At 63.6% G+C, this 56,618-nt stretch carries 55 protein-coding genes and 1 tRNA gene (2 of these 56 cut by a window edge); 16 read left to right on the top strand and 40 right to left on the bottom strand.

Annotated elements, in window-relative coordinates; all coding sequences use genetic code 11:
* The 5 genes from EB815_RS19090 to EB815_RS19070 all read right to left on the bottom strand — a co-directional run.
* On the bottom strand, window positions 1-346 hold the 5' portion of the coding sequence (locus EB815_RS19090) for a hypothetical protein (protein WP_056572945.1). It extends 323 nt beyond the left edge of the window; the window shows 346 of its 669 coding nt (coding positions 1-346); it begins with the start codon at window positions 344-346; the stop codon falls past the left edge of the window.
* 88 nt (window positions 347-434) lie between these two features.
* Entirely contained in the window at window positions 435-785 is a 351-nt protein-coding gene (locus tag EB815_RS19085) for a DUF5615 family PIN-like protein (protein WP_155772526.1), read from the bottom strand.
* A 32-nt stretch (window positions 786-817) separates the two neighbouring features.
* Complete coding sequence (locus EB815_RS19080) at window positions 818-1,462, bottom strand: DUF433 domain-containing protein (protein WP_056572950.1); 645 nt, start codon at window positions 1,460-1,462, stop codon at window positions 818-820.
* 207 nt (window positions 1,463-1,669) lie between these two features.
* Window positions 1,670-1,745: transfer RNA gene (locus tag EB815_RS19075), tRNA-Lys, on the bottom strand.
* A 106-nt stretch (window positions 1,746-1,851) separates the two neighbouring features.
* Window positions 1,852-2,760 carry a PhzF family phenazine biosynthesis protein gene (locus EB815_RS19070; RefSeq protein ID WP_056572953.1) on the bottom strand — a complete coding sequence of 303 codons (909 nt, stop codon included), beginning with the start codon at window positions 2,758-2,760 and terminating at the stop codon, window positions 1,852-1,854.
* Between the two features lie 100 nt (window positions 2,761-2,860).
* Here EB815_RS19070 and EB815_RS19065 point away from each other — a divergent pair, with 100 nt between their 5' ends.
* From EB815_RS19065 to EB815_RS19055, 3 genes are read left to right on the top strand one after another with little or no spacing between them, the layout of a single operon-like run.
* On the top strand, window positions 2,861-4,150 hold the full coding sequence (locus EB815_RS19065; RefSeq protein ID WP_056572956.1) for an efflux RND transporter periplasmic adaptor subunit: 1,290 nt from the start codon (window positions 2,861-2,863) through the stop codon (window positions 4,148-4,150).
* A gap of 5 nt (window positions 4,151-4,155) precedes the next feature.
* Window positions 4,156-4,863 carry an ABC transporter ATP-binding protein gene (locus tag EB815_RS19060; RefSeq protein WP_056572959.1) on the top strand — a complete coding sequence of 236 codons (708 nt, stop codon included), beginning with the start codon at window positions 4,156-4,158 and terminating at the stop codon, window positions 4,861-4,863.
* A gap of 2 nt (window positions 4,864-4,865) precedes the next feature.
* A complete protein-coding gene (locus EB815_RS19055) occupies window positions 4,866-6,083 on the top strand; it encodes an ABC transporter permease (RefSeq protein WP_056572962.1) in 1,218 nt (405 codons plus the stop codon).
* A gap of 168 nt (window positions 6,084-6,251) precedes the next feature.
* Here EB815_RS19055 and EB815_RS34140 read toward each other — a convergent pair whose 3' ends face one another.
* Genes EB815_RS34140 through EB815_RS19040 form a run of 3 tightly spaced genes read right to left on the bottom strand, consistent with a single transcriptional unit; the run spans window position 6,252 to window position 8,280 of the window.
* Window positions 6,252-6,416, bottom strand: coding sequence for a hypothetical protein (locus EB815_RS34140; RefSeq protein WP_155772525.1), 165 nt, complete (start codon window positions 6,414-6,416; stop codon window positions 6,252-6,254).
* A 13-nt stretch (window positions 6,417-6,429) separates the two neighbouring features.
* Window positions 6,430-7,143, bottom strand: a complete 714-nt coding sequence (locus tag EB815_RS19045; protein WP_056572965.1) for a hypothetical protein — start codon at window positions 7,141-7,143, stop codon at window positions 6,430-6,432.
* Between the two features lie 24 nt (window positions 7,144-7,167).
* On the bottom strand, window positions 7,168-8,280 hold the full coding sequence (locus EB815_RS19040; RefSeq protein ID WP_056572968.1) for an endonuclease/exonuclease/phosphatase family protein: 1,113 nt from the start codon (window positions 8,278-8,280) through the stop codon (window positions 7,168-7,170).
* 188 nt (window positions 8,281-8,468) lie between these two features.
* Here EB815_RS19040 and EB815_RS19035 point away from each other — a divergent pair, with 188 nt between their 5' ends.
* Window positions 8,469-9,032 carry a BA14K family protein gene (locus EB815_RS19035; protein WP_056572971.1) on the top strand — a complete coding sequence of 188 codons (564 nt, stop codon included), beginning with the start codon at window positions 8,469-8,471 and terminating at the stop codon, window positions 9,030-9,032.
* A gap of 164 nt (window positions 9,033-9,196) precedes the next feature.
* Here the strand turns inward: EB815_RS19035 and ilvC are convergent, their stop codons facing one another.
* The 3 genes from ilvC to EB815_RS19020 form a co-directional block, all read right to left on the bottom strand.
* Window positions 9,197-10,216 carry a ketol-acid reductoisomerase gene (gene ilvC, locus EB815_RS19030; RefSeq protein WP_010910140.1) on the bottom strand — a complete coding sequence of 340 codons (1,020 nt, stop codon included), beginning with the start codon at window positions 10,214-10,216 and terminating at the stop codon, window positions 9,197-9,199.
* 18 nt (window positions 10,217-10,234) lie between these two features.
* Complete coding sequence (locus EB815_RS19025) at window positions 10,235-10,894, bottom strand: TetR/AcrR family transcriptional regulator (RefSeq protein ID WP_056572974.1); 660 nt, start codon at window positions 10,892-10,894, stop codon at window positions 10,235-10,237.
* 152 nt (window positions 10,895-11,046) lie between these two features.
* Window positions 11,047-11,505: a MarR family winged helix-turn-helix transcriptional regulator gene (locus EB815_RS19020; protein ID WP_056572978.1), complete on the bottom strand. Its 459-nt coding sequence runs from the start codon at window positions 11,503-11,505 to the stop codon at window positions 11,047-11,049.
* Window positions 11,506-11,604: 99 nt separating this feature from the next.
* Here EB815_RS19020 and EB815_RS19015 point away from each other — a divergent pair, with 99 nt between their 5' ends.
* Window positions 11,605-12,336 carry a glutathione S-transferase family protein gene (locus tag EB815_RS19015; RefSeq protein WP_056572981.1) on the top strand — a complete coding sequence of 244 codons (732 nt, stop codon included), beginning with the start codon at window positions 11,605-11,607 and terminating at the stop codon, window positions 12,334-12,336.
* Between the two features lie 33 nt (window positions 12,337-12,369).
* Here EB815_RS19015 and EB815_RS19010 read toward each other — a convergent pair whose 3' ends face one another.
* From EB815_RS19010 to EB815_RS19000, 3 genes are all read right to left on the bottom strand, one after another.
* A complete protein-coding gene (locus EB815_RS19010; RefSeq protein ID WP_065005574.1) occupies window positions 12,370-15,150 on the bottom strand; it encodes a CHAT domain-containing protein in 2,781 nt (926 codons plus the stop codon).
* Between the two features lie 64 nt (window positions 15,151-15,214).
* Window positions 15,215-16,501, bottom strand: coding sequence for an FAD-dependent oxidoreductase (locus EB815_RS19005; RefSeq protein ID WP_056572987.1), 1,287 nt, complete (start codon window positions 16,499-16,501; stop codon window positions 15,215-15,217).
* Window positions 16,502-16,553: 52 nt separating this feature from the next.
* Entirely contained in the window at window positions 16,554-16,964 is a 411-nt protein-coding gene (locus EB815_RS19000; RefSeq protein ID WP_056572991.1) for a winged helix-turn-helix transcriptional regulator, read from the bottom strand.
* 134 nt (window positions 16,965-17,098) lie between these two features.
* Between EB815_RS19000 and EB815_RS18995 the strand changes: the two genes are divergently transcribed.
* A complete protein-coding gene (locus EB815_RS18995; protein WP_056572994.1) occupies window positions 17,099-17,989 on the top strand; it encodes an SDR family oxidoreductase in 891 nt (296 codons plus the stop codon).
* Window positions 17,990-18,023: 34 nt separating this feature from the next.
* On the opposite strand, the gene EB815_RS18990 is transcribed toward EB815_RS18995, so the two are convergent.
* The 3 genes from EB815_RS18990 to EB815_RS18980 all read right to left on the bottom strand — a co-directional run bounded on the left by EB815_RS18990 (window position 18,024) and on the right by EB815_RS18980 (window position 21,862).
* Window positions 18,024-19,058 carry an SDR family oxidoreductase gene (locus tag EB815_RS18990; protein WP_065005573.1) on the bottom strand — a complete coding sequence of 345 codons (1,035 nt, stop codon included), beginning with the start codon at window positions 19,056-19,058 and terminating at the stop codon, window positions 18,024-18,026.
* A gap of 40 nt (window positions 19,059-19,098) precedes the next feature.
* Window positions 19,099-21,018, bottom strand: coding sequence for a potassium transporter Kup (locus EB815_RS18985; RefSeq protein ID WP_056573000.1), 1,920 nt, complete (start codon window positions 21,016-21,018; stop codon window positions 19,099-19,101).
* Window positions 21,019-21,121: 103 nt separating this feature from the next.
* The gene (locus tag EB815_RS18980; RefSeq protein WP_056573004.1) at window positions 21,122-21,862 is read right to left on the bottom strand and encodes a pyridoxine 5'-phosphate synthase; all 741 of its coding nucleotides are present in this window, start codon (window positions 21,860-21,862) and stop codon (window positions 21,122-21,124) included.
* Window positions 21,863-22,020: 158 nt separating this feature from the next.
* On the opposite strand from EB815_RS18980, the gene EB815_RS18975 reads away from it, so the two are divergent.
* Window positions 22,021-22,440, top strand: coding sequence for an STAS/SEC14 domain-containing protein (locus EB815_RS18975; protein WP_056573008.1), 420 nt, complete (start codon window positions 22,021-22,023; stop codon window positions 22,438-22,440).
* Here EB815_RS18975 and EB815_RS18970 read toward each other — a convergent pair whose 3' ends face one another.
* The 8 genes from EB815_RS18970 to EB815_RS18935 form a co-directional block, all read right to left on the bottom strand.
* Window positions 22,441-23,568: an ATP-dependent DNA helicase gene (locus EB815_RS18970; protein WP_056573011.1), complete on the bottom strand. Its 1,128-nt coding sequence runs from the start codon at window positions 23,566-23,568 to the stop codon at window positions 22,441-22,443.
* Between the two features lie 240 nt (window positions 23,569-23,808).
* Entirely contained in the window at window positions 23,809-24,174 is a 366-nt protein-coding gene (locus EB815_RS18965) for a nitrile hydratase accessory protein (RefSeq protein WP_056573015.1), read from the bottom strand.
* Complete coding sequence (gene nthB, locus EB815_RS18960) at window positions 24,161-24,820, bottom strand: nitrile hydratase subunit beta (protein WP_056573018.1); 660 nt, start codon at window positions 24,818-24,820, stop codon at window positions 24,161-24,163. The genes EB815_RS18965 and nthB overlap by 14 nt, the downstream gene beginning before the upstream one ends.
* Window positions 24,817-25,422 carry a nitrile hydratase subunit alpha gene (gene nthA, locus EB815_RS18955; RefSeq protein WP_056573021.1) on the bottom strand — a complete coding sequence of 202 codons (606 nt, stop codon included), beginning with the start codon at window positions 25,420-25,422 and terminating at the stop codon, window positions 24,817-24,819. The genes nthB and nthA overlap by 4 nt, the downstream gene beginning before the upstream one ends.
* Window positions 25,423-25,499: 77 nt before the next feature.
* A complete protein-coding gene (locus EB815_RS18950) occupies window positions 25,500-28,661 on the bottom strand; it encodes an efflux RND transporter permease subunit (RefSeq protein WP_056573023.1) in 3,162 nt (1,053 codons plus the stop codon).
* Window positions 28,658-29,923, bottom strand: a complete 1,266-nt coding sequence (locus EB815_RS18945) for an efflux RND transporter periplasmic adaptor subunit (protein ID WP_056573506.1) — start codon at window positions 29,921-29,923, stop codon at window positions 28,658-28,660. Before EB815_RS18945 ends, EB815_RS18950 begins: the two co-directional genes overlap by 4 nt.
* Window positions 29,924-30,139: 216 nt before the next feature.
* The gene (locus tag EB815_RS18940) at window positions 30,140-30,736 is read right to left on the bottom strand and encodes a LysE family translocator (RefSeq protein WP_056573508.1); all 597 of its coding nucleotides are present in this window, start codon (window positions 30,734-30,736) and stop codon (window positions 30,140-30,142) included.
* 123 nt (window positions 30,737-30,859) lie between these two features.
* Window positions 30,860-31,819, bottom strand: coding sequence for an acyl-CoA desaturase (locus EB815_RS18935; RefSeq protein ID WP_065005572.1), 960 nt, complete (start codon window positions 31,817-31,819; stop codon window positions 30,860-30,862).
* 186 nt (window positions 31,820-32,005) lie between these two features.
* On the opposite strand from EB815_RS18935, the gene EB815_RS18930 reads away from it, so the two are divergent.
* Window positions 32,006-32,401, top strand: coding sequence for a metalloregulator ArsR/SmtB family transcription factor (locus EB815_RS18930; protein ID WP_056573030.1), 396 nt, complete (start codon window positions 32,006-32,008; stop codon window positions 32,399-32,401).
* Window positions 32,402-32,423: 22 nt separating this feature from the next.
* On the opposite strand, the gene ilvN is transcribed toward EB815_RS18930, so the two are convergent.
* Both ilvN and EB815_RS18920 read right to left on the bottom strand, forming a co-directional pair.
* The gene (ilvN, locus tag EB815_RS18925) at window positions 32,424-32,999 is read right to left on the bottom strand and encodes an acetolactate synthase small subunit (protein WP_010910160.1); all 576 of its coding nucleotides are present in this window, start codon (window positions 32,997-32,999) and stop codon (window positions 32,424-32,426) included.
* A 77-nt stretch (window positions 33,000-33,076) separates the two neighbouring features.
* A complete protein-coding gene (locus EB815_RS18920) occupies window positions 33,077-34,828 on the bottom strand; it encodes an acetolactate synthase 3 large subunit (protein WP_056573035.1) in 1,752 nt (583 codons plus the stop codon).
* A gap of 384 nt (window positions 34,829-35,212) precedes the next feature.
* Here EB815_RS18920 and EB815_RS18915 point away from each other — a divergent pair, with 384 nt between their 5' ends.
* From EB815_RS18915 to EB815_RS18905, 3 genes are all read left to right on the top strand, one after another.
* Window positions 35,213-37,135, top strand: coding sequence for a sigma-54-dependent Fis family transcriptional regulator (locus EB815_RS18915; protein ID WP_056573038.1), 1,923 nt, complete (start codon window positions 35,213-35,215; stop codon window positions 37,133-37,135).
* A gap of 213 nt (window positions 37,136-37,348) precedes the next feature.
* Window positions 37,349-38,419: a 2,3-butanediol dehydrogenase gene (locus tag EB815_RS18910; protein ID WP_056573510.1), complete on the top strand. Its 1,071-nt coding sequence runs from the start codon at window positions 37,349-37,351 to the stop codon at window positions 38,417-38,419.
* 26 nt (window positions 38,420-38,445) lie between these two features.
* Entirely contained in the window at window positions 38,446-40,254 is a 1,809-nt protein-coding gene (locus tag EB815_RS18905; protein ID WP_056573042.1) for an NAD(P)/FAD-dependent oxidoreductase, read from the top strand.
* A gap of 227 nt (window positions 40,255-40,481) precedes the next feature.
* Here EB815_RS18905 and tmpB read toward each other — a convergent pair whose 3' ends face one another.
* Both tmpB and tmpA read right to left on the bottom strand, forming a co-directional pair.
* Window positions 40,482-41,066 (bottom strand): (R)-1-hydroxy-2-trimethylaminoethylphosphonate oxygenase, encoded by a 585-nt coding sequence (gene tmpB / locus EB815_RS18900; protein WP_056573046.1) that lies wholly within the window; start codon window positions 41,064-41,066, stop codon window positions 40,482-40,484.
* The gene (gene tmpA, locus EB815_RS18895) at window positions 41,063-42,214 is read right to left on the bottom strand and encodes a 2-trimethylaminoethylphosphonate dioxygenase (protein WP_056573513.1); all 1,152 of its coding nucleotides are present in this window, start codon (window positions 42,212-42,214) and stop codon (window positions 41,063-41,065) included. The genes tmpB and tmpA overlap by 4 nt, the downstream gene beginning before the upstream one ends.
* A 122-nt stretch (window positions 42,215-42,336) precedes the next feature.
* Between tmpA and EB815_RS18890 the strand changes: the two genes are divergently transcribed.
* A complete protein-coding gene (locus EB815_RS18890; protein ID WP_056573048.1) occupies window positions 42,337-43,224 on the top strand; it encodes a LysR family transcriptional regulator in 888 nt (295 codons plus the stop codon).
* A 12-nt stretch (window positions 43,225-43,236) separates the two neighbouring features.
* On the opposite strand, the gene EB815_RS18885 is transcribed toward EB815_RS18890, so the two are convergent.
* Genes EB815_RS18885 through EB815_RS18875 form a run of 3 tightly spaced genes read right to left on the bottom strand, consistent with a single transcriptional unit; the run spans window position 43,237 to window position 44,686 of the window.
* On the bottom strand, window positions 43,237-43,764 hold the full coding sequence (locus EB815_RS18885) for a GNAT family N-acetyltransferase (RefSeq protein ID WP_056573051.1): 528 nt from the start codon (window positions 43,762-43,764) through the stop codon (window positions 43,237-43,239).
* A 45-nt stretch (window positions 43,765-43,809) separates the two neighbouring features.
* Window positions 43,810-44,118, bottom strand: a complete 309-nt coding sequence (locus tag EB815_RS18880; protein WP_056573054.1) for a hypothetical protein — start codon at window positions 44,116-44,118, stop codon at window positions 43,810-43,812.
* A gap of 4 nt (window positions 44,119-44,122) precedes the next feature.
* Complete coding sequence (locus EB815_RS18875; RefSeq protein WP_056573056.1) at window positions 44,123-44,686, bottom strand: XRE family transcriptional regulator; 564 nt, start codon at window positions 44,684-44,686, stop codon at window positions 44,123-44,125.
* A 154-nt stretch (window positions 44,687-44,840) separates the two neighbouring features.
* Here EB815_RS18875 and EB815_RS18870 point away from each other — a divergent pair, with 154 nt between their 5' ends.
* Window positions 44,841-46,673: an ATP-binding protein gene (locus EB815_RS18870; RefSeq protein WP_056573058.1), complete on the top strand. Its 1,833-nt coding sequence runs from the start codon at window positions 44,841-44,843 to the stop codon at window positions 46,671-46,673.
* Between the two features lie 226 nt (window positions 46,674-46,899).
* Here the strand turns inward: EB815_RS18870 and EB815_RS18865 are convergent, their stop codons facing one another.
* Both EB815_RS18865 and miaA read right to left on the bottom strand, forming a co-directional pair.
* Window positions 46,900-47,691: a GGDEF domain-containing protein gene (locus tag EB815_RS18865; protein ID WP_056573060.1), complete on the bottom strand. Its 792-nt coding sequence runs from the start codon at window positions 47,689-47,691 to the stop codon at window positions 46,900-46,902.
* Window positions 47,692-47,796: 105 nt separating this feature from the next.
* On the bottom strand, window positions 47,797-48,762 hold the full coding sequence (gene miaA / locus EB815_RS18860) for a tRNA (adenosine(37)-N6)-dimethylallyltransferase MiaA (protein WP_056573064.1): 966 nt from the start codon (window positions 48,760-48,762) through the stop codon (window positions 47,797-47,799).
* On the opposite strand from miaA, the gene serB reads away from it, so the two are divergent.
* Window positions 48,752-49,639, top strand: coding sequence for a phosphoserine phosphatase SerB (gene serB / locus EB815_RS18855; protein ID WP_081295090.1), 888 nt, complete (start codon window positions 48,752-48,754; stop codon window positions 49,637-49,639). The two genes, miaA and serB, sit on opposite strands and share 11 nt — an antisense overlap.
* Window positions 49,636-50,208: a GNAT family N-acetyltransferase gene (locus EB815_RS18850; RefSeq protein ID WP_056573069.1), complete on the top strand. Its 573-nt coding sequence runs from the start codon at window positions 49,636-49,638 to the stop codon at window positions 50,206-50,208. The genes serB and EB815_RS18850 overlap by 4 nt, the downstream gene beginning before the upstream one ends.
* Window positions 50,209-50,240: 32 nt before the next feature.
* On the opposite strand, the gene EB815_RS18845 is transcribed toward EB815_RS18850, so the two are convergent.
* From EB815_RS18845 to EB815_RS18820, 6 genes are all read right to left on the bottom strand, one after another.
* Complete coding sequence (locus EB815_RS18845; protein WP_056573072.1) at window positions 50,241-51,755, bottom strand: DegQ family serine endoprotease; 1,515 nt, start codon at window positions 51,753-51,755, stop codon at window positions 50,241-50,243.
* 150 nt (window positions 51,756-51,905) lie between these two features.
* The gene (locus EB815_RS18840) at window positions 51,906-52,094 is read right to left on the bottom strand and encodes a DUF2065 domain-containing protein (RefSeq protein ID WP_056573074.1); all 189 of its coding nucleotides are present in this window, start codon (window positions 52,092-52,094) and stop codon (window positions 51,906-51,908) included.
* 3 nt (window positions 52,095-52,097) lie between these two features.
* Window positions 52,098-53,069: a protease modulator HflC gene (hflC, locus tag EB815_RS18835; RefSeq protein ID WP_056573077.1), complete on the bottom strand. Its 972-nt coding sequence runs from the start codon at window positions 53,067-53,069 to the stop codon at window positions 52,098-52,100.
* Window positions 53,069-54,184, bottom strand: coding sequence for an FtsH protease activity modulator HflK (gene hflK / locus EB815_RS18830; RefSeq protein ID WP_056573080.1), 1,116 nt, complete (start codon window positions 54,182-54,184; stop codon window positions 53,069-53,071). The genes hflC and hflK overlap by 1 nt, the downstream gene beginning before the upstream one ends.
* A 168-nt stretch (window positions 54,185-54,352) precedes the next feature.
* Window positions 54,353-54,871: a dihydrofolate reductase gene (locus tag EB815_RS18825; protein ID WP_056573083.1), complete on the bottom strand. Its 519-nt coding sequence runs from the start codon at window positions 54,869-54,871 to the stop codon at window positions 54,353-54,355.
* Window positions 54,871-55,890 (bottom strand): DUF4424 domain-containing protein, encoded by a 1,020-nt coding sequence (locus EB815_RS18820; protein WP_056573087.1) that lies wholly within the window; start codon window positions 55,888-55,890, stop codon window positions 54,871-54,873. Before EB815_RS18820 ends, EB815_RS18825 begins: the two co-directional genes overlap by 1 nt.
* A gap of 129 nt (window positions 55,891-56,019) precedes the next feature.
* Between EB815_RS18820 and cobF the strand changes: the two genes are divergently transcribed.
* Window positions 56,020-56,618, top strand: the 5' portion of a protein-coding gene (gene cobF / locus EB815_RS18815) for a precorrin-6A synthase (deacetylating) (protein WP_056573090.1). The gene runs 163 nt beyond the window's last position; only the first 599 of its 762 coding nucleotides appear in the window; it begins with the start codon at window positions 56,020-56,022; its stop codon lies off the right edge, out of view.

Genomic DNA, 56,618 nt, shown 5'->3' with positions numbered 1-56,618 from the left:
CGCTTTTCATATAATCGTCCAGCCAATCGGTGTTGGAGCTGTAAGCCTTCTTCCTGGCCGCAAGTGAGTTTTTGTCGAAGTATCTCAAATCTGATCTGAGTTCTTCCTGTAGCCGCTGCACGCTATGTGCCTGCTTTTGGACATCGAATATGCGGCCTAAGCTGATTATGATAGTAGTGAGCGCTAGTTGCTCATAATCAGTCCAGAACAGACCGTTTTTCTGGAGCTTTTCCAACGTCGCTGCATCGCCGTTTGCGCGCTCTCGAATGGCAAGCGTGTAGCCTAACGTGCGGCAAACCAAGTCTGTATCACGATCAAACGCCCGAAGACTTTCCTCGACAGACATCTTTTGACCCCTCCAAACAGACCAAGGGCAATTAGCAAGCAAGGTTCGCCCCCTGCGACTGCTGCTTCAGGCCATCCCTCGCGCGTCGTCAGCATTTCACCTGCAATTTGTCACGCCCAATCCGAATGGCGACAGGTTTGCCCTTGGCCCGCTTGATCGCGAATTCGAACAGATCGAGCACCTGCTTTAAGCGTGCCGCGCCTTCCGGTTCCGGGCATGAAAACCCGACGCGACTGAGGCGATCGAAACGTGGCGTCAAAAACCGCTGTTGGTTGAAGTCCCGATCCCAACTAATGAGGATTCGGTTGGCCTCCATAGCGGCTTGAGCAACCACAGGATCCGGAGAATTGCTGGCCATAAAATCACGGACCCGAGCCACGTCGTGCCCTTGGCTAGATAGAAAATCCCCTACTGAGTCCGGCACATTCACATCGGTCATAAATGCGAATACCGGCCGCTTTGCCATATGGGCTAGGCCGCGCTAGCGGGGATAGTGAACGTCTTCGCTGCATTGACGTCCTCAACCGTCAGCAGCGGAAATTCCCTTATTATGGCGTCACTAGAATAGCCCGCGGCTAAATATCTCTGCACGGCAGCCACTGGAATTCGGGTTCTTTCAAATACCGGCTCGTTCTGCATGACGAACTTCGCCTGGACGATATTTCCCGTCTCAGTGGCGCTGCGGACATTGAGATTCTGAATCGCCTTCCGGGTGTCGGAGATTGCGACTTTCAAGGGGATATCGAAAACACGTTGACCGCTGACCACTTCCTTGCGCTCGTTTGTACGCGGATCGGTGAAGACAACTCGTTTTCCCAGCACGTAGAGGGTAGTGGCAGTCCACTTGGCGTCGCCCAGATGCGCCAACGTATGAGACACCTTGCGCAAATGCTGCATGGGGACCTTGTACACATTGCGCAGTTGTCCCAGGACGCGCAGGGACACGATGTCCCGGAACGAAAAGACCCGGCTGTAAGGTAGATGCCTGTTCTCGGGAGCATAGCTGGGTTTTAGGAAACCCGAGCGGTCCCATAGTTGGAGTTGGCCGATTGACAGCCCGGTAAGCCGAGCGGCGTCTTCCTCGCTGAACGCGCCGATTACGTTACTGTCGTCCATTGTCCGACTCCCGATCGATGTGATTCTCGTCCAACTTTCCAAAAACGCAAGAAGTCCATTTTACGGGGGCAGTTCTTGACGAATTTGGCAGGGACGGTCGTCTAATATACGGCGCCGATTTTGGCGGGCACTGGACGGACACGAAACGAGGGGCAATTCCATCGTTTCGCCGGGTCCCACCTGAATCTCTATTTTATTTGAGATATTTGGTGGGTGCGCACAGGATTGAACTGTGGACCCGCTGATTAAGAGTCAGCTGCTCTACCAACTGAGCTACGCACCCACTCGGCCGGCAAAAACCGGCGTTGGCGGGCATATAGCCGCCACCATCGGCCATGTCTAGCCCTGCCGGAATCATTTCCCGACAAATCGACCAACCCTTGATGCGATCAGACGAAAAGCTTGCCCTCCGCCACCTTCACCGCGTTGCCGCCAATGCGCGCCGAGGCCAGTTTTCCACCTTGCACGGTCAGTTCCAGGCGGATGCGCGATGGCCGGCCCATCTCCAGCCCCTGCTCGATCCACAACTGTGAAATGCCGTCCGTCGGGCCGTCGAAATGCATGATGGCGCCGGCGAAGGCGGCCGCTGCAGAACCGGTCGCCGGATCCTCATAGGACGGCGTGCCGGGCACGATCATGCGGACATGAAAGGCGCTTTCGTGGTTCACCGTCTCGCGGCAATAGACATAGGGGCTGGCGAAGGCCCATTCGCTCTTGCGCGGCGCCAGCTCCGACCAGGCCTGGTTGTCCAGCCGGATGCGGCCCGCCGCCTCGAGATTGGCGACCGGAATGGTCACATAGGGCACGCCGGCCGACCAGAACGAGACGCGGTGATTCTCGAAGCCGATCTCGTGCGGCGCCAGGCCAAGGGCTGCCCCGATCGCTTCCGGATCGGCCTCGAGCTTCAGCGGTTCCGGCAGTTTCGCCAGATCGAACTCGGCGAAGGTGTTGCCATCGTGCGTGCTGACGGCGCAGCGCACCGGGCCGATGTTCTCTTCCAGCACGAAGATGCCGGCACCGCCTTCGCCGACCAGTTCGGCAAGCGCGATTGCCGATCCAACCGTCGGATGGCCGGCGAACGGCATTTCGTAGTCGGGCGTGAAGATGCGGATGCGGTTCTTGTGCTTGGGGTTGTCCGGCGGCAGCACAAAGACCGATTCGGACAGGTTGAATTCGCGCGCGATGGCCTGCATCGCCGCCGTGTTCAGACCTTTGCAATCCAACACCACGGCCAGCGGGTTTCCGGCCAGTCGCTCGGTCGTAAACACATCGTAAAGCAAGTAACTCCGGGTTTGCATTCCTGCCTCAATCCCAACATGGGCGAAATTTAATTTGATATTTGAACCGGTAAGCCTGATCTGTGCACAGATAGGGACATACGCATCATAGGGGTCCGACGTGGACCAGATTGTCAATCTGCCAAAGACGGAATCGGATTCCGCCATCGAGACGGCGCTTGGGCTCGACCGACAGGGTCTGCGCAAGACGCGCCGGCGTGGTTGGCTCTATGCGCTACTGACCCTGATCGTGCTTGCCGCCGGTCTTGGCCTCTATCAATGGTATGCGGCCACGCCCGCCAGGATCGATTACACCACCGTGCCGGCCGCCAAGGCCGATCTGACCGTCCAGGTTTCGGCGACGGGCACGCTGCAGCCGCTCACCCAGGTCGATATTTCCAGCCAGCTTTCCGGCATCATACGCTCGGTCTCGGTCAACGAGAACCAGCAGGTGAAGAAGGGCGACGTGCTGGCGGCCCTCGACACCGCCAAGCTGCAGGTCCAGATCGAACGGGCCGAGGCTTCCGCGAAAGTGGCGGCCGCCAATGTCGAGGACGCCACGGTGACGCTGGCCGAAAACGAAAGCGCGCTGGTGCGCGCGGCCGCCTTGACCAAGCGTGGCATGGCGACCGACCAGTCGCTCGAGGCGGCAACCGCGACGCGCGACCGCTCCAAGGCGGCGCTTGACAGCGCCCAGGCCAATCTCGCCATCGCCAATGCCGATCTCAAATCGCAGCAGACCGACCTTGCCAACAGCACCATCTATGCCCCGATCGACGGCATCGTGCTGACGCGCTCGGTCGACCCCGGCCAGACGGTCGCCTCCTCGCTGCAGGCGCCGGTGCTGTTCGTCATCGCCGCCGATTTGCGTAACATGGAACTGGTGGCGGCGGTCGACGAGGCCGACATCGGCGCCGTCAAGACAGGCCAGCATGCCCGTTTCACCGTCGATGCCTTCCCCGACCGGCCGTTCGATGCCGAGATCCGCGACATCTCCTATGCCTCGGTCACGACAGACGGCGTCGTCACCTACAATGCGCGGCTCGAGGTCAACAACAACGAGCTGCTGCTGCGGCCCGGCATGACCGCCACCGTTTCCGTCGTCACAAGGGAGGCCAAGGGCGTGCTTACCGTGCCCTCCTCCGCCTTCCGCTACCGCCCGGCGCAGCAGGCCGCGCGTGGCTGGAGCCTCAGCGACCTGTTCACCGGCCGCATGGGTCGTCCGGGCGGCAACCGCCAGCGCCAGGCGACGACCCCGACCGATGGCTCGCGCACGCTGTATGTGCTGGAGAACGGCCGGCCGCATCCGGTCAACGTCAAGATCGGCTCGACCGATGGCGAACTGACCGAGATCACCTCCGGCCTGGACGAAGGCGCGCAGGTCATCACCGCCTCGCAGCCGCGGAGCTGACGGCCGTGGCCGCTAGCGCGACGCTCATCACCTTCGACAAGGTCTGGAAGAGCTATGGCCAGGGCGAAGCCAAGGTCCATGCGCTGGCCGGAGTCGACCTTGCCATCAGGCGCGGCGAATTCGTCGCCATCATGGGGCCGTCCGGCTCCGGCAAATCGACGGCGATGAACATCATCGGCTGCCTCGACACGCCGACGGCCGGAACCTACTCCTTCATGGGCGTCGACGCCGGCCGGCTCGACCGCAACCGCCGCGCCATGCTGCGCAACCTCTATGTCGGCTTCGTCTTCCAGGGCTACAATCTGCTGGCGCGCACCACGGCCGCCGAAAACGTCGAACTGCCGCTGATCTATCGCGGCGTCGCCGCCCGCGAGCGGCGCGACCTTGCCATGCAAGCACTCGCCCAGGTCGGCCTGGTCGGTCGCGAGCATCATACGCCGGCGGAACTTTCCGGCGGCCAGCAGCAGCGCGTGGCGATCGCGCGTGCCATCGTCACCCGCCCGACGCTGCTCGTCGCCGACGAACCGACCGGCAACCTCGATACCGCCCGCACGCATGAGATCATGGAACTGCTGACGAAGCTCAACAAGGAGCTCGGCCTGACCGTCACCATGGTCACGCATGAGGCCGACGTCGCCGAATATGCCGAGCGCACCATCCGCTTCCTCGACGGCCACGTCGCCTCGGACACCATGAATGTCGAGGTGGCCTGATCATGATCTGGGAAACCGTCCGCCTCTCGCTGCGCTCGATCCGCCGCAACGTACTGCGCTCGTTCCTGACGTTGCTCGGCATCGTCATCGGTGTCGCCGCCGTCATTGCGATGCTGACCATCGGCTCCGGCACCACGCAGAAGGTCAAGGCCGACATCTCCAAGCTCGGCAGCAACCTGCTGGTCGTCCGTGCCGGTCGCCCGGCCGGTCCCGGCGGCCCGGGCGGGCTCGACCAGGTGGTGCGGCCACTGGCGGAGAAGGACCTTGCCGCACTGGTCGCGCATCTGACCGGCGCGCGCGCCATCTCGCCGGCCTCGCAGAAGCAGGTCCGCGTCATCTTCGGCACCGAAAGCCTGACCTCCGGTGTCACCGGCACCGACAGCGCCTATCTCGACGCACGCGACTGGAAGCTGGTGTCCGGCCGCCCGTTCAGCGATTCCGAAACCCGCTCGGGCACCGGCGTCTGCCTGATCGGCGAGACGGTGCGCCAGCAGTTCTTTGGCGCCGGCGACCCGGAGGGCGAGATCATCCGCGTCAACCGCACCTCCTGCAAGATCATCGGCCTGCTCGAGCCCAAGGGCTATACGGGCTTCGGACAGGATCAGGACAATGTGGTGCTGATGCCGCTGCACGCCTATCAGCGCCGCATCGCCGGCAACCGCGACATCGACAACATCTACATCGCCGCCGACGACCGCACGCCGACCAGCGAATTGCAGCCGCGTGTCGAGGACATCTTGCGCGACGCGCGCCGGATCACGCCCGACCGCGAGAGCGATTTCGCGATCCGCGACATGACGCAGATCGCCGACGCCATGGCCAGCGCCACCACCACGATGACCGGCATGCTCGGCGCCGTCGCCGGCGTCAGCCTGCTGGTCGGCGGCATCGGCATCATGAACATCATGCTGGTCTCGGTCACGGAACGCACCCGCGAGATCGGCATCAGGCTCGCCATCGGCGCGCACGAGAAACATATCCTCATCCAGTTCCTGGTCGAGGCGACGGTGCTGTCGCTGCTCGGCGGCATCATCGGCATCCTGATCGGCCTGGCACTGGCCGGCCTCGCCTCGCTGACGCTGACGATACCCTTTGCGCCGAGCCCGGCCGTCATTCTGCTCGCCGTCGGCTTTTCGGCGCTGATCGGCATGGTGTTCGGCTTCTTCCCGGCAATGCGCGGCGCCAGGCTCGATCCGATCGACGCGCTACGGCACGAATAGGCAGCAGCTTCAACGGCTATCCCCAACCCTGGGGCGCTTGCCTGCGCGGCCGGGCACACGCCGCGCCGACAAGGCCTGTGAAAAACCGGGCAAGCTACACGTTGGCCGGGTCCGTCGTCCTGCCGATCACCCATTTCATCGTCAGTCCCTGCACGATGATCGAGAAGGTCACCACCGCGTAGGTCGCGGCAGCAGCACGGGTTTGGCCGCGCTGTCCGGCAAGGACAGCGCCAGCGCCACCGAAACGCCGCCGCGCAGGCCACCCCAGGTCAACACGGGAACATATCCCGACGAGAAGGTCTGGCGTATCGCCAGCAGCGAGATCGGAATCAAGACGGAGACAAATCTAGCTGTTGGCGAAATGCCACTCGATCAGCGGCTTCATGTGCGGCGACAGCCCCTCCGGCAGGTCGGCGGCGTGGCGGATGATCACCGGTCCTTCGATCTCCGGATCGGTTTCGGCGGCAACGAAGGCCGAGATCCGGCGCGCGACCTCATCGGCCGGGTCATCGACATGATAGCGGCGGAAGATCACCGTGCCGCTTGCTGTCGACAGGGCGTGCCAGCGCACGCCGCGTCTGGCATCCGTCAGGTCGATACCGGTCTCTTCGCGCACCTCGCGGATCATGTTGAAATCGACATCGACCATCCCGTCGTGGAAATCGACAGGCTCGAACGAGCCGGCGGCGAAATAGACACGGCCGGCATTGACCGTCCGCGGCCCCATGCGGATCGCCACCAGCGCATTGTCGCCCGCCACCAGCACGGCATGGGCATAGGCGTGCTCGGCGCCGGAATTCTCCGGCCGCTTCCGCCAGAGCATGAAGGTGGAGTAGTTGACCGCATGGCAGCGGCCGACGAGGCGGTTGTCGCGCCAGGCAAGTTGCGACAGCAGCACCACCGTGCCGTCGAACAGCGCGGGATTGGCTGCCATCTCGCGCTGCCAGTTCTCGGCGATCGCCGCCGCATTATCCTTGGCGAAAGGATGCGGGCCGGGGTCGAGCCGGACGTCGACGGCATCGACCGCCAGGATGACATTGCGCGGCAGGTCGAAACTCATGCCAATCAAGCCCCAGTCCCTTTATCAAGCCATGTCCAGCGTGATCGCCACCGGGCAATGGTCGGACGCTTTCGGCCGGTCCCAGCCGGCACGCGGGAAGCGCTCGACCTCCTGGCCCGCCGGAAAGATCGTGCGCCAGGGCTGGCCGTTGCGGATGATGTCGGGAACGGCGGTGGCATTCTTCGCCGCCAGTCCCCTGGAGAGCAGGATGTAGTCGAGCTGGCAAAGATGCCGCTCTTCAGGCCCGCGTGTGTGATAGAAGGTCCAGCGGTTCATTTCCGGCCGCCGCTCGACGACATTTTCGCAGAAGCCGCCAGCCGTCAGCACGTCGATGCAGGACTGGTTCTCGTCAACCACCTCGAAACGGTAGCCGTCGACATCGTCGCCGGCGATCTTCACGCGCTGCCGGTAATCGTTCATGTCGCCGCAGATCGCCCAGCGCTTGTCGGCGGCATGGTCGCCACCGAAGCGCTCCTCGATGATCCGGCGCACGGCCAGCGCCTCGGCCATGCGCACCGGCATCGTCGCCTCGCGTCCGTCAAGCCCGTTGCGCGCCGGACCCATCGACTTGAAATGCACGAGATAAAGCGTCAGCGGCAGGCCGCCCACGGTGATGTCGACTTCCAGGCAGTCGCGCCGGAAAATGCGTTCATTGGCCTGGCTGCCGAGGGCCGCCAGTTCCGGCGTATGCAGCCCGAACTGCTCGTAGGTGACATAGGCATGGCTGGTCATGCGCACGAATTCGATCGGCTGTCCCTGCGCGGTCTCGTTGCGCATCATCACGGCGACGTCGATGCCGCGCGAATCATTGCCTGATGTGGTGTATTTCTGCCGGTAGCCCTGCCCCACCATCTTGAACAGGTAGCCATATTCGAAGGCCTTCAGCGCCTCGATATTGTCGACCTCCTGCATGCAGATGATGTCGGCCCGGGTGGCGGCGATCGCCAACGCCGAGAGCTGGCGCGTGTCGTCGGACTGCGCGATGGCGCGGGCCTGTTCCAGCATCTTGTACTCGGCCTCGCTCTGGATATCGAACAGCGCCAGCGTCCGATCCTCGTTGAGCTGGTTGCGGTAGCCGGAAAAATCGAACCTGTTCATCAGGTTCTCGACATTGAAGGTGGCAAGGCGCAGCGACATGCCCTGACCTTTGCCTGCAAGAGCGCCAGAAAACAAGATCGCAGGACCACAAGCAGGGATCGGTTGGTCCTGACGGCATTCGCGCCATGGTTGACGGAACCTTTCCGTTCATCCGCCGTTCAGACGCTAACATCCACATTGGGCCCATTCCCAGGGTAGGCGTGGGGCTGTATCTCTTGGAGAGTGCAATGAACTCGCTCTTTTCTTCCACCATCAAGTCCGGGCTGATAGCCCTTGGCATCGTCTCCGGCATCACGGCGCCGTCCGCCGCCGGACCGATCCTGCAGCCGGACCTGTCGCTTCCCACGAGCACCGCGGCGCCGACGGTCACGCCGGTTCGCGACAGCTGGGCCGGCGGCAACAACAATAACCGTGGCTTCAACGATGACTGGCGCTGGCGCCGGTCGGGCCATTGGAACGGAAACCGGCACTGGAATGGTGGCGGCAACTGGAACGGCGGCGACAACTGGCGCTGGCGCCATGGCCGCCGCCACTACCACGGCGGCTACTATGATGACGGCGCCGCCGCGGTCCTTGGCCTGGGCCTGGGGCTCGGCCTTGGCAGCATGTACAACAACTACAACAACTACGATTACTATGCGCCGCCGCCGCGCCGCTATTATCGCGCCGGACGGCTTTCCAACGCCCATGTGCAATGGTGCTACAACCGCTACCGGTCGTATCGCGCCTGGGACAACACGTTCCAGCCCTATAACGGTCCCCGCCAGCAGTGCTGGTCGCCCTATAGGTAAGTTGGCTGGACGATCCGGAAATGAAAAACGGCGCCTCACGGCGCCGTTTTTATTGTCGAGCGTGGATTTCGCTCAGGTCTTGGCCTTGTCGACGTTCTTCGAGATCCCCGCGCGCCCGCAGGGCGAAGCCCGAGGACGCGCAAAGGCAAGAAACGTGGATCGGCTCAGTTCTTGGCCTTGTCGACCAGCTTGTTCTTGGAAATCCACGGCATCATCGCGCGCAGCTTGGCGCCGACTTCCTCGATCTGGTGGCTGTCATTCATGCGGCGGATACCCTTGAAGCGCGACAGGCCGGCACGGTATTCCTGCATCCATTCCGACGTGAACTTGCCGGTCTGGATGTCCTTCAGCACGCGCTTCATCTCGGCCTTGGTCTCGGCGGTGATGATGCGCGGGCCCGAGACATACTCGCCCCATTCGGCGGTGTTCGAGATCGAATAGTTCATGTTGGCGATGCCGCCTTCATAGATCAGGTCGACGATCAGCTTCACTTCGTGCAGGCACTCGAAATAAGCCATTTCAGGCGCGTAGCCGGCTTCCACCAGCGTCTCGAAGCCGGCGCGGATCAATTCGACCAGGCCGCCGCAGAGCACGACCTGCTCGCCGAACAGGTCGGTCTCGCATTCCTCGCGGAAATTGGTCTCGATGATGCCCGAACGGCCGCCACCGACGCCGCAGGCGTAGGAGAGCGCCAGGTCGAGCGCATTGCCCGAAGCGTCCTGGTTGACGGCGACCAGGCACGGCACGCCGCCGCCCTTCTGGTATTCGCCGCGCACCGTGTGGCCCGGGCCCTTCGGCGCGATCATGACGACGTCGACGGTCGACTTCGGCTCGATCAGGCCGAAATGCACGTTGAGGCCGTGCGCGAAGGCGATCGCCGCACCGTCGCGGATGTTCGGCGCGATCTCGTTCTTGTAGATGTCGGCCTGCAGCTCGTCGGGCGTCGCCATCATCATCAGGTCGGCCCATTTGGCGGCGTCCGCGACGCTCATCACCTTGAGCCCGTCGGCCTCCACCTTCTTGGCGGTCGCCGAACCGGCCTTGAGGCCGATGGCGATTTCCTTGGCGCCGGAATCCTTGAGGTTGAGCGCATGCGCCCGGCCCTGGCTGCCATAGCCGATGATGGCGACCTTCTTGCCCTTGATCAGGTTGAGATCGGCATCACGATCGTAATAAACACGCATTTTGTCTTCCTTCCCGTTTTATAAATCAGAGGCCTTGCGGCCGGTTTTTGCTCCATGAAGAGCGAGAAACTGCTGCGTCGCCCGCGCGGCATCGCCGCCGATCGCCGCCTCAGTCAATTCCAGCCGGTCGCCTAGCAGCAGACGGATCTGCACGTCGCGGGCGACCAGCCCGAAAAAGGTACGGAACGCCGTCTCGGCATCCGTGAATTCCAAAAGCCCGGCCTGACGCCCCGCCTCGAGCACCGGCTTCAGCCGCTTCGCCAGCGCGAAACGGCCGTTTTCCAGCACAACAGCGCCGAGATTGTCCTTGCCCGACCCGGCATGACCGACCGCCACCCGGTTGAGCGCGATCGAGGTGTCGCTGGAGATCACCTTGAGCCAGTCGGAGGCGAAGCGCTCGAGGCTTGCCGTCAGCGAGGCAAGGTCGAGCCCCTTGCGGTCGACGGAAGCCACGCGCACCTTGGAGGCCTGCCACTGCACGGTCGCCGTCAGCAGCCCGTCACGGTCGCCAAACCACTTGTACAGCGTTTCCTTGGAGCAACTGGCCCGCCGCGCCACGGCGGTCATGGTCAGATGATCGCCCTCCTCGACCAGCAGCCGCAACGCCGCATCCAGAACGGCCTTCTGCCGCTCCGTCAGCGCCTGGCTGTTGTCGATGTCGGCGTTTGCCAGCAACACGCTTTGTTCCTGTTCACAGGTAGAGGCCTTGGGGTCACCCGGAAGCCGTACCGTACGTTACGGTTCGGCATATTGCGCAATCCGATACTCGGCGCAAGGGGATATGACGAAAATATCCGCTAGTATCCGCGAAACGCGCGCAGCGCCCATGCTCAATCGCCGGCAGGCGGATGACGCAGCCGGCCAAGCAGGGCCGACACCGTTTTCAGCTCGTCCGGTGAAAGCCTGGCGCCAACCAGTTCGGCGATCGACCGCCCGTAAACGGCCCACATCCGGCGGCGCGTCTCGCGCCCCTTGGCTGTGATGCGGATGGTCTGGCCGCGGCCATCGTCCGCCACCGGCAGCTTCTCGACCTGGCCGTCGGCCTCAAGCCGCGCCAGTAGCCGCGAAATGTTGTACTGCGCAAACAGGGTGCGCTCGATCAATTGAAATGGCCTCAACCCGCCCTCGCCCGCCTCGGCCAGCTCATGCAGCACATCGTACCAGGCAAGCGGCGGCAGGCCGCCCTCTTTCAGGGCGTCTTCGGCACGCTCCACCAATTGGCGCGAAACACGCATCAGGCGAGCCCAGGCCTTGATGGCCTCCGGCGAAGGCGTGGCTTTCTCGGTCATGGCCTACCTTTAGGCGATAGATGCAAATGCATCAAGCTTGACGATCAATGCATATGCATCTACATAGATGCAATTGCATTGACTATCGAAAGGCAAATCATGTCCGACAAACTCGTTCTCGTCAGCCATCCTCTGTGCCCCTATGTCCAACGCGCCGCGATCTCGCTGGCCGAGAAAGGCGTGCCGTTCGAACGCGTCGACATCGACCTCGCCGACAAGCCTGTGTGGTTCAAGGCGATCTCGCCGCTCGGCAAGGTGCCGCTGCTGCGCGTTCAGCAAGATGGCAAGGAGACTATGGTCTTCGAATCCGCGGTCATCCTCGAATTCCTGGAGGAAACGCAGGCCGGCGCTCTCCACCCGGCCGATCCCTACGCCCGTGCCCGGCACCGTGCCTGGATCGAATACGGCTCGGCCATCCTCAACGCCATCGGTCGCTTCTATTCAGCCCCGGCCGAAGCCGGCTTCCTTGCCGAATCCGGTGCGCTATCCGCCATGTTTGAGCGCCTCGAAGCCGAACTCGCTGACAACGCCGACCGGAGCGGCCCATGGTTCGCCGGCAACCGGTTCTCGCTCGTCGATGCGGTGTACGGGCCGATTTTCAGATACCTAGACGCTTTCGACCGGATCGGCGATTTCGGCATCCTGGACGGCAAGCCGCGCGTCCAGGCCTGGCGGAAAGCCTTGAATGATCGACCGTCGATCAGGAACGCCGTGGCGCCGGACTATCCGCAACGCCTGCATGCCTTCCTGCAAGCGAAGGGATCTTTCCTGTCGAGCCTCATCCGCCGAAGCGATGCAGCCGGATCATTTGCGTTGGCGCGATCCGCGTGAGCGCCCGCGAGCAATCACTCGCCTTGAGCGGCCTCAGTTCTCGAACATGACAAAGGCGGCCCAGACCCTCGGATCCTGGGCGCCCGGTATCTTGCCTGCGCGGGCATCGCGGCGGGTCTGGCGAAGTGCTTCCGGATAGGTCTGTCCGTCGGCAAGATAACGGTAGAACCCGACCATGAAGGCGGCGGTACCGGCGTCGTCCACCGGCCACAGCGTCAGCAACGAGCGCTTGGCGCCGGCGATGTTGATTGCCGTCGGCAGGCCACGCAAGCCACCGACGAATGTCTCCTGGCCTCGCGCCGTCTCACAAGCGGACAGGACAAGCAGGTCGAGCCCCGACAGATCCCAGCTCATCAGCTCCATGCCATAGAGCCGGCCGTCATCATCGTCACGTTTCATCGACTGCCGGTCTCCGGCTTGCGACAGCACGACCTGGCTCTGCCAAAGGGCGTTCACGCCGCCCACCCCGCCCTCTTTCTCGTCACGATAAGCGCCGTGGGTGGCCAGATGCGCGACCGTCGCCTGCTCCATAGCCTCGCGCAGCGTCCGCTCCCTGGCCGCCGTTCCGGTCAGCATATGGACCGAATAGTCATCGGCGCGCAGGATCGAGGCGATCGCATCCACCTCCTTGCGGGTGCCCGGCAACGGCTCCGCCCCCTTTTCGGGACCTCGCGCATAGTCCAACCCGCCGGCCAGCAGGGCTCTGCCGGTCCTGGGAAGACTCTGGCCGACGCCGGCGTTCAGCAGCGATTCCGGCCGCGTCAGCATGCGCACGGCGAAGCGGTCATCAAGCGTCGCGCCCTTGCCGTCCTGCAGCAGGGGGAACGGCACCGAAAACAGTTTGCCGTCCGGCACCACGAAGAGCGTGTCGGCGCCACCGAGCGACGGCTCCAGCGGTCCGATCAGACCGGCATAAAGCCCGGTGAATGTGGCGTTCAGGTCGACCAACGTCACGGCACCGCGCTCCTGCGCGGAACGCGTCGACCTCAGGTTTGCCATGCGTGTTTCGCGAGCGGCCGGGATGAGCCTGCGCGGATCGCCGAGATCGTAGAGGCGCGGCTGCTGGTCCTTGCGCGTGACGATCGCATAGAGGCGCTCGTCTTCCAGCGGTTCGGCGCTCTCCCGATCCGCCCGCCACTTGCGGGTGATGAAGTAATCGATCAGCGCCTGGTTTGGCTTCAGCAGGGTGCCGGCAGAAGGTAGCGGCTTGTCCACCAGGCCCTGGCTGAAACTGTACTTGGCCATGGCTTTGGCGATGGCCTTCTGGTACGCCGCCTCAACCTGGTCGGGCTGCACCGCACCCGGATCATCGGAACTGTCACCACTGGAAGCCGCCTCCTGATAGGCCAGGGACAGCCGGATCCCGGCCTCGATCAAGTGCCGTGTCTCCAGATCGTTCGGATCGATCAGGCGGTATAGCCTGCGCAACAGGTCGCGTTTTTTATTTTCAAGCGTCGGCCAGCGGCGCACGGCTTCGGCAAACGCCGGCACCACCGACGCATTGTCCTTTGCGAGGCGCGCATAGTCGTAGAGCATGTCGTCGGCCAGGGCGCGGCTCGCCTCGGCAACGACGGGATTGCCTGATGTGCTCACCTGGAACCAATTCCAACGCAGCATGTCATCGTCGAGAGCAGCGAAATCGGCGGCCGCGGCGGCAGGATTCCTCCTTGCCTTGAGATTGGCCATCGCCTGGCGCGCGGCAAATGTCAGCGGATGCACCACCCCGTAAGTCGATCCGGCGACGCTATAGGCCCGTTCGAGTTGGGCCATGCTGCTTTCGGTGTCGCCCACGGCAGTGAAATGCGCGGCCAGCAGGTTGGCGATCTTGATTGCCAGTATCTCGGGATAGTTCGGGTCGGTGGTCAGTTGCCGCAACTGTGCCAGCGTTGGCTGATCGAGCGGCTGCACACCAGAGAGCACCCTGGTATAGAGCACCCAAGCATCGGCCTGTTCGACCAGATTGCCTTCCTGCTTGAGAACGACGGCAATGTCCCGGTTCTGCTGGAAGTGGCGCAAGGCCTCGTCGTATTTGCCAAGGTCCAGATAGTCCTGCGCGGTGTTGTTGGCGCTGACCAGAACGTTGAAGTGGTCCGGGCCGTAGTAGCCGATCCGCTTCTCCAGAACGGCCAGATCATAGTGCAAGGCGCGTGTCGGAGCTCCCATCTGGCGCAGCATGTCGGCCAGATTGTTCTGCAGTTTCCAGATGAAACGATCATCGGTACCGGTTACCTGCTCGGCCAACTTCAGATTGCGCTGCTCGATGTTGATGGCTGAAGCGATCTGACCGAACGCCGCGACCCCGGTCGCCAACACGTCGTTGGCATACAGGAGTTCCTGCGACTCCTTGCCGTGATAGTGGGCGTACAAGTTGGTGGCTGTCGCGCACATTGACACGAAGCCCTGATAATCCTTCTCCGCCTGCTTCAGCATTGCGTAGTTGAGATAAAAGTCGGCGCGCTTGGCGACATCCTGCCGCATGGCCCTTGTCTTCAGCCCCTCGGCAAAAATCTCCTCGGCTTCGTCGAGGATCTGGTTGTTGAGGAAAGTCGCGCCCGCGTTCGAGTAACTCTCCACGGTGAATTCGTAGAGGTCGCTTCTGGCGGTGGCGAGCAGCGCTGCCCGCAATTGCGCATAGCCTTCGTCGAAGCGTCCCGCGTCCATCATCAGTCTGTAGGCAGCGTCGATGCGGGCGGCCAGCGCGGCCTGGCCGTCCGATGGGTGCTGTTGGCCCGGCTGGCTTGTCGTCTGGGCGTATGCCTTCGGCATAGACAGCGCGACGATCAACATCGCCAGCATCGAAGCCGCAACGCGCATCAGGCCTCTCGGACCTCGGGCTATGGACATCACTGTGTTCACGCGGATCGGCTTGGCGAAAACTCTATGATGCAGTCGTACCATGACCTGGATTTTGTCCGAAATCCCATCGCGCTTCCCTCAGCCCTGCCCGCCTGAACGGATCGATCACCGTGCCGGCGACCATCGAAGCCAGAAGCCGCGGCGCCGGCGGGATCTTTGCGATGGTCGCCACCAGCCTGTCGCGGATGAAGGGCAGCGCCACGGAATCCGATTGGTAGAACGGCGTGAACGCCAGCGACAGCGCCTGGAACACACGCACGTGCCAGCGCCGCGCCTTGGCATAGGCCTCAAGTGCTGCCTCGACGCTCCGCGTGCGTGCCAGCGCATGGCTGAGCGCCGCCGCGTCGAGCAGCGCCATGTTGGCTCCTTGCCCAAGCTGCGGGCTGGTCGAATGCGCGGCATCGCCGATGACGGCCAATCTTCGGCCGACCGGAAGCTTCATCGTGTGGTGGCCGTAGCGGGCCAGCGACAATTGGTCGAAACTGTCGATCTGGCGGGTGAACGCCTCGCTTTGCGGCCACAGCCGCACCACCCTCTCCTTCCAGGCGTCGAGGCCGGCAGCGCGCACCGCGTCGGCATCATCAGGCTTCAGGCTCCAGAAGAAGGCCGCCATTTTTTCGGCGCCGGGCTCCGGCCGGCCGATCGGCAGCACGCCGATCATCACGCTGGCCTTGTCGTAGCGCTGCAAGAGCGCGTGCTCGTCAAACCCTTCGCCGCGCCAGCCGAGCGATGCCCAGAACGCGCCATAGCTGAGCGGCCGTGGCGCACCTGCATTGGCCACGCTCTGCCGCAGTTTCGAGCGTGAGCCGCTGGCGTCGACGATTAGATCGAACGGCCCTGCCCGTCGTCCATTGCCACAGATCAGCGTCGCCCGTTCGCCGGCCTCCATGGTCTCGATCTCGACGCTGGTCTCGATGACGATCGCCTCGCGCCGGGCGGCGCGAAAAAGCGTACCGAACAGGGCCGCCCGGTGCACCGCCAGCCCAAAACGGCGGCCGCGGTGGGCATCATAGCGAACGTCGAGCACGGTGCGGCCGGTCCAGGCATCGGCGCCATGCAGCCGGTCGATCCGAGCGCCAAGCGCCATGATATCGTCGAGCAGGCCGAGATCGGCCAGAACCGTCAAGCCGGTCGGCTGCAGGATCAGCCCGGAGCCGACCGGCTTCGGCTTCTCGAAGCGCTCGAAGATGGTGACCCTGTGCCCTGCCCGCTTGAGATAAAGCGCCATGGCCAGCCCCGCCGGGCCGGCGCCTGCAATTGCGATGTCGTAGGAAATGCTGATGCCCCCAAGCCGAACTGGCCGGGACAATCCTTCAGCCGCTGTGCGAAATCAAGTCGCGGCGCCGGCCCTGTCCGGCTGTTCAAGCCTGTGTTGCGTCGAAGCCGGCCCGTGCCGCGCGCACCGCATCATGGTTGAATTCGGCCCACTGCAACAAATGCTGCAATGCATCGAACATCGAGCGCCCGAGATCGGTGAGGCTATATTCGACGCTCGGCGGCTTGGTCGGGAACACTTCGCGATGCACATAGCCGTCGCGCTGCAGATCGTAGAGCGTCTGGGTCAGCATGCGCTGCGAGATGTCGGGAACCAGCCGCCGCAACTCGCCGAAGCGATAAGGCTGCTCGGCCAGCGCCGCCATCAACAGCGAACTCCACTTGCCGTTAAGCCCCTGGATGACGTCTCGGACCGGGCAATCGGCGAGATTGCCGCCGCCGGTCATGGCTTTGTAGATGTCGAGTTTGGATTTCAGATTGATGATCTTGCTGTCCACGGCTGGTTCCCTGCCTGTGCCTACCTCCCCAAAAACTGCCTTCTTTACGGCACCGGGTCAATTCCTATTTTAGTGCTGGTCTCTTTTTGAGACCAGCAACCGAACCGCCTTTCGGCGCAATGTCAGGATCCTCCATGACCGCAACCCTTCTCGTCACCGGCGCTTCCGGCCAGCTCGGCCGCAGCGTCATCAACCACCTGCTGGACACATTCAAGGTACCGGCGGCCCGGATCATCGCCACCACGCGCACGCCCGCCAACCTTGCGGATCTTGCAGCGCGCGGGGTCACCGTCCGCCAGGCGGACTTCGATGACACGGCATCGCTGCCAAAGACCTTCGAAGGCGCCGACCGGGCGCTCATCATCTCGACCAACGAGTTGGCGATCCAGGGAAAGCGTCGCGAGCAGCAACTGGCGGCGGTCGCCGCTGCCGGAAAAGCCGGTGTCAAGCATCTGCTCTACACCTCCTTGCCCAACACTGAGCCGGGCTCGCCGGTCCTCTTCGCGCCTGACCACTACGATACCGAGCAGGCGATCAAGGCGAGCGGCATCCCCTACACGATCTTCCGCAATGGCTGGTACGACGAGAACCTCTTCATGGCGGTGCCGCAGATCCTCGCATCGGGCCAATGGTATACGTCCGCGGGCGACGGCGCCATTTCCTATGGAGCGCGCGACGATCTCGCCGCGGCCATAGCCGCGGGGCTGGCCTCGCAAACCGTTGACAGCAAGACCTACACGCTGACCGGCCCCAAGGCCTATACGACAGCCGAAGTCGCCGCGCTTGTCACCGAAGCTACCGGCAAGCCGATCCAGGTCGTCCAGCTCTCCGATGAAGCACTGACGGAGGGCATGAAGGCCGCAGGGCTTCCCGAGCCGATCGCCAAGCTTCTGGTGTCATTCGACGCCGCCACGCGCGCCGGCGGCCTTGGCATGGTGACGGATTCGGTCGAGACGCTTTCCGGTCGAAAGTCGGTATCGCTGAAACAGTTCCTGGAAGCCAACAAAGCCGCGCTGGCTGGTTGAAACCAGAGCGGTGGGAGGTCACCCTCCCGCCGCGCTACTTCGATGTCTTGAGCAGGCCGAGCCGGACCAGGCTCTCACCGGTGGCGGCCAGCGCGTCTTCGCGCGAGCGCGGCGCCCAGCCGAGCACACGCACCGCCTTGGCGTTGGTGGCATTCTTGACCTTGCCCAGTTCCGTAACCAGTTGCGCGGCTTCGGCGTTGAACAATCCGACGATCCGCACCAGCCAATCGGGAAGCTGCCTCGTCGAGACGCGCGACGCCGCGTCGCCGAGCCGCGCCTTCACGGTCTGCGCGATTTCCCGCACGGTCATGAAGTCGCCTGATACCGCGAGGAAGCGCTCGCCCTTGGCGGCTGGATTGGTCATGGCACGCACATGCAGGTCCGCCACGTCGCGTGCGTCGACCACGCCGAAGGACAGACGCGGCAACCCCGGCATGGCGCCGTTCATCATCCGCTGGACAAATTCGGTGGAGGTCGAATGGTCGGCGCCGAGAACCGGTCCGAAGATGCCGACCGGGTTGACGACCGCCAACTCCAGCCTGCCGCCCTCGGCAGCGATGAAATCCCAGGCCGCGCGCTCGGCAAGCGTCTTCGACTTCACATAGGCGCTGACCTTGGCCGTCGGATCGGTCCAGTTCTCCTCGGTGAACGGCCCGGGCGGCATCTTGCCATAGCCGATGGCCGCGAAGGACGAGGTCAGCACGACGCGTTTGACGCCAGCATCCCGCGCCGCCCGCAGCACCCGCAGCGCACCCTCGCGAGCCGGGATGATCAGATCGTCCTCTTGCTTGGGCACGCCCGGCGGAAATGGCGAGGCGACATGGAGCACGTAGTCGCAACCGGCGACGGCTTGCGGCCAGCCTGCGTCGCTCGTGAGGTCGGCGATGGCGAAGGACAGCCTGTCGCCTGGCTCGATGCCGCCGGCCTTGAGCATGGCCAGCACATCGGCTTCGCGCTTGGAGCTGCGCACCGTGGTGCGTACGCGGTAGCCGCCCTTCAGGAGTTCAAGGATACAGTGGGCGCCGAGGAAACCCGATCCGCCGGTGACAAGCACCAATTCGCCGCTCATGCCCGCCCTCCACCAGCTTAGGTCGAGGCGATCAAGGTCGTCAGATCGCCACCTGCGTACCGATTTCCACCACGCGTCCGGTCGGGATCTGGAAATATTCGGTGGCGTCGGCGGCCGTGCGCGCCAGACCGATGAACAGCCGGTCCTGCCACACCGGCATGCCGGAATTGGGCGAGGCCTTGAGCGACCGGCGCGACAGGAAGAAGGATGTCGTCATGATGTCGAACTTCCAGCCCTGCTTGCGGCAGATCGCCAGCGCGCGCGGAATATTGGGCTGTTCCATGTAGCCGAACGTCAGTGTCACCCGCATGAACAGTTCGTTGACCGTCTCCATCTTGACCCGGTCGCTATCGGGCACCACCGGCTGCGGCGCCGTCACCACCGAAAGGATGACGTTCTGCTCATGCAGCACCTTGTAGTGCTTCAGGCTGTGCATGAGCGCTGTCGGCGCGCTGAGCGGATCGCTGGTCAGGAACACCGCGGTGCCGGACACCAGCTGCGGCTTCTTCTTCAACAGATTGCCGGCGAGGAAATCGAGCGGGATCTCGTTACGGCGGGTCTTGTCGAACAGGTAGCGGCTGCCGCGCACCCAGGTCCACATGGCTGTGACAATGGTGAAGGCCACCGCCAGCGAGGCCCAGCCGCCCTCGAACACCTTGACGATGTTGGAAGCGAAGAAGCCGATGTCGATTAAGGCAAACAGTGCGGTCAGCGGGATTGCCACCCTCAGCCGCCATTTCCAGATACGCGTCATGACGACATAGAGCAGTACTGTCGTCACCAGCATGTTGCCGGTCACCGAGATGCCATAAGCGGAGGCGAGCTTGCTGGACTCGCCGAACCCGACCACCAGCAGCATCACCACCAGCGCCAGCAAGAGGTTGACGCGCGGCATGTAGATCTGGCCGGACTGTTTTTCCGACGTATGCAGGATTTCGAGCCGCGGCAGCATGTTGAGCTGCACCGCCTGCCTGGTCAGCGAGAAGGCACCCGAAATCACCGCCTGGCTGGCGATGACCGTCGCGGCGGTCGCCAGCACCACCATCGGGATAAGCATCCAGCCTTCGTTCATCTCGAAGAACGGATGGCCGACCACCCCGTTCTTGGCCAGCACAAAGGCGCCCTGCCCGGCATAGTTGAGCAGCAGGCAAGGGAACACGATCGACAGCCAGGCCAGCACGATCGGCTTGCGGCCGAAATGGCCGAGATCGGCATAGAGAGCCTCGGCGCCGGTGACGGCGAGGAAGATGGCACCGATGGTGACGAAGGCGACATCTGGCGAATGAATCAGGAAGGCGACGATATAGTGCGGGCTGATCGCCCACAGGATCTCCGGATCGGCGATGATGTGCTTGAGCCCGGACAGGCCGATAGCCAGGAACCAGACTGCGGTCACCGGACCGAAGACCAGTCCCACACCGCCCGTGCCAAACCGTTGCACCGCGAACACCATGGCAAGAATCACCAGTGTCAGCGGCACGACATAGGGCTGGAAGGTGGGGGTAACGACGTTCATGCCCTCGACCGCCGACAGCACCGAAATCGCCGGCGTGATGACGGCGTCGCCGAAGAACAGCGAGGCGCCGACGATGCCGACGCCCAGGATCACCGCCGAGCGCTTCGGGAAACTGCCGCGCGCCAGCGCCATCAGCGACAGCACGCCGCCCTCGCCGCGATTGTCGGCGCGCAGCACGAACATGATGTATTTTATGGTGACGATGATCGTCAGCGACCAGATGATAAGCGACAGCACGCCCAATATATCGCCACGCTCCGCGACCTGACCGCCCGAAGACGCCACCAGGGCCTCGCGAAAGGCGTAGATCGGGCTGGTGCCGATATCGCCATAGACAACGCCGAGCGCGCCCAGCATCAGCACCTTGGTGCTGTGCTGCTCGATTTCCGGATGGCTCGATTGTTCGACGGGTTCTGCCTCACTACCAGTATTGGCAAGGGCCATGGACGACACTCCGATAAGCGCGCGGTGCTCTACGCTTGCTGCGATGCAATATCAAGTACCGTCACGTTATGGCTGCCATGCCTGGTGCGCGAGGCTGCCATCATTACCACCCACAGGCCCTGAGAAACCGACCCACCGTGCCGGCCATGCCATACTCCAACGCGTCGGCTGTCAACCCATGTCCGATTGACACTTCGGCCAATGCCGGAATGCGCCTCGCCAGAGCGGGCAGATTGCCCACCGTCAGATCGTGCCCGGCATTGACCTGGAGACCGGCGGCGGATGCCGCATCGGCTGTTTTCCCCAATCTTTCCAGCTCGTTGGCCGCCTTTGCGGAATCGGAATGGCAGCTGCCATAGGGACCGGTATAGAGCTCGATCCGGTCGGCACCGGTATCGCGCGCGGCCGCAATGCCGGCGGGATCGGCATCGGAGAACAGCGACACCCTGAAACCACCCTTCTTCAGGCGCCTGACGATTGGTGTCAGGAACGCCGCGTCGGCGGCGAAGTTCCAGCCATGGTCGGAGGTTGCCTGTGCCGGCTCATCGGGAACCAGCGTCACCTGTTCGGGCTGATGCTTTTCCACAAGCGCCAGGAAATCCTCGCTCGGATAGCCCTCGATGTTGAATTCAGCCTGCGGGAACTCGTCGTCGATCAGCGCCCGGATCTCCGGCAGGTCGGAATGCCGCGTGTGACGCTCGTCGGGACGCGGATGGACGGTCAGCCCATGCGCTCCGGCGGCAAGGGCGAGCCGGCCGATGCCGATCACGCTGGGCCACGGCAAGTCGCGCCGGTTGCGCAGCATGGCGATGGCGTTGAGGTTGACGGAAAGCTTTGCGGGCATGGGCTGGTGTCCGTGAAACAGGCGGGTTAGCGGCGCGCCGCGGCCATCCGTTCAGCCTGGGCGCGCTTGAGACCGGGCATCTATAGCGTCTTTGGCGGGAACAGATAGGGCTTTCCAGTGTTCCAGAAGACCAACTCTCTTCCAAAGGAGGCCTCGCCGTGAATTTCCTGCAATCCGTGCCGGCGATCCGTCGCATCGACACCGGTCGCGACGACCTGTTCGCAATCGATGTGGTCGGGCATGTCTCGGCGGCCGATGCGGAAAACCTGTTTGGCCTGCTGGAAGCGGCCTACGCGCTTCATCAGCGAATCGACGTGGCTGTGCGCATGGTCGATCATGACGGCGTCGACTGGGCCGACATCTCCGAAGAGACCCTCAAACTGGGCGCCCTCCATGCACTGGAGCATATAGGCCGCTGCGCGGCGATCGGCGCACCGGACTGGACGCCGGACGCACGGCAGGCCTTGCCCGCGTCGTCACCCATCGAATTCAGGCATTTCAAGGCCGAGGACGAAGACGAGGCCTGGGAATGGCTCGGTGTCCGGCAAGTCGGCGTACGGGAAAAGCCCTCGTCGTAGCTACCTGACGATGGTCAGCCGCTCGGCGGCCCGGGTGATAGCGGTATAGAGCCAGCGCTGGCGGGTTTCCTTGAAGGCCCAGCTCTCGTCGAACAGCACGATCTCGTTCCACTGCGAGCCCTGCGCCTTGTGCACGGTCAGCGCATAGCCATAGTCGAAATCATCAAAGCGCTTCTTCTGCTGCCAGGGGATATCGGCGTCGGGATACTCGAACGCCGCCTTGAGCAGCTTGATCTTGGCGACGCCACGGTCCGGATCGTCCTCTTCGGGCGAAACCAGAAGGTTGATACCGGGCTTCACCGTCTCGCGCGACGAGGTCATCACCTTCCACAGCGAGCCATTGAGCAGCCCCTTGGCGGGATCGTTGCGCAGGCACACGAGCTTGTCGCCGGCCTGCGGATAGTCGGCATTGAAGCCTTTGAGCTCGCGCAGGCGCTGGTTGTAGCGGCGACGCGTGCGGTTGGTGCCGACCAGCACCTGGTCGGCCCTCAGCACCAGTTCCTGGTTGACGTCTTCCTTGCCGATCACCTGCGCCGTGCCATAGTCGCCGCGCATGAATTCGCGGCCTTCGCGCACGTCGAGCGCCAAGCGCAGGATCGGATTGTCACGCGCCTGCCGGTGGATTTCGGTGAGCAGGAAGTCGGGTTCGTGATCGGTGAAGAAGCCGCCGCCCGAAATCGGTGGCAACTGGCCGGGGTCGCCCAGTACCAGGATCGGCGTCCCGAAACTCATGAGGTCGCGGCCGAGCTGCTCGTCGACCATCGAGCATTCGTCGATGACCACCAGCTTGGCGCGCGAGATCGGGCTCTGCCGGTTGAGCGAGAAGGTCGGCGACATCGAGGTCTTGCCGGTGACCTCGTCCTCGACCGATTCCTCGCCCTTGGGCCTGTAGATCAACGAATGGATGGTACGGGCATTGACCGCCCCCTTGGAGCGCAGCACCTGGGCCGCCTTGCCGGTGAAGGCGGCGAACTGCACCTGGCCGTCGACATGTTCGGCAAAATAGCGTGCCAGCGTCGTCTTGCCGGTGCCGGCATAGCCGAACAGCCGGAACAGCTGCGGCTTGCCGGCTTGCAGCCAGCGGGCAACCGCCTGCAGCGCCTCGTCCTGTTGGGGTGAGAATTCCATCAGTGCGACAGACCGGATTCGCAAGCGAAACACAAGACAGCCGCCAATCGACTGCCGCCAATGGCGCACCGAGCGCCTCCGACAGCTGAGGCTATCAGGCGCACACAAGAACGTAAAGGGAACAAAAGGTGGGCGCCCGGCCATCGTTGCTGTCAGCCGAGGGCAATCAAGGCTGTGCCGGCGAAGGCGAGCACCATCGCTCAGGCGGCACGAGCATTTGGGGCGGTCCTGGACATCCGCTCACGTCGCGGATTGGAACTCCGGGTCGTTCTCGAGCAGGATCGGCCTGCCATGGGGCGTGGCGTGCGCGGCGCGCTCCCAGGCTCGGGCCATCGCGTCGACATCGGATCTGGCGGCCAGTCCCTTCGACGCCAGCAGCCGCTCCAGCGCTGCCAGCCAATGCTCGTAATAATCGTGTCCGTCCGTCGCGGCGCCCGGCTTCTTCACCTCGGCCGACAGCGCCTGTGCCCATTCGCCCCACGAAAACAGGCCCTTGTCGTGCAGCGCCACCGTCATGGCGAACGCCTCGGCCTGCCAAGGCTCGGCGAAAACCGGCGCGTCGAGGCCAACGGGCAAATCGGCGGCGGTCCCGTCAGGCCGGCTCAAGATAGCTCTCCCAGGCGTCGATCGAGACGACAAGCGTCGGATCGGCGCCCTCGCCCCAGATCTCCGTGCCGTCGAAAACCACCGTATAGACCCATTGCGGGTTCTCGCCTCGCCCGTGCGCGTTGGTGTCGGGAAAGACGAAGCCGTCGCGCACCGCCTCGATCCTGCCCAGCTTGCCGCGCGCATAGCGCGGCAGCCGTGTGTGACCGGTGGGGTTGAAATTCTTCGTCCGCACCTGCTGGCCGGCCTTGAACCGCGCCGGCGAGGCAACGGGCCGGTCGCAGGGACCACCCTTGGCCAGCACCGCCGGCACGTTTTCGGCCTTCAGCACCCGCTTCGGGATCGCCGCCGCATCGATCGCCTCGCCGGCCGCGAGATCGCGCTCGCTGACGAAGCCATGGCGCTTGAGCAGGGTCTCCAGCGCCTTTATCCAGATCTGATAGTAGCTGGAGGAATAGTAATCGGCCGGATGCAGCGATTCGCGCGCATGCCGGCTCTCATCGATATTCCAGGCTCCCATGGCGCCGGCGCAAAGCGTGACGCCGAGCGCCCGCCTCTCCCAGGCCGCGTGGAAATAGGGCTCGTCCTTTTCGGGCGCGACCGGCCCGAACCCCATCTGTCCGCCAAGATCCTGGGGCCCGTTCATGCCGGCCCTTTCGCCAGGGCAGTGCCGATCATTGCATCGCGGCTCACCAGATCGGCCAATTGCTCCTCGCTCCAGCCCTCGGTACCGCCCGGCCGCATCGGCACCACGAGATAGCGCAGTTCCGCCGTTGAATCCCAGACGCGTATCTTGGTTGCGGCCGGCAACGTCAGGCCGAATTCCTCCAGCACGCCGCGCGGATCGATCACCGCGCGCGACCGATAGGGCGGAGCCTTGTACCAGACCGGCGGCAGGCCAAGTACCGACCATGGATAGCACGAGCACAGCGTGCAGACGACGAGGTTGTGGGTGTCGCCAGTGTTGAACACCGCCTGCATGTGCTCGCCCTGGCGGCCGGTATAGCTCAGCGATTCAATCGCCGCCGTCGCGTCGCGCTTCAGCCAGTCGGCATAGGCGGGATCGTTCCACGCCTTGGCCACGACCCTCGCGCCGTTGCGCGGGCCGATCTTGGTCTCGTAGGTATCGACGATGACGTCGATCGCGGCCGGATCGATCAGCCCCTTGCGGGTCAGGATGGTTTCCAGCGCACGCACGCGCGCCGCGAACGGGTCGAGCTCATTGTCGTGGTCATGATCATGGGACATGGCCACAAACTACGGTTCCGATCCGCCGGCGGCAAGCGCCACGGCTTGGGCAAGCTTTTATCCAGGCCATCAGGCAGCTATTCGGCCGCTGTCTTCTGCGGCTCCGCCCGGATGTCGTCATTGGTGCCGAACAATGAAGGCTGGTCGCCATTGTCGACCACCTTCAGTTCAGCCTTGCGCTTCGGCATGAGCCCGACCAGCCAGCCGGAGAAATTCTCCATGTAGACGTAGATCACCGGCGTCACGAACAGGGTCAGCGCCTGCGAAGCCAGCAGGCCGCCGACAACGGCAACGCCCAGCGGCTGGCGCAGCTCGGCGCTGGCGCCGGTGCCGAGCGCGATCGGGAACGTCCCCATCAGCGCCGCCAGCGTCGTCATCATGATCGGCCTGAAACGCATCAGGCAGGCCTTGTGAATGGACTCCTTGGCCGACATGCCCTCTCGTCGCAATTCAAGCGCGACGTCGACCATCATGATGCCGTTCTTCTTGACGATGCCGATCAGCATCAGGATGCCGATCACCGCTATGACGGACAGATCCATGCCGGCGAAGCGCAGGGCAACCACCGCTCCGAGCACTGCCGATGGCAGGCCGGTGAGGATGGTGAGCGGATGGATGAAGCTCTCGTAGAGAATACCCAGCACGATATAGATGGTCAGGATCGCGCCGCCGACCAGAAGCCCCTGGTTGGCCAGTGAATCCTGGAAGGTCTTGGCGGTGCCGGCAAAGGTGGTCGAGATCTCCGTCGGCATGCCGATCTGCTCTTTGAGCGCGTTGATGCGGGTCACGCTGTCACCCAGCGCCACGCCTTGCGGCAAATTGTAGGAGATGGTCACGGCGGGAAGCTGGCCGAGCTGGTTGACGGTCAGGGCGCCGGCCGTGCGGTCGACCCGGGCGAAAGCGCCAAGCGGAACCAGGGAGCCGCTCGCCGTCCGCATCTGGATGGCAAGCATCCGCTCGGGCGACCATTCGATCTTGGGATCGAGCTCGGTGATGACCTCGTAGCTGTCGGCCGAACCGAAGATCGTCGAAACCTGGTCGGTGCCGAACCCGCCATAGAGCGCGGTGCGCAGCGTGTCGGTGTCGATGCCGAGCTGGGCGGCCTTGTCGCGATCCACCACCAGCGATGCTTGCAGCGCATTGTTTTGCAGGTCGCTGGTGACGTCGGTGAACGTCGCGTGGTCGGCCGCCATGGCGTCGTTCAGCTTCTGCGCCCACGTATCGGTCAGGCCGGTATCGAGGCCCTGAACCACGAGCTGGTAGGCGCTGGCCGACGAACGCGACCCCAGCCTCAGATTTTGCACCGGCTGCATGTAGGTCTCGATGCCCGCCACGCCGGCCAGTTGCTTGCGCAGATCCGAAAGCACCTTCTCGATATTGGGACGCTGGTCCTTGCCCTTGAGCTGGACGAAGAGCTGCCCCTGGTTGAGCGCATTGTTGCCGCTGCCCGCCGACCACGCCACGTGATCGACATAGGGCGAATGCGAGAAGACGCTGGCCACCTGGCCCTGCAGCTTGGCCATGGCGTCGAACGAGATGTCCTGGCGCGCGATGGTCGTCACCGATATCTGGCCGATATCCTCTTGCGGGAAGAAGCCCTTGGGCGAGATCTGGATCAGCCAAACCGACGCCGCGGCCGTGCCCACGAAGACGAGAAACACCAGGAAGGTGTGCCGCAGGCAGAAGGTCAGAACCCGGTCGTAGCCACGCGTGACGATATCCCGCTTATGGCCAGCGCCATGCTTGTCGCGATCGGCCTTCGTGACCGATAGCAGCCGCGAGCACAGCATCGGCGTCAGCGTCAGCGACACGAACATCGATGCCAGGATGGCGACGGTCACCACGACGGCGAACTCGTTGAAGATGCGTCCGATCACGCCGCCCATCAGGAGCACCGGGATGAACACCGCCACCAGCGAGATCGAGATCGAGATGATGGTGAAGCCGATTTCGCGCGCGCCCTTGAGTGAGGCATCGAAGGCCGACAACCCATCCTCTTCCATGTGCCGGAAGATGTTTTCCAGCATCACGATGGCATCGTCGACGACGAGGCCCACGGCAAGCGTCAGGCCCATCAGCGATATGTTGTCGATGGAGAATCCGAACAGGAACATCGCGCCAAGCGTGGCGATCAGCGAGATCGGCACCGCCACTGCCGGGATGATGGTCGCCGTCACCCGACGCAGGAACACGAAGATAACCATGACCACCAGCGCGATGGTCAACAGCAGCGTGAACTGGACGTCGTCGACGGCCTGGCGGATCGACGTCGAACGGTCGTTCAGCAGCTTGATCTGCGCGGCGGCCGGCATCTGGTCCTGGAAGGACGGCAACATCGCCTTGACCTTGTCGACGACGTCGACGGTGTTGGCATCGGGCTGGCGCTGCACGGCCATGATGATCGCGCGGGTACCATCGTACCAGCTCGCCGTCGTCGTGGTCTGCACCGAATCGACGACACGGGTTACCTCGCCCAGCCGCACCGGGTGGCCGTTCTTGGTGGCGATGATGAGGTTGGAGAAGCCGGCGGCATCGGTGAGCTGTGTGTTGGCGGTGATGGTCAGCTGCTGCTTGTTGTTCTGCAGCACGCCGAGCGGCGTGTTGCTGTTGGCCGACGCGACCGCCGCCTGCAGCTGGTCGATCGAGATGCCGCGCGCCGCAAGCGCTGTCGGATCGATCTGGATGCGCACCGCGTATTTCTGCTGACCGAAGATCGAGACCTGCGCCACACCGTCGATGGTCGACAGCGATGGCGAGATCACGTTCTCGGCGAAGGCGTCGAGCTCGGTCAATGGAACCGTGTCGCTGACCAGCGACATCAAGAGGATCGGCGCGTCGGCCGGATTGACCTTGCGATAGCTCGGCGGCGCCGTCATCTGCGGCGGCAGCGATTTCTGCGTTCGCGCGATCGCCGCCTGCACGTCCGCCGCCGCTGCGTCGATATCCCGGTTAAGCACGAACTGGATGGCGATCGAAGTCTGGCCGAGCGAATTCGTGGTCGAGATCGAATCGATGCCGGCGATGGTGGCGAACTGCTTGATCAGAGGCGTCGCCACCGATGTCGCCATGGTTTCCGGCGACGCGCCCGGCAGTGAAGCCGAGACGTTGACCACCGGAAATTCGGCGCTGGGCAGTGCTGCCACGGGCAGGAACTTGTAAGCAAACAGCCCGCCCAGCACGAGGGCGAACGACATCAGAAGGGTGGCGACGGGCCTGCGGATGCAGAATTCGGAGATCATCGGGCCGCCTCGCCGGCGTTGGTCGCCTCGGCCACCTTGGGCGCGGCCGTCGAGTTGCCCTCATGCACCGCGGCACCATTCTTCAGCCTTGTCTGGCCTTCCGTGACCACTTTCTCGCCGGCTTTCAGCCCCTGGCTGATGGCGCTGTTCTGGCCCTCGGTCAGAGCCACCTGCACCGGCCGCATCTCGACGGTGCTGTCCGGCTTGACCACATAGACGAACGGGCCCTTCTGGCTGGGCTGGACCGCGACGGTCGGAACGGAGGTCATCTGCGGCATGATCCCGGCGTCGAGGACGACATTGACATACTGGCCGGGCCACAGCGACAGATCGGCATTCGGTATGCTCGCCCGCGTCGCGATCGTGCCCGACGCGGTGTCGACACTGGAATCGACGAAATCGAGCGTGCCCTTGCCGATCGGCGTCGGGTCGCCGTCCTTGGTCAACGTCACCGCGCCTTGCTGCGGATTGGCAAGCGCCTTGTGCAACAGCGCAAGGTTGCTTTCCGGCAGATTGAAGTTGACCTGCAACGGGTCCATCTGGGTGATCGTCACCAGCGGTGTTGCCGTACTGCTGTTGCCATTGCTGACCGTGACGAGATCGCCGACCGACACGTTGACGGCGCCCAGCCGACCCGAGATCGGGGCTGTGATCGTGGCAAAGCCAAGCTGGACGTTGTCGGCATCGATCGTCGCCTTGTCGGCATCCACGGTCGCGGCCGCCCCCTTCTGCGCGGCAATGGCCTGATCATAGGTCTGCTGGGTACCAGCCTGCTTGGCGACAAGATCCTTGGCGCGCTGAAGATCGGAATTCGAGCTGGCGAGCAACGCCTGGTCCTTGGCAAGTGCCGCTTGGTCCTTGGCGAGTTGCGCCTTCAGCGAGCGGTCATCGAGCGAGAACAGCGTGTCGCCCGCCTTCACCATCTGCCCGTCCTTGATATCGATCGACACGATCTGGCTGGAGACCCTCGCGTTGATGTTGACCACAGCCGGAGAGGAGACGAAGCCGATGGCATAGCGACGGATCGGGAAGTCGGCCGTCGTTGCCGTTGCCGAAACGATCGAGGCCGAACGGGCGCCACCGCCGCCTGATGCCTGCTTGTCCCCTGCCGCCGGCTCGTCGGTTGCCGATTTGCCCGCAACGGCGACCGGCTTTACGCCGACCAGTTGCTCAACCTTGCCCAGCGTATCGGGAGACAGATAGAGCCAGGCCCCGCCGGCACAGGCGACGGCAAGCAATGAAAGAATGACTTTTCCACGTATCGTCAAAGCACCCTCTCCGTCCGACACGCCGTTGCCAGGTGGTCGTATCATAGCTCGTTCACGGCTGATTGCCGCGATTTAGCCGAATAGATAGGACAGGCATTTGTCGGAAAAGGGCCAAAACACGGCATTACGAAGATTTAATGTGCACTGCACAATAGGTGGGCAGCCGGTCGCCGCCACAGGGGGGCGAGGCTCGTCGAACCGTCGGGACCCCTATTTCAGCATCGGCCACAGCGTCGCCGCCAGCAGCACGCCCATGGCGATGTTGAACCATTTCAACCGTACCGGGTCCGACAGAAATCCACGCAACGCCGTGCCGAACCCCGCCCACACCGAGACGCTGGGCAGGTTGACCACGGCGAAGGCGAACGAGATCAGCGCTACCGAGATGAAGGGGTGGTCGGGGTTCGTGTAGACAGCCATGGCGGTGATCGCCATCACCCAGGCCTTGGGATTGACCCACTGGAATGCCGCCGCATCGATGAAGCGCATCGGCCGCGCTTCCGCCTCACCCTTGCCGCTCAGTGAGCGCGACGTGGCGATCTTCCATGCGAGGTAGAGCAGATAGGCGGCGCCAGCGACCTTGAGGACATTGTGCAGCGCCGGAAACGCCGTCAGCACCGCGCCAAGGCCGAAACCCACGGCCAGCAACAGGACGAGAAAACCGATGCTGATGCCCAGCATGTGCGGGATCGTCCTGGTGATGCCGAAATTGACGCCGGAGGCCAAGAGCATGAGGTTGTTCGGCCCCGGCGTGATCGAGGTCACGAAGGCATAGACGAGCAGTGCGAGGAATGCGTCGAGTGACATCGGGTCCACAAGGTCAGCAATGCTGACATAGATAGCGAACACGTCAGACGCAACCGCAATCCTTTGGTCCAGCAGTCGCCGGCCATGTCGATCGTAACTCAGCCCGTCGAACCCGGGACGCCTTCATCTGACGTGAGACGGCGCCGGCAGCCGGTTGTCGGCGGCAGTCATGGCCGGCTGCCCGCCGCGCAGGCGGCGCAACCCCTTCCGTCTTGGAGTATTTTCCGGAAGTTTCACGCTGTGCGCGAGACCAAGGCCGGCAAGAACCCGGATGAAGATCCAGCCGAGGTCGATCTGTCCCCGTTCAAGACCAAGCCTGGCGGATTCGGGGAATGCGTGATGGTTGCCGTGAAAACTCTCCCCGAACGTCACCAAACCGAAACGCGGCAGATTGTAGCCCTGCACCGCCACGCCATCGACACACCATCCCTGGTCGCCGCTCCGATGCGCGAAATGCCCGACCAGCCAATGTCCTGTGAGGGACATGGAAACACGCACCGCGATGCCCCAGACCACCCAGCTCCAGCCGCCAAGCAGCAGGAAGGCAATGGCCCATGGCAGCTGCTGCAGCATCCAGGTGCGCTCGAGGAATTTGTAGAACCGGTCATTCCGGATCGACGGCTCGATGACGAAGTCAGGCGGATTGCGCAAGGCGACCACGCAATGCATCTGCCAGAAGGCGTCGATGAAAAAGGGCTGGCGGTGGGCATGCAGGTCGTGGCAGGCCGTCTGCCGCTGCGCCCAGTCGCGGATATCGTGCGCATGGATCATTCCGAACGGGCCGGCCATGCCGACCAGCACGCCGAGATAGACCAGCGCGTGTTCGATCCAGATATGAACCTTGAACGAGCGATGGATGAGCAGGCGATGCATCCCGACCGAGTGTCCGGCGCAGATCGTCACCGCTGTCGTCACCACGAACAGCGCAAGGGCGCTCCAGCTGAAGGTGAGCGGCCCGAACACGATGGCAACGACAGTCATCGCGCCGACCCAGATCGACTTGGCCGGCATCCAGACAACCCTGCCATCGCGCGCGTCGCTGTCTTGTCGAGAAATCATTCTGCCCGTGGATATGGTCTTCATCGGGAACCCCTCCCTCGCATGAACATTTTCCGAACCACAGCCTTGTCTTTCGGCGCCTCGCGCCATATTTAGGCAGTAAGCTAATCATCTATTATGCCCGGATTAGGTATTTAGGCAATAGTCTAAATGATGTCCGGAAAATTCCGACAAGCGTCTCCATGGCGCCTGTGATTACGAGGTCGCAAAGTGGTCGAGAAAACTGAACAGGCATCGGACGCTGAGGCCGGCATCGGCGCCAGCGGCGCGATACAGCGCGTGTTCGAGGCGCTCTCTTCGGCACCCCGGCGCAGGATTCTGGCCTATCTCGCCCATTCCTCGCTGACCGCGGGCGAGATCGCGGCGCGCTTCGACATGTCGAAGCCATCGATCTCGCAGCACCTGAACATTCTGGAGACGGCAGGCCTCATCGCCAGGGAGCGGCAGGGACAGTTCATCCACTACTCGCTGGTCGAGAACAACCTGGTGAACACCCTGAACGGCTTCGTTCAGGATGTCTGCCCCGTGTCACGTCCACTGAAAAGGGAAAGCAAGGCCCTGGCCAGCGGCAAAAGCGAGGTCCCGCCGGCAAAACCCCAGGACTGATCCGACGGCGACGTGACGGGCCTTACATGCCTTGCGGGCCGCGGTTCATCGCCGCCACGCCGGTGCGGCAGATCTCGACCAGGCCGAGCGGCTTCATGATGGCGATGAACTGGTCGAGCTTCGAGCCCTTGCCGGTGATCTCGAAGATGAAATGCTCGGTGTTGGCGTCGATGACGCTGGCGCGGAAGGCGTCCGCCAGCCGCAGCGCCTCGACGCGAGCCTCGCCGGAACCGGCTACCTTGACCAGCGCCAGTTCCCGCTCCAGCGGCCGCTCCTGCCCAAGCTCGTGCGAGCGGACAGTCAGATCGACCACACGGTGTACCGGCACGATGCGCTCGAGCTGGTTCTTGATCTGCTCCATCACATGTGGCGTGCCGCGCGTCACGATGGTGATGCGCGACAGGTGCTTCTCATGTTCGGTCTCGGAGACGGTCAGGCTCTCGATGTTGTAGCCGCGTCCGGAAAACAGGCCGATGACCCGGGCGAGCACGCCGGGCTCGTTGTCGACCAGCACGGAAAGCGTATGGATCTCCGGCCGCTCCGTTTCCTTGGCGATGAAGTAGGCGGAGCCGGTCGGTTGAAGGTGCTGTGCGTTCATGACATGGATCTCAAATTCTTGATCTGATTATTGTTTTCGCACGGCTTCTTTCGACAAGCCCTGCCTTGGCTCGTCGATTACACCAGTTCCCGGCCCTTGGCGTCGATGGCATTCGCCACCGCCTCGTCGGTGGCCTCGTCCGGCAACAGCATCTCGTTATGCGCCTTGCCTGACGGGATCATCGGGAAGCAATTGGCAAGCGTCGCCACGCGGCAGTCGAACAGCACCGGCTTCCTGACCGAGATCATCTCCTTGATGGCATCGTCCAGCTCGTTCGGCTTCTCGCAGCGAATGCCGTGGCCGCCATAGGCCTCGGCCAGCTTGACGAAGTCCGGCATCGCCTCGGTGTAGGAATGCGACAGCCGGTTGCCATGCAGCAACTGCTGCCATTGGCGCACCATGCCCATGTACTGGTTGTTGAGGATGAAGATCTTGATCGGCGCGTCGTGCTGCACGGCCGCACTCATCTCCTGCATCGTCATCTGCACCGAAGCGTCGCCGGCAATGTCGACGACCAGCGCGTCGGGATGGGCGATCTGCACGCCGAGCGCCGCCGGCAGGCCGTAACCCATCGTGCCCAGCCCGCCTGACGTCATCCAGCGGTTCGGCTTGTCGAAATGATAGTGCTGCGCCGCCCACATCTGGTGCTGGCCGACCTCGGTGGTGATGTAGGTGTCCATGTCCTTGGTCAGTTCGTAGAGCCGCTGGATGGCGTATTGCGGCATGATCACGTCGTTGTTCATCTTGAACGCCAGTGAATCGCGCGCGCGCCATTTGGCGATCTGCTCCCACCAGGGATAGAGCGCCTTCTTGTCGGCCTTGGCGGTTGCCCGCCACAACCGCACCATATCCTCCAGCACCCGGCCGACGTCGCCGATGATCGGCACTTCGGTGTGCACGTTCTTGTTGATCGACGACGGATCGATGTCGATGTGGATCTTGCGTGAATTCGGCGAGAACGCGTTGAGCCGGCCGGTGATACGGTCGTCGAAGCGCGCGCCGATGCAGATCATCACGTCGCAATCATGCATGGCCATGTTGGCTTCGTAGGTGCCGTGCATGCCGAGCATGCCCAGCCAGTTCTTGCCCGACGCCGGATAGGCGCCGAGCCCCATCAGCGTCGAGGTGATCGGGAAACCGGTGAGGTCGACCAGCTCGCGCAACAGGTGGCTCGCTTCCGGACCGGAATTGATCACGCCGCCGCCGCTGTAGATGATCGGCCTTTTGGCATTGGCCATCAGATCGACCGCCGCCTTGACCTTCTCCAGATCACCCTGGACCTTTGGCTGGTAGCTGGTGCGCGGCGCGATCTGCGGCGGGACGTAGAACCCCTTGGCGAACTGCACGTCCTTCGGAATGTCGACCACCACCGGACCAGGCCGGCCGGTCGTCGCGACATGGAAGGCCTCATGGATGGTCGCCGCGAGTTCATTGACGTCCTTCACCAGCCAGTTGTGCTTGGTGCAGGGCCGCGTGATGCCGACCGTATCGCACTCCTGGAACGCATCGGAACCGATGAGCGAGGTCGGCACCTGCCCCGTCAGGCAGACCAGCGGGATCGAATCCATCAGCGCGTCCTGCAGCGGCGTCACCGCATTGGTGGCACCGGGGCCGGAAGTCACCAGCATGACGCCGGCCTTGCCGGTCGAGCGTGCATAGCCCTCGGCCGCATGGCCCGCGCCTTGTTCGTGCCGCACCAGAATGTGCTCGACCTCGTCTTGCTGGAAAATCTCGTCATAGATCGGAAGGACCGCGCCGCCCGGATAGCCGAAGACGTGCTTGACGCCATTGTCCTTCAGCGCCTGCACCACCATTTCGGCGCCCGTCATTTCACGTCGCCCGTTCTGTCCATTGCTCATCGGTCTGGTCCCGTACTGTCCGCCATCTGGCGATTGCTGGTCGTTTAGTCGTGTTTCAGGCAATAAAAAAGGCCCCCGAGGGAGCCTGTGTGTTGCGCATGGGAGGATTTCGCCCGGCGGTTACACCGCCTTGCCCACGCGCCTTCCTACGAGAATGAGTGCCTTTTTCATGGTGGCGAACCATAAAGGTGGAGTCGCGGGCTCGTCAATGGGGGATAATGCGAATTCACTCGCCTGTGAGATCGGCCCCGTCTCGCGATAACGCGATAAGCCACGCGCTACCATAGTACAGTTGAGCCCATGCGGCCGTCGCACCACTATGCCAGGCTAAACGTTGCCTTGGGAGGAGGACGCGTGGCTGGCGAACGGGAGCATATCCGGGAAATAGAGCAGGTCCTGTCCGGCAGGACATCGGCCCGCGACGATGTCGTGGTCAAGTCCTGGCTACGCTGTGTGGACACCCACCGGCTCGACCCGGCCCGGCCGACGGAAGCCTATATCGTCCCCGATACCCAGTTGCGCGAACATCGCGAACAGTCCGAGCGGCTGATCGCGATCGCCCGCAGCGGCCTGGAAACCCTCTTCAAGCAGGTGGCGGGCCAGAACTATGTGCTGCTGCTGGCAAACGCGAAGGGCGTCACCGTCGACTTCCTCGGTGATCCCCTGTTCATGGACCAGTTGCGCACGGCAGGACTTTATCTCGGCTCCGAATGGTCGGAAAGCCGCACCGGAACCTGCGGTGTCGGCTCCTGCATCGTCACTGGCGAGGCGATGACGATCCACCAGACCGACCATTTCGACACGACCCACACGCCGCTCTCCTGCACCGCCGCGCCGATCTTCGACACCAATGGCGAGCTCGCCGCTGTGCTCGACATTTCCCTGCTGCGCTCCCCGCAGCCGAAGATCAGCCAGAACCTGGCGCTGCACCTGGTGACGGCTTCCGCGCGGCGCATCGAGCTCGCCAATCTGATGGCCCAGATGCACTCCGAATGGGTGCTGCGTTTTTCCCGTTCGCCGGAATTCCTCGACGTCGACCCCGAGGCGGCCATCGCCCTCGATGCCTCGGGCCGCATCCTTGGCACGACGCGTGGCGGAGCGCTGCTTCTGGCGCAGGCCGGAGGTGTCGACTGGCGGCACTCGCCCTCCCCCATCGGCCAGTCGATCTCGCGCTATCTCGATGTCAGCGTCGACGATCTGCCGAGCCTGACACGCGGCCGCCCGACCGAGGAGCGGCTGGTGTTCGGCCGCAGCGGCAGCGCGCTGTTCGCGCACGCCATCGAACCGCAGCCGGCGACCGGACGCCGCGCGCCGGTCGAGGCGGTACCGAAGCCTATCGGCGACCTTTCCGGCGGCGATCCGGCGATGGCTGCCACGCAACTGCGTGCCGCCAAGCTGGCGCGCACGACCATTCCCATCCTGATCCATGGCGAGACCGGCTCCGGCAAGGAATATCTCGCCCGCGCGATCCACGATTGTGCGCAGCGGCCCGGCCCGTTTGTCGCCATCAACTGCGCGGCCATTCCTGAACATCTGATCGAGAGCGAACTTTTTGGCCATGTCGCCGGTGCTTTTACCGGAGCCGCCGCCAAGGGGCGCAAGGGACTGATCGAGGCCGCCAACGGCGGCACGCTGTTCCTCGACGAGATCGGTGACATGCCCTACCCTCTGCAATCGCGGCTGCTGCGCGTGATCGCCGAACGCGAACTGGTCCCGGTCGGCGGCATCGAGCCGCGACAGGTCGACATCAAGATCATCTCGGCCTCGCACCATGATCTGCGCAAGCTGGTCGAAGAGGGACGTTTCCGCGAGGATCTGTTCTACCGGCTGAACGCGGCCTCGCTGACCTTGCCGGCGCTGCGCGAACGCACCGATTTCGAATGGCTGCTGGACCGACTGGTGGATCAGCGCGCCCACCTTGCCGGCCGGACAGCCAAGCTCTCGCCCGCGGCGCGCCTGGCGCTGATCCGTCACCGCTGGCCCGGCAACATCCGCGAACTCGTAAACGCCATCGATCTGGCGGTGACGCTTTGCGAGGGCGGGATGATCGAGCCAGCCGACCTGCCCGACTTCGCATTGCCATACCTGACGCCGCTTGCTGCGCCCGCCAGACTGGTTGCCCTGCGCGCTCCGTCGCCCGAGGACGAGCGTGCGGCACTGCTGGATGCTCTCGCGGCCGCTGGCTGGAACATCTCCGAGGCCGCGCGGCGTCTGGGTGTCGACCGCACGACGGTGCATCGCCGCATGAAGCGGCTGCGGCTGGACGCGCCCAATTAGTGTTGCGTCCGCTGTGGCGCGCCATGGCACGCGCAACACCGCCGCAACAGCCCATGACAGCAGAAACCGCTAGATGATGCTGATTTTATTACGATTTCCGACTCAGCAGTACGGTTGGCATGCTGCTTGCTCCGCGTTCCAGGTACCCACATGGAACTTGGAGGAGAAGCCATGACACAGAACGCGGTCAATCTTGCAGCCGCGGCGCGGAGCATGCAGGCCCTGCGCTTTCATGCCGCCAGGGATTTGCGCATCGAGGACATTCCCAGGCCGGCAAGGCCGGGGCCGGGACAGGTTGTTCTCCGCAACAGGTTTGTCGGAATCTGCGGAACCGACCTGCATGAATATAGTTACGGGCCGATCTTCATACCGACGGAGCCGCATCCGTTCACCGGCGCCAGCGGCGTGCAGGTGCTTGGACATGAATTCGGCGGCGTCATCGAGGCCGTCGGCGACGACGTGACCTCTGTCTCGGTTGGCGACCGCGTGGCGGTGCAGCCGCTGATCATGCCGCGCTCGGGAGACTATTATGCCGCGCGCGGCCTCTACCATCTGTCCGACAAGCTTGCGCTGGCGGGCTTGAGCTGGATCGGCGGCGGCATGGCGGAAGCCGCCTTGCTCAACGACTACAATGTCGAGCGCATCCCAGACGAAATGTCCGATGAGGAAGCCGCATTGGTCGAGCCGACCGCGGTCGCCGTCTATGCCTGCGACCGTGGTGGGGTAAGCGCGGGAAGCTCTGTGCTGGTCACCGGCGCCGGCCCGATCGGCATTCTGACGATGCTGGCCGCGCGCGCCGCGGGCGCAACCCAACTGTTCATCTCCGACCTGAACGACACCAGGCTGGAGATGGCGCGTTCGATCCTGCCTGGCGTGGTGACACTCAATCCGAAGCGGTACAAGGTGGATGAGGCGGTGCGCGCCGCGAGCGAAGGCGGTGTCGGTTGCGATATCGCCATCGAATGCGTCGGCAACGAACATGCGCTGAAGGCTTGCCTCGCGGCTGTGCGCAAGCAGGGTGTCGTCGTGCAAACCGGCCTGCATCCGCACGAGAACCCGCTCGACTGGTTCCAGGTCACGTTCAAGGACGTCGATATCCGCGGCTCCTGGGCCTATCCAACGCATCTGTGGCCGCGTGTCATCCGTCTCATCAGTTCGGGACAGTTGCCTGCCTCCAAGGTGGTCACCAGGCGCATACGTCTTGCGGAGGCGGTGTCCGGCGGTTTCGATGCCCTGCTCGATCCTGCCGGAACCCAGCTGAAAATCCTCATCGACCTTTCCTGATCAATTTGACAACCGGAGGAGAAACCATGCTTGAGAGAACCCCCACCACGAAGGCGCAGGCGCTGCTCGACAAGTTCGGCAAGGCGCTTGCGGACGGCGACATAGACGCAGCCGCCAATTGTTTCCAGGCGGATTGCTACTGGCGCGATCTCGTCACCTTTACCTGGAACCTGAAGACGATGGAGGGCCAGGACCAGGTCCGCGACATGCTGACGGCAACCTTGGCTGAAACCGGACCAAGCGACTGGAAGGTCGCCGAAGGCGAGGAAGCAAGCGAGGCGGACGGTGTCACCACTGCCTGGATCACCTTCGAGACAAGGGCGGCGCGCGGCTTCGGCCTGGTGCGCTTCAAGGGCGACCTTATCTGGACCTTGCTCACCACCATGGCTGAACTGAAGGGACACGAGGAGAAGTCCGGCTTCACCCGACCGCTCGGAGCCAAGCATGGTCACGGCAAGGACAGGAAATCCTGGCGCGAGGAGCGTGACGACGAGATCGCCGAACTCGGCCGCAGCAGACAGCCCTATGTCGTGATCATCGGCGGCGGCCAGGGCGGCATTGCGCTGGGTGCCCGCCTGCGCCAGCTCGGCGTGCCGGCCATCATCATCGAAAAGAACGAACGCCCGGGCGATTCCTGGCGCAAGCGCTACAAGTCGCTCTGCCTGCATGATCCGGTCTGGTACGACCATCTGCCCTATATCGACTTCCCAAAGAACTGGCCGGTTTTCGCGCCGAAGGACAAGATCGGCGACTGGCTTGAGATGTACACGAAGGTGATGGAGCTGAACTACTGGTCCTCCACAACAGCCAAATCCGCCAGGTACGACGAGAAGGCCAAGGAATGGACCGTCGTCGTAGAGCGCGACGGCGAGGAGATCGTGCTCAAGCCCAAGCAGCTGGTGCTCGCGACCGGCATGTCCGGCAAGGCGAACTGGCCGAAATACAAGGGCCAGGACATCTTCAAGGGCGAACAGCAGCATTCCTCGACCCATCCGGGTCCAGACAAGTACCGCGGCAAGAAGGTCGTGGTCATCGGCTCCAACAACTCCGCCCATGACATATGCGCGGCACTGTGGGAGGGAGGCGCCGACGTCACCATGGTGCAGCGCTCCTCCACCCATATCGTCAGGTCCGACACGCTGATGGATATCGGGCTCGGCGGGCTCTATTCGGAGCAGGCGGTCGAGAACGGCATGACGACGCGCAAGGCCGACCTGATCTTCGCCTCCCTGCCCTACCGCATCATGCACGAGTTCCAGATTCCGCTTTACCAGCAGATGAAGGAACGTGACGCGAAGTTCTACGCGGACCTGGAGAAGGCCGGCTTCCTGCTCGACTGGGGTGATGACGGTTCGGGCCTGTTCATGAAATACCTGCGCCGCGGTTCGGGTTACTATATCGATGTCGGCGCTTGCGATCTCGTCATCGACGGCTCGATCAAGCTCAAGAGCGGTCCAGGTGCCGCGGTGCAGGAATTGACCCAGACCGGCGTCAAATTCGTCGATGGCACCGAATTGCCGGCCGACCTCGTGATCTATGCCACCGGCTATGGCTCGATGAACGGCTGGGCCGCGGACCTCATCTCGCAGGAGGTGGCCGACAAGGTCGGCAAGGTCTGGGGCCTTGGCTCCGACACCGCCAAGGATCCCGGCCCGTGGGAAGGCGAGCAGCGCAACATGTGGAAGCCGACCCAGCAGGAGGCACTGTGGTTCCATGGCGGCAACCTCCACCAGTCGCGCCACTATTCGCAGTATCTGTCGCTGCAGCTGAAAGCACGGCAGGTCGGCTTGCCGACGCCGGTCTATGGGCTGCAACAGGTTCACCACAAGGCCTAGCTGCCTATCCCCAGGAGTCCCCTCCTCTCCTGCGATCAGCAAGGCCGGCCCCGCGCGGCGCTTCCGCCGCGCGGGTGCTTCGTTTCAGCTGGGCGCGATCGGCAATGGGCCGAAAAACGACGCGTCAGGCGACCGCTCGCGACAGGTCTCCGGCCGGAATGCAGCCAGCGCGTTTGCGCCATTGAAGCAGAAACACATGGGCTGTCCTTCCCGGTGATGGACCGCGGTCAGGCGCGATTGGCGAAATCGCGCACGACGCGCTGCAGCAACGGCACATAGTCGCGAAACGCCCGCGTCTTCATGTTCGCGATCTTGCCGCCCTCGTCCCAGATGCGGACCCGCACCGCTTCCTCATGGAACGGGTTCTTGCGGAAGTCGGCCACCTCGTCGGCGCTCATCGGTCCGCCCTGCAGCGACAATGTATGCACCGAAGCCGGCGACAGCTTGGAGAAATAGGTCGGGTCGGTGGCGCAGAGATAGCGCTTGGCCGCGACGTGCAGCCTCACGCACTCGACGATGACAGGCGGGAAGAACGGCGCCAGCACCTCGCCTCCGGCCTCGTCATGATGCTTGTCCTCGACATCGTCGGGCGAATAGGTGCCGAATTCGCTGGTGTAATGGCCGATGTCGTGCAGCAGCGCGGCTGCCACCAGCGCGTCGGGCGCGCCGTCCTGTTCCGCCAGCCATGCCCCCTGCAGCATGTGCTCGGACATCGTCACCGGCTCGCCAAGATAGGATTCGGCGCCCCGGCGCTCAAAGATGTCGGCGATGAACTCGACGATGTTGTCGGCGTTCAGATCCCGGCCGCTCATTCCGCGGCCTCCTTGAAGCTGTGCTCGATCGCGGCAAGCGTCGACAACAGGCCGTCCTTGTCGGCGTAGCAGCCTTGCAGCCAGCGCTTTCCGGTGCCCGAAAACGCCTTGCGGGCATGCATGACGCGCGTGTTGTCGACGATGAAGGCCTGCCCAGCTTCCAGTTTGAACGTCACTTCGAAAGAGGGATCCTCGATCAGCTGGGCGAACCGGCGATAGGCGCCATAATAGGCATCCATGTCGGCGAACGGCACGTCGACGACAGGCGCCAGCGAGCGGTTGTTGAAGCGGATGCAGATGAGTTCGCCATCCGGCCCGAGTTCGATCATCGGCCGCTTCGCCTGCAGCCGCACACCCGAGGAGCCTGCATATTCGAAGCGTGCCGGACAGGAACTCAACAGCCGGAAGCCTTCGGGGTTTTCAGCCTGCAGCGCGGCCGCGACGGCAAAACCGTCGACCACGCTCGACTCGCCGCCCTCCACCGTATTCTCGATGCAGGAGAGGATCTGCAGCGTCGGCACCGGGTCGCGGTAGGGATTGTCGGTGTGTGCCTGAAGCCCGAGATTGGTATAGGCGAGATTGTTCGGGTTGACTTCCGCCCGCACTTCGAACCAGCGGCCGTAATTGGTCTCCCTGATGTAACCGAACAGGTCGGAGACCTTGCACAGCGCGCCGGATTCGGCCGGCAGACCGTCCATTACCGCAAAGCCGTAGGTCCTCACCGCCGAAAGCCATTCGCGCAGGACGCTGCGGCCGTGAAGGGCCGCCGCGTATCTGGCGCGCGGTACCGAATTCTGCATCGTCGCCTTGGTCCAGCGCTGGATGATATCGCCTGTCCAGCCGGGCTCGCGGGGCTCGTCGCGGTCGTAGGCGTTTGCGCTCAGCCATTGCGCTGGAAAGCTGACCGTTTTTCCTTCCGGCACGAAGCTGACCTCCAGCGCACCGGCCTTTATGGTGGCCGCGCCAATCCTCGTCTCGGCCGGAATGTCGAGAATCGTGATCAGGCGCTGGCCGTTGCCGGCGCTGCGCGTCTTGTCGTCAAGCGCATTGTCACGCAGCCACATGGCGTGAAAGCGCGCGCGCCTCCCGTCTTGCCAGCCGAGTTCGATTGTCCTGCCTTCGTCGCCAACCAGCGCGTGGGTGAGCATGGGAATGCCGTTCCTGTCCGTTGCGCCCCACGGCCCGATCCGTGAGGTTTCGATTGCATTGTTGACGAAAGGAAAGGCATAACTCAAATTATCATTTTTTGGCCAAAGACCATAAATTTCTAATGCCTCAAAAGCCCATTCCCGCTGTGCCCCCGCTCGACTGGCTGCGCAGTTTCGAGGCTGCGGCGCGACTGTCGAATTTCACGGCGGCAGCGGCCGAACTCGGCCTGACCCAGGCCGCCGTCAGCCAGCATATCCGGCTGCTCGAGGAACGATTGAAGACGCGGCTGTTTTCAAGGCTTGCGCGTGGTGTCGCCCTGTCGCCCGAGGGCGCCGCCTACCTGCCCCACATCCAGTCGGCCTTCGCCACCATCTCCAGCAGCACGACGGAACTGTTCGAGCCGCGCGCCGTCCAGACCGTCTCGATCCGGGTGCCGATCTCCTTCGCCCTGCTGATACTGGTTCCAGCGCTGCCCGATCTCGCCGAAGCGCTGCCGCGTATCCAGCTCGATTTGGTGACGATCCACCGGCCGACCGACTACGATTTGCCGGGCTCCGCGCTCGACATCCGTTTCGGCAACGGATCCTTTCCCGGGCGCGAGGCCGAAAGGCTGACCGCCGAACGCCTTGTGCCGGTGGCAAATCCGGCCCTGGCCGGTGCCGCCGACTGGACATCCCTGCCGCTGCTTCTGGTCGCGGGCGCGCGCGAAATGTGGTCGGAATGGTTCGCGGCGGCCGGACTGGCCGGCCACCCCCAACGGTCGCATCGCTTCGACAGCTTTGTCGCCGCCATGGAAGCGGCGAGTTCTGGAGCCGGCGTGCTTCTGGGGTCGCGGCCGCTTGTCGACGCAGCGCTCAAGAGCAGAAGCCTGGTGCCGCTTTCCGATTTCGAGCTCTCCAGCACCTCAGGCCATTTCCTGACCAGGGCCTCGACCGCGCGCCTGACCAGTGCCGAACAGGATTTCCGCCAGTGGCTGCTGAGCTACCTGTCCAGGGAAGCCTCTGCGTGACGGCGTGAGCCATCACGACCCGGCGCCGATCCGCTTCCAGTAGATCAGCGTGCCAGTCAGCCCGCCATGCGGCTTCAGCGCATAGTCCGGAATTTCCCCAGCCAGGGTGAAACCGAGTTTTTCGTAGAGGCCTGACGCGCCCTCTTCCGTCGCCGTATCCAGAACCAGCAGCGTGCGTCCATTCTCCACGGCGAGACGCTCCGCGGCCCGCATCAGGCGCGTTCCGATACCCCTGCCCCGGTATTCGACTGATGTCATCAGCTTGGCGATTTCGGCCCGGTGCGGCTGATTGGGTGGGCAGTCGAGCAGCAAGGTGACGGTGCCGGCCAGAACCTTGCCGTCCCATGCGCCAAGCACCACCCTTTCGCCTTTTGCCGCCGCCGCCAGCGACCTCTCCCAGAATGCGCTTGCCGCTTCCGGCACCAGCGGATGCATGAAGCTGACAGAGCCACCGCCGGCAACTGTCTCGACCAGCAGGTCAGCCAGCTTTGCCAGTGTTTCCGCACCGGCACTCAGCGCTCCGATTTCGATGGAATTCATGGCCGTCCTCTGGAAACGATGAATGGGGTCGATAGCGCGCCGGCATCAGTCGAGATGGCGCACGCGCCGCCGCTTGCGCGCCGCCTTGATGGTGCTGATGCGCTCGGTGTCTTCTTCCTTGAGATGCCGTCCGCGCTCGAGGATCTCGAGTGTGTATTCCTCATAGGTCAGGCCCAGCCGCTCGGCCTTGTCCATGCGCATCAGCATGATTTCGTGGCTTGGCGCCTTCCATGCCTTGGCATGCGCGGCCTGCCAGGCCAGGAAGATAAAGGGATCACCCTTGCCCCATGGCGGCCCCTTGTAGTCGTCAAGAGGCGGCCCTCCGTTGTGGGAGCGCTTTGGTCGTCTTGCCATCGTGTCAGCCCCTGACCAGCGCGACAAGATAGTCGGCGCCCGCCTCCAGGGCATGGAAGATGCAGTCCGACGGCGCCCCAAGCGCCAGGCAGTCGCCGGGCTCCAGCCTGTGCATCACATCGCCTTCGGTGAATTCGAGCTGTCCGGAAATCAGCCAGATCTGCTGCTTGATGAAGGCGTAGGAGGCCGCCGGCAGGCTGACCCTGGCGCCTGCTGGCAGATGCACCTTGATCAGTTCGAGCGGCATGTCGCAGGCCGGCGACAAATGCCGCCTGACATAGCCTGTGTCCGGATCGCGCCACACCGGCTGGTCGGCCTCGCGCAACAGCCCGCCGCCTTGCAATTCCGCCCGGGCGATGAGGGTCGACAGCGTCATGCCGAAGGCCGCCGCAATACGCACCAGAAGGGCCGCCGTCGGGCTGGTCATGCCGCGTTCGATCGTGCTCAGCATCGCCTTGGAGACACCGGACCGCTCGGCGAGTTCGGCCAGCGACCAGTCCCGCATGGTCCTTTCAGTGTGAATTCGTCTACCGATGGTCGTGGAAATATCGTTCGCTATATCATCCATTCGTCCATTATAACGAAATTCCGACGATGGAAAAGCGCCCTCTCATGACAATTTTCAACAGGCGCTTAATCCTCTCTACACCATCCAGCCTCATCCGACCTTAACCCCGCTTCGGTAGGATCCGATCTCCAGGGAAATGGGGATTGGCCTGTCCATGTATGTCGAACGCGAAGCTTCCGTCGGAGAACCGACATCGCAGGAGCGCCGCAACGCAGAGCAGAACGACCGGCGCATCCTGGGCAACGTCGTGCAATGCGACGGCGCGCGCGCCACCATCAGCGCTTATGCCGACGATGTCGACGGTGCGGTCACCGGCCTGTGGACGGTCGGCAAGATGATCTCGATCAATCTGGGCACGACGCGAACCGTCGGCCTGGTCTATGCCATAGGCAAGTCGGACCGTGCCTGGAGCAGTGAGGGCCAGAACGCCATCGAGGTCAGCATCGAGCTGATCGGCGAAGTGCGGGACCCCGCCGAGCCGGGCGCCAAGCCGATATTCGACCGCGGCATTACCACCTATCCGCATATCGGCGCCGTCGCGCACCGGATCCGCAGCCGTGATCTCCAGGCGGTCTACGATCTGGCCGGCCGCCATTCCATCACCATCGGCTCGCTGTCCCAGGACGAAGGGATCGCCGCCAACATCGCGATCGACGACACGCTGGCGCGCCATTTCGCCATTGTCGGCACCACGGGCGTCGGCAAGTCCACCGCTGTCTCGCTGCTGCTGCGCAAATCGATCGCGGCGCGGCCCGACCTGCGCATCCTGATCCTCGACCCGCACAATGAGTTCGCCGGCTCTTTGCCCGAATATTGCGTCAAGGTCGATTCCAAGACTCTCGACCTGCCGTTCTGGATGTTCAAGCTCGAGGAATTCGCCGAAGTGCTGTTCCGTGGCCGTGAGACGGTCCCGGAGGAGATCGACGCTCTGCGCGACCTTATTCCGCTCGCCAAGAACCTCTACCGCAACCCGAATTCAGGCGCCTATCTCAGGCGCGGCAACGATGCGCTGACAGCCGATACGCCGGTGCCTTACCGGATCGCAGACCTGCTCAAGCAGATCGACGAGCGCATGGGGATGCTCGAAAGCAAGAACGACCGTCCGATCCTGAAGTCGCTGAAGACGCGCATCGAATCGGCTGCCGCCGATCCGCGCTACCGCTTCATGTTCAGCTCGCGCCTGATCGAGGACACCATCCACGAGACGATCGGCAACATCTTCCGCGTGCCGCATCACGGCCGCCCGGTGACCTGCTTCGAGATGGCCGGCATGCCCTCCGAAGTGGTCAATTCCGTGTGCTCGGTGCTGGCGCGCCTGGCCTTCGATCTCGCTCTGTGGAGCGAGGGCAAGCTGCAGCTCCTGTTTCTGTGCGAGGAAGCGCATCGTTACATGCCGGCCGATCCGCGTCTCGGCTTCGCGCCGACCCGGCACGCCCTGTCACGCATCGCCAAGGAAGGCCGCAAATATGGCTGCTATCTCGGCGTCGTCACCCAGCGTCCGGGCGAGCTCGACCCGACCATCCTGTCGCAATGCTCGACCTTCTTCGCTATGCGGCTCGCCAACGAGCAGGACCAGGCGATCATCCGCTCGGCCATCGCCGACTCTTCCGCCTCCACGCTTGCCTTCCTGTCGTCCATGGGCCAGCGCGAGGCCATTGCCTTCGGCGAAGGCGTGGCGACGACCATGCGGCTGAAGTTTGAAAAGCTGCCCGCCCACCTGCTGCCCGGTACGGCCAAACGCGAAGAAGCCGAGGCGCCGAAGACCGGCGACGATGTCGATCTGGTGGCGATCGTCGAGCGGCTGCGCAACGTGCCCAAACCGACGCCGCAGGCCATGGCCTTCGCCGAGGTGGTCGATTCCGGCCGCCAGGCCGGCGACCCCGACTATCGAAAGCCGGCGACCGCCCGCGTGCCGTCGGACGACGATTTCGACATGCGCTACGGCCTGAAGCCCGCCACCTTCGGCCTGCGCCCCCAGAACGATTAGGTCTGGGCGCTACGTCCATCTGCCGATACTTCTGAGAATTTACCTCAAGGGATCCAAGTACCTGGCTTCGTTCGCCAGCTTGGATAAATCCGTCAGGAAATTCGTCAGGCTGAGTCGGTTGGTGTCGACTTCGAGAACCGGAGCGAAGCGGACTTTTGGTCCGTGAGCACCGGAAGCGCAGAAGTCGGCATCAAGCGGCCAGCATCACGAATTTGGTGGCGGGATTTTAGGCGCAGACGCGGTTGCGGCCCTGCCTCTTCGCCTCATAGAGCTGGCGGTCGGCGCGGCGGTAGAACTCCTCCGCCGTTTCCTTCCGGTCCCAGACCGCGAGCCCGACGCTGGTGGTGATCTTGAGCCTGACATTGCCCGAGAGGATCGACATGTTGGCGATGGCCTTGCGGATGCGCTCGGCGAATTTGCCCAGCAGTTCCGCCTCCATATTGGGCGTGACCACGGCAAACTCCTCACCGCCCAATCGAGCCACCACATCGTGGAAGCGTGTCATGTCCTTCAGGCAGCTGGCGACGGCCTTCAGCACCTCGTCGCCGACATCATGGCCGTGCGTGTCGTTGACCTGCTTGAAATGGTCGAGATCGAGGATCATCAACCCGACCGGCTTCTCGATGCGCCGGAACTCCTCAAGATATTCCTTCAGCGCATCGTCGAAATAGCGCCTGTTCTGCATGCCGGTCAGGCCATCCGTCAGGGCGGCGTGCTCGAGCGTTTCGGAGCGGGCGCTGAGCGAAACCGTCATGGCGCGCAGCTTACCTTCTTCCGTCGCCTGTTTGCGGATCAGCGGGTAGATGAAGAAGATGCCGAAAAACAGCGCTGTGGCGAGCAGAACGCCGGTCGCGAACAACAGCTTGTTGAGGTAGATGACCTTGTCCAGGCCCGACTGGGTATGGAGTTCCGTGGCGAAGGATTGCATGAGTCCATAGGCGTGCAGCGTCACCAGACCAGCGGCCAGGATCACGAAAATAAAGACGAAAAAAGCGGATTCCGCCTTATGGAAACGCATCTGCTCCCCAATGGAAAAGTGCCCGTCGACCTTATGGCACGGACCGCCTTACGGAGCGTTAACTCCGACAACCTCGACGGGAACCCTTCCCTCAAGGTCAACTTTTTAAGTTGTATTAGCAACAAGTGTTTGGATCGTGGTTTCGAGATCGTCATCCCGGCGCAATCTTTGCCATTCCGGCCCCAGTTGGTGCCGAAACCAGGTCGCTTGCCGCTTGGCATATTGCCGGGTAGCGATCTTGGCGCGCTCGATCGCTTCGGGAAAGCTGGATAGGCCGGCCATCGCCGCTTGCAGTTCGCGAACGCCGATCGCCTTCATCGCCGGCAGGTCCGGATCGAGGCGAAGGGCTGCAAGTTGCCTGACCTCCTCCAGCGCGCCCTTGTCCAGCATCTGGTCGAAGCGCCTTTCGATGCGATCGACCAGCGCGGCCCGATCCGGCTCGATGACCAGGAAACGGGCCGTCTGCCTGTCGATGAGCGGCCGGCCGCGCTCTGCCTGCCATTCCAGGATCGATCGGCCGGAGGCGTCGAGCACTTCGAGCGCACGCACGATGCGCTGGCTGTCGGTTGGCTTCAGCTGGATGGCGGCTCTCGAATCCTCGCGCAGCAGCAGCCCGTGCAGCTTGACCGCGCCTTGCTCTTTCAGCTCGTAGCGCCAGCGGTCGCGGATGCGCGGCGGAATATCGGGCATTTCCGAAATGCCTTCGGCCAGCGCGCGAAAATAGAGGCCCGTGCCACCGACGAAGACCGGCCGCCGCGACAGCGCTCCGTCGTCGATGAGTTTCATCACGTCGCGTAGCCACGCGCCGGTCGAATAGGCGGTACCGGGATGGACATGGCCGTAGAGAAAATGCGGCACCCGCGTGAGGTCGGCCGGTTGCGGCCTGGCGGTCAGCACGTCGAGAACCGAATAGCCTTGCATGGAATCGGTGTTGACGATGACGCCGCCTGTGCGTTCGGCCAGATCGAGCGCCAGCGCCGACTTGCCGCTGGCGGTCGGCCCGGCTATCAGGATCGCATTCTTCACGCGGCCTTCGCCCGCATCCGCGCCGGAATTCTCGATGCCGCTCATTGCCACGCTTGTTTCCCGTCCCGCTGACCGCGCTCTGTCGGGGTCGCTTGCGAATATGGCCTCGCGGACGGTGGGCGCAAGCACCGTCGTCTGGCTGGCCGAAGGCATTGCCTGCGATCTTGCCTTGCCGCAAGGGGCTGACATCGCCGGGATCACCGACGCCTTGCGCGCCGCATTGGCCGCTGAACCGGTCGACGTGACCGTCCAGCAGGCGGACACGCGTCGCAAGAAAATCCTCATCGCCGACATGGATTCGACCATGATCGACCAGGAATGCATCGACGAACTGGCCGACGAGATCGGTGTCAAGGATCGCGTTGCCACTATTACCGCGCGGTCGATGAACGGCGAGATCGCCTTCGAACCGGCTCTGCGCGAACGCGTCGCGCTGTTGAAGGGGCTCGATGCCGCCGTCGTCGACCGCATCGTCGCCAACCGGCTGACATTGGCCTCGGGCGGCCGCGAACTGGTCCAGACCATGCGCGCCAACGGCGCCTGGACAGCGCTGGTCTCGGGCGGCTTCGAGGTCTTCACCACACGCATCGCGGCGATGCTCGGCTTTCAGGAAAACCGCGCCAACCGCCTGCTCGAACAGGATGGACACTTCACCGGCCTGGTCGGCGAGCCGATCCTGGGTCGCGCCGCCAAGGCCGACGCGCTGCTCGAAATTTCGGCGCGCCTTGGACTGACACCCGCCGACGCCATCGCCGTCGGTGACGGCGCCAACGATCTCGACATGATCCGCCTCGCCGGCACCGGCGTGGCGCTTCATGCCAAGCCAACGGTGGCGGCGCAAGCAAAGGTGCGCATCGACCATGGCGACCTGACGGCCTTGCTCTATTTGCAGGGCTATCGCCAGGAAGAATTTGCGCAATGAAACCAATGCGTACCGAGCGGCTGGTCCTGCGCAACTGGGAAGAGCGCGACCGCGAGCTCTTCCATCGCATCAATTCCGACGAGCGCGTCATGGAATTCTTCCCGTTCCGTCGCGACCGCGCCGCCGCCGACGCCAAGATGGACGAGGTCCGCGCATGGATCGATGAGGATGGCTATGGCTTCGCCGCGGCCGAGATTGCCGCCACGGGCGACTGCATCGGCTTTGTCGGGCTATCAGGAACCGAGGACATGGACGTCCTGCCGGCCGGCACGATCGAAATCGGCTGGCGGCTGGCTCCGGAATTCTGGGGCAAGGGCTATGTCACCGAGGCCGCCGAGGCATGGCTTGCCTACGGTTTCGAGACGCTTGGTCTCGACGAAATCGTCTCCTTCGCCGTCGCGGAAAACCACCGTTCGACCGCCGTCATGAAACGCCTCGGCATGACGGCCGATCCATCGGCTGACTTCGATCATCCCGGCATTCCCGACAGCCATCCCGCGCTCAAGCGGCATGTGCTCTATCGGCTCTCTCGCGACGGTTGGCAGGCAAGAAAAAAGGCGGCTCGTTAGCCGCCTTTTTGATAGATCGGTGGATTGAAAACTCAATCCATCCGGATCGTCACGAAGCGCAACTCGCCGGTCTTCGACGCCAGCATCAGAAGCGCGTTCTTGCGCCCCTGCTCTTTCAGCGCGCCGATCCTGTCCATGACATCTTTGGGCGTGGCGACCGATTCCTGCGCAATCTCGGTGATCACCTCGCCCGGCTGGATGCCACGTTCCGCGGCGGCCGAGTCCTTGGCCACGTCCGTGATGACGACGCCGGAGACATCGGCGGCGATGCTGAATTTCTTGCGCGTCTCGTCATTGAGCTCGCCCACCGTCATGCCGAGCACCGAGGCGGTCGAAACGGCTGGAGCCTTGTCGCCCTTGTCCTGGTCGGTATTGCCGTTCTCGCCGCTGGCGAGCTTCTCGCCATCCTCGAGCCGGCCGAGCGTCACCTTCACCGTCTGTTCGACGCCCTTGCGCACGATCAGCACGTCGACTGCCTTGCCGACAGGGCTTTCCGCAACGACGCGCGGCAGGTCGCGCATTTCATGGATGTCCTTGCCGTCGAACTTGATGATGACGTCGCCGGCCTGGATGGTGCCGTTGTCGACAGGTCCGCCCTTGATGACGCCGGCCACCAGCGCCCCCTTGGCGGTCGTCATGCCGAGGCTCTCGGCGATGTCGTCCGTCACCGGCTGGATGCGCACGCCGAGCCAGCCGCGCCGCGTCTCGCCAAACTGGCGCAACTGGTCGACGACGCCCGAGGCGAGCTGCGAGGGGATGGAGAAGCCGATGCCGATCGAGCCGCCAGAGGGCGAAATGATCGCGGTGTTGATGCCGATGACCTCGCCGGCGCTGTTGAACAGCGGTCCGCCGGAATTGCCACGGTTGATTGCCGCATCGGTCTGGATGAAATCGTCATAGGGGCCGGAATTGATATCGCGGTTGCGCGCCGAGACGATGCCGACCGTGACCGTGCCGCCGAGGCCGAACGGATTGCCGATCGCCATCACCCAGTCGCCGACGCGCATCTTGGTGGAATCGCCGAACTTCACCGCGGTGAGCTTGTGGCCTTTCGGATCGACCTTGAGCACCGCGACGTCGGTCTTGGTGTCGGTGCCGACCAGCTTTGCCTTCAGCGTCACGCCATCGGAGAAATTGACCTCGATGTCGTCGGCGTCCGCAATCACGTGGTTGTTGGTGACGACGATGCCTTGCTCGGCGTCGATGACGAAACCGGATCCCAGCGACTGCACCTTCTGCGCGCCATTATCCTTGTCGCCGCCGCGGTTCTTGAAGAAATCGTCGAAGAAGTCCTGGAAGGGCGACCCTTCCGGAAGCTGCGGCATCGGCACGGCGCCCGGTCCTTCCGTGCCCTTCACCGTCTGCGAGGTCGAGATGTTGACCACCGCGCCGAGCAGGCCTTCCGCGAGGTCTGCCACCGAAGCAGGTCCGTCGGCCGCGAAGGTCGGCGTCACGAAGGACGGGAAGGCGACGGTGCCGACAAGAAGTGCCGCCGTGCCGGCTATGAATGTCCGCCGTGCTGCGCGCAAAAGGAGTGTTGATGTCATCGAGAAGCCTCCCGGTATTTCTGAAAGAGAAAGCGCAACGGCAAAAACACCGCGTTGCGCCATGTTGGCAAAAAATACGGCACGTTTGCGGCTGCGACCAGCGGCGGAGGATAAATCCTCCGTTTTGCCGAAGATGAAAACCGGTGGTTCTCATCCGCCCCGCACCAGCCAGACGATGCCGACCCCGATGGCGATGGCGACCAGCCCCGCGATCCGCAATGCGTTCTCCGGCATCGACAGCACCTCGCCCGCGAGCTTCCGCGCGAAGCCGGGAAAGCCGCCATAGACCAGGCCCTCTATGACAAGGACCAGGCCTATCGCCGCGAAGAAGTCCTGCACCGGCTATTGCTGGCCGGTGCTGGGTTGTGTCGTCGGCGCGGCGGGTGCCGTCGCCGGTGCGGCCGGTGCCGGCGGCGTCTGTTTCGCCGGCCCTTCCTTGCCGTCGGGATCGCGGAAGTAGCGGAAGAACTCCGAGCTCGGCGACAGCACCATGGTCGTCCCGGTGCTGTCCAGCGCCGTGCCATAGGCGTTCATCGACCGGTAGAAATCGAAGAAGGCCGGGTCGCGCTGATAGGCTTGCGCGAAGGTGGCGCTGCGCTGGGCCTCGCCCTCGCCGCGCAGGATTTCCGATTCCTTCTGCGCCTCGGCGATGATCTCGACAACTTCGCGGTCGGCGCGGGCGCGGATGCGCTGCGCCGCTTCGTTGCCGCGTGCCCTCAGCCTTTCGGCCTCGGCCAGGCGCTCGGCCTTCATGCGGTCGAAGGTCTGTTGCGAGACCTCGGCGGTCAGGTCGGTGCGGCGGATGCGGACGTCCTCGATCTGCAGGCCGAGCGAGGTGGCGTCGGGCCGGAGCTGATCGCGCACTTCGCGCATCATCACCGCACGCTCTTCCGAGAGAGCGGCCTCGAAATCGCGCAGACCGTAGACGCGGCGCAAGGCAGCGTCGAGACGGGTCCTGAGCCGCGCCTCGGCCAGTTCAATCTGGCCGGACACCGCGGCACGGAACACGCGCGGATCCGAAATGCGATAGGCGATGAAAGCGTCCACCTCATAGAACTTACCGCCCGAAACCTGGACGCGGATGTTGTCGAGGTCGAAGCGCAGCACCCGGTTCTCGATCAGCTGCACCGTGTCGGCGTCGAAGAACGAGAACGGCGCCTTGAAGTAGATGCCGGGCTCGGTCTTGACGTCGACGATCTCGCCGAAGCGCAGCACCAGCGCCTGCTGGCGCGCATTGACCACGAAAACCGAGGAATAGATGAGGAACAGGATGACCGCCGCGATGACGACGAAAACGGGGAGACGGTTGCCCATCACTGGTTACCTCCCGTGTTCGCGCCAAGCGCGGCCGGGGCCGGCGCTTTCTGCTGCAATGCCGGCAGCGGCAGGTAGGGGACGACCCCTTGCCCGTTGCCCTGTTCGACGATGACCTTGCTCGAGTCCTTCAGAACCTTCTCCATGGTTTCCAGATAGAGGCGCTTGCGCGTGACATCGGGCGCCTTGGCGTATTCGTCGTAGACCGAGATGAAGCGCTGCGCCTCACCTTCGGCTTCCTGCACCACCCGGTTCTTGTAGGCGGCCGCGTCTTCGCGGACCTGTGCGGCCTCGCCGCGTGCCTGGCCGAGCTTCTGGTTGGAATACTGGTTGGCCTGCTCGACGAACTTGTCCTCGTCCTGCTCGGCGCGCTGCACTTCGTCGAAGGCATCGGCCACTTCGCGTGGCGGCGCCGCGTCCTCGATCGAGATGGCGTTCACCTGCAGGCCGGCCTTGTAGCCGTCGAGCGTGGTCTGGATGATCTCGCGCACCGAGGCCGCTATGCCCTGGCGGTCGTCACGGAAGATATCCTGCGCCGGCCTGCGGCCGACGGCTTCGCGCATGGCGCTTTCGGCGACCTGCCGCAGCATGCCGTCCGGATCGGAGACGTCGAACAGATAGGCGCGGGGATCGGAGACCTGATAGGCCACCGAAAACTGCACGTTGACGATGTTCTGGTCGCCCGACAGCATCAGGCCGTTGCCGCTGGTGTTGCCGCCGCCGATGTCGACGAGTTGCTCGGAAATCTTGGCCGTCTCGACGGTCTCAAGCGGCCACCAATGGAAATGCAGCCCCGGCTGGGAAAGCTCGGCCTTCGGCTTGCCGAAACGCAGTTCGACCGCGACCTCGTCCGGCTGCACTGTGTAGACCGCCTGGAAAGCCCACAGCACCACCAGCACCGCGGCGATCAGTCCGAAAACGGCCGGACTGGCACCGCCGCCACCGGGCAGAGCGCGCCGCAGCCGGTCCTGGCCGCGGCGAATGATGTCTTCGAGGTCGGGCGGCGAGCCCTGCGGGCCGCTTGGCCCCTTTGGCCCCTGCCCCCAGGGTCCCTGATTGTTACCGCCGCCGCCCCACGGGCCGCCGCCTCCGCCACTCTTGTCGTTCCAGGGCATGAATGTCCTTTCGCTTGGAATTCCCTCAAGCGCCGGAGTTACGGCGCAAATCCGGTGTTGTTCTTCTATAGGGACGCCACGGCGCGCTTTCAACGCGATGCGCCGCCGACATCATCCCTTTTGGCCCGGTAGCGACCCTTTGTCGTCCCTCAATGCACGTTTTGTCTATCAAAGTATCTGGCGGCGGCGCTCGTAAACCGAATAGCGCGTTGCGTGGCTGTCCTTTTCTCCAGCCGGAACCTCCTGCGCACTGACCATGCGCCATATCTCGGGGTCGATCGGCGGAAAATGCGCATCGCCATCGACGGTGGCCAGCACATGGGTGACGTGCAGCCGGTCGGCCAGCGGCAGCGCCTGGGCATAGATCTCGCCACCGCCGATGACGCAGACCTCGTCCACGCCGGCCATGCAGCGTCCGCGCACGGTTGCCAGCTGAATGGCGGCTTCCAGCGTGTGCGCCACCTCGATGCCCTCGGCCCGCCAGGTCTTGTCGCGCGTGACCACGATGTTCAGCCTGCCCGGCAGCGGACGGCCAATGCCTTCATAGGTCTTGCGGCCCATGATGATGGGCTTACCCATCGTGTCGGCCTTGAAACGCTTGAGATCGGTGGAGAGCCGCCAGGGCAACCCGCCGTCCCGCCCGATCACGCCGTTCTCGGCAATGGCGACATAGATGGCGACATGCATCAGTTCGCGTCCCCGCCATTGCTGTTCGACGGTTCGAGCAGCAGGATGTCAATGTCGTGCTCCGGGTAGAAATCGTCCGCCGTCATCTGGAAGGTCGTCGGCCCGACCTTTTTTACGTTGTCGCCGCAGAACGAGACCAGGGCTTTCGCATTGCCCTTGTCGATGGTCAGCTTGAACTTGCCGATGGTGCCCGCCGCCCAGTTGCCGCCCGTGGTCAGGATATAGGCGATGCGGCTTTCGTAGTATTTCGGGTAACCGTCCGGACTGTCCTTCGCCGCCTTGCGCACCGCGTTCTCGAACGTGTCGTCCATGCAGTAGCGGGTCTTGTAGGCGGCGTATGCGCCCTGGAAATGGCCGTCACTGAAGAAGCTGACCGATGACGTGCCGCCGACGCTGGGCTTGTAGCGGTGCGAGACACGGACGTCCTTGTTGGCCGGAAAGGTCGAGCGCCACCAATAGGTCGAGCGCAATTGCCAGAAAGGTGCGTAGGACGGGTTGGTGCCTGGGTCGCTGTCGCCTTCCGGATCCTCGATGATGATGCCGCGATCGACCCAGTCGTCGGCCACCGCCTTCGGCAACTTCGCCAGTGCCGCCTTGGCCGCGTCGCCGAACGGGTTGAACGGCACATTCTGCGCCTTCAGGTCGGCGCTGATGTCGATGCCGAGCGCGAACACCTTCTGCTCGAGTTGCGGCTTTGCCGCGACACCGTCGATCGTCACCTCGAAGCCGAGGAAATTGTCGCTCTGGTTTTCAGGGATTGCCGGCATCTCTTCGGGATCGCCCGAAATGTCCGGCATCGGGAAGGCGACGATCGAATCGACATCCCTATCGGTGTTGTTGTGGAAGACGTAGTCGACCGTCACCTTTTCGGGCGAGATGAAGAGGTCCTCGCTTTGCATCGCGACCGCGTCGCTGCGCGACAGGATCAGGCCGCCTGTGCCGAGTTCGGCAACAGAATCGTTGGCCAAGGCAGGCGCGGCGGAAAGCGCCAGCGCCGCAGTCAGAACACATCGCAACATCGAAGCCCCCTCGGCAAGAATGCCTGATGACCCTAGCCGTTTCAATGCGGCGTTTCAAAGCCCTTCCGCTCGCATGGACACGCAGTGGCGGTCTGGACACGCGGGTTGCGATCGGGCAGGAGTTCGCCCATGCGCAAGCTTCTCGTCATCGGCATCGGCGCCGGCAATCCCGACCACATGACCGTGCAGGCCATATCAGGCCTGAACCGCGCCGACGTGCTGTTCATCCCCGACAAGGGCGCGAAAAAGAACGACCTCGCCGACCTGCGGCGCGAGATCTGCGACCGCTTCGTCACCAACCCGAAATCACGCCGGGTCGAGTTCGACGTGCCGGTGCGCGCTGAACCGACATCCTCCTACCGTTCGACCGTCGACGACTGGCACGAAACCATCGCCGTCCTCTACGAAGCCCTGATCCGCGACGAGATTGCCGAGGACGGATGCGGCGCGTTCCTGATCTGGGGCGATCCCTCGCTCTACGACAGCGCGTTGCGTATTCTCGGGCGGGTGCGCCTGAGAGAGAATGTCGCCTTCGAGCTGGAGGTCATCCCCGGCATCACCGCCATCCAGGCACTTGCCGCCAGTCATAAAACAGCGCTGAACCGCATCGGCGATTCCATTCTGGTCACCACCGGGCGACGGCTGACCGAGGAAGGCCTTGCGGAAAATGCCGGCAGCACAGTCGTCATGCTGGACGGCAAATGCGCCTTCAACACGCTGGCCGACCA

It is taken from the genome of Mesorhizobium loti, from assembly GCF_013170705.1.
In the GTDB taxonomy this organism is placed as follows: Bacteria; Pseudomonadota; Alphaproteobacteria; order Rhizobiales; family Rhizobiaceae; genus Mesorhizobium; species Mesorhizobium loti_D.
This window is presented reverse-complemented; position numbering and strand designations above follow the sequence as displayed.

Bases quoted from the DNA above. Each gene is read 5' to 3' on its own strand.
- EB815_RS18970 (WP_056573011.1), bottom strand. From the start codon at position 23,568: ATGGAATTCTCACCCCAACAGGACGAGGCGCTGCAGGCGGTTGCCCGC.
- EB815_RS18850 (WP_056573069.1), top strand. From the start codon at position 49,636: ATGAAACCAATGCGTACCGAGCGGCTGGTCCTGCGCAACTGGGAAGAG.
- nthB (WP_056573018.1), bottom strand. From the start codon at position 24,820: ATGAACGGGCCCCAGGATCTTGGCGGACAGATGGGGTTCGGGCCGGTC.
- EB815_RS19055 (WP_056572962.1), top strand. From the start codon at position 4,866: ATGATCTGGGAAACCGTCCGCCTCTCGCTGCGCTCGATCCGCCGCAAC.
- EB815_RS18920 (WP_056573035.1), bottom strand. From the start codon at position 34,828: ATGACGGGCGCCGAAATGGTGGTGCAGGCGCTGAAGGACAATGGCGTC.
- EB815_RS18985 (WP_056573000.1), bottom strand. From the start codon at position 21,018: ATGGCCCTTGCCAATACTGGTAGTGAGGCAGAACCCGTCGAACAATCG.
- miaA (WP_056573064.1), bottom strand. From the start codon at position 48,762: ATGAGCGGCATCGAGAATTCCGGCGCGGATGCGGGCGAAGGCCGCGTG.
- EB815_RS18935 (WP_065005572.1), bottom strand. From the start codon at position 31,819: ATGAAGACCATATCCACGGGCAGAATGATTTCTCGACAAGACAGCGAC.
- ilvN (WP_010910160.1), bottom strand. From the start codon at position 32,999: ATGAACGCACAGCACCTTCAACCGACCGGCTCCGCCTACTTCATCGCC.
- EB815_RS19010 (WP_065005574.1), bottom strand. From the start codon at position 15,150: ATGCGCGTTGCGGCTTCGATGCTGGCGATGTTGATCGTCGCGCTGTCT.
- EB815_RS19040 (WP_056572968.1), bottom strand. From the start codon at position 8,280: ATGTCGCTGCGCCTTGCCACCTTCAATGTCGAGAACCTGATGAACAGG.
- EB815_RS18875 (WP_056573056.1), bottom strand. From the start codon at position 44,686: ATGGATGATATAGCGAACGATATTTCCACGACCATCGGTAGACGAATT.
- EB815_RS18865 (WP_056573060.1), bottom strand. From the start codon at position 47,691: ATGCGTTTCCATAAGGCGGAATCCGCTTTTTTCGTCTTTATTTTCGTG.
- EB815_RS19015 (WP_056572981.1), top strand. From the start codon at position 11,605: ATGTCCGACAAACTCGTTCTCGTCAGCCATCCTCTGTGCCCCTATGTC.
- EB815_RS18950 (WP_056573023.1), bottom strand. From the start codon at position 28,661: ATGATCTCCGAATTCTGCATCCGCAGGCCCGTCGCCACCCTTCTGATG.
- hflK (WP_056573080.1), bottom strand. From the start codon at position 54,184: ATGCCCTGGAACGACAAGAGTGGCGGAGGCGGCGGCCCGTGGGGCGGC.
- EB815_RS19070 (WP_056572953.1), bottom strand. From the start codon at position 2,760: ATGCAAACCCGGAGTTACTTGCTTTACGATGTGTTTACGACCGAGCGA.
- EB815_RS19080 (WP_056572950.1), bottom strand. From the start codon at position 1,462: ATGGACGACAGTAACGTAATCGGCGCGTTCAGCGAGGAAGACGCCGCT.
- serB (WP_081295090.1), top strand. From the start codon at position 48,752: ATGCCGCTCATTGCCACGCTTGTTTCCCGTCCCGCTGACCGCGCTCTG.
- tmpA (WP_056573513.1), bottom strand. From the start codon at position 42,214: ATGCTCACCCACGCGCTGGTTGGCGACGAAGGCAGGACAATCGAACTC.
- EB815_RS18890 (WP_056573048.1), top strand. From the start codon at position 42,337: ATGCCTCAAAAGCCCATTCCCGCTGTGCCCCCGCTCGACTGGCTGCGC.
- EB815_RS18910 (WP_056573510.1), top strand. From the start codon at position 37,349: ATGCAGGCCCTGCGCTTTCATGCCGCCAGGGATTTGCGCATCGAGGAC.
- EB815_RS18880 (WP_056573054.1), bottom strand. From the start codon at position 44,118: ATGGCAAGACGACCAAAGCGCTCCCACAACGGAGGGCCGCCTCTTGAC.
- EB815_RS18870 (WP_056573058.1), top strand. From the start codon at position 44,841: ATGTATGTCGAACGCGAAGCTTCCGTCGGAGAACCGACATCGCAGGAG.
- EB815_RS18995 (WP_056572994.1), top strand. From the start codon at position 17,099: ATGACCGCAACCCTTCTCGTCACCGGCGCTTCCGGCCAGCTCGGCCGC.
- EB815_RS18845 (WP_056573072.1), bottom strand. From the start codon at position 51,755: ATGACATCAACACTCCTTTTGCGCGCAGCACGGCGGACATTCATAGCC.
- hflC (WP_056573077.1), bottom strand. From the start codon at position 53,069: ATGGGCAACCGTCTCCCCGTTTTCGTCGTCATCGCGGCGGTCATCCTG.
- EB815_RS18980 (WP_056573004.1), bottom strand. From the start codon at position 21,862: ATGCCCGCAAAGCTTTCCGTCAACCTCAACGCCATCGCCATGCTGCGC.
- tmpB (WP_056573046.1), bottom strand. From the start codon at position 41,066: ATGAGCGGCCGGGATCTGAACGCCGACAACATCGTCGAGTTCATCGCC.
- EB815_RS18825 (WP_056573083.1), bottom strand. From the start codon at position 54,871: ATGCATGTCGCCATCTATGTCGCCATTGCCGAGAACGGCGTGATCGGG.
- EB815_RS18885 (WP_056573051.1), bottom strand. From the start codon at position 43,764: ATGAATTCCATCGAAATCGGAGCGCTGAGTGCCGGTGCGGAAACACTG.
- EB815_RS18905 (WP_056573042.1), top strand. From the start codon at position 38,446: ATGCTTGAGAGAACCCCCACCACGAAGGCGCAGGCGCTGCTCGACAAG.
- EB815_RS19085 (WP_155772526.1), bottom strand. From the start codon at position 785: ATGACCGATGTGAATGTGCCGGACTCAGTAGGGGATTTTCTATCTAGC.
- EB815_RS18990 (WP_065005573.1), bottom strand. From the start codon at position 19,058: ATGAGCGGCGAATTGGTGCTTGTCACCGGCGGATCGGGTTTCCTCGGC.
- EB815_RS18940 (WP_056573508.1), bottom strand. From the start codon at position 30,736: ATGTCACTCGACGCATTCCTCGCACTGCTCGTCTATGCCTTCGTGACC.
- EB815_RS19035 (WP_056572971.1), top strand. From the start codon at position 8,469: ATGAACTCGCTCTTTTCTTCCACCATCAAGTCCGGGCTGATAGCCCTT.
- nthA (WP_056573021.1), bottom strand. From the start codon at position 25,422: ATGTCCCATGATCATGACCACGACAATGAGCTCGACCCGTTCGCGGCG.
- EB815_RS19045 (WP_056572965.1), bottom strand. From the start codon at position 7,143: ATGAGTTTCGACCTGCCGCGCAATGTCATCCTGGCGGTCGATGCCGTC.
- ilvC (WP_010910140.1), bottom strand. From the start codon at position 10,216: ATGCGTGTTTATTACGATCGTGATGCCGATCTCAACCTGATCAAGGGC.
- EB815_RS19020 (WP_056572978.1), bottom strand. From the start codon at position 11,505: ATGACCGAGAAAGCCACGCCTTCGCCGGAGGCCATCAAGGCCTGGGCT.
- EB815_RS18820 (WP_056573087.1), bottom strand. From the start codon at position 55,890: ATGTTGCGATGTGTTCTGACTGCGGCGCTGGCGCTTTCCGCCGCGCCT.